At 69.9% G+C, this 56,649-nt stretch carries 50 protein-coding genes and 8 pseudogenes; 19 read left to right on the top strand and 39 right to left on the bottom strand.

The genetic code is table 11. The features are described from left to right. Positions 1–306 precede the first annotated feature (306 nt). Positions 307–450, bottom strand: a complete 144-nt coding sequence (locus ABZ876_RS36945) for a hypothetical protein (RefSeq protein ID WP_361790077.1) — start codon at positions 448–450, stop codon at positions 307–309. Positions 451–650: 200 nt separating this feature from the next. Further along, positions 651–1,505: an NAD(P)H-binding protein gene (locus ABZ876_RS36940; protein WP_361790074.1), complete on the bottom strand. Its 855-nt coding sequence runs from the start codon at positions 1,503–1,505 to the stop codon at positions 651–653. Between the two features lie 87 nt (positions 1,506–1,592). On the opposite strand from ABZ876_RS36940, the gene ABZ876_RS36935 reads away from it, so the two are divergent. Beyond that, the gene (locus ABZ876_RS36935) at positions 1,593–2,189 is read left to right on the top strand and encodes a TetR family transcriptional regulator (RefSeq protein ID WP_361790071.1); all 597 of its coding nucleotides are present in this window, start codon (positions 1,593–1,595) and stop codon (positions 2,187–2,189) included. Here the strand turns inward: ABZ876_RS36935 and ABZ876_RS36930 are convergent. From ABZ876_RS36930 to ABZ876_RS36905, 6 genes are all read right to left on the bottom strand, one after another. After that, positions 2,173–2,379: a hypothetical protein gene (locus ABZ876_RS36930; protein ID WP_361790068.1), complete on the bottom strand. Its 207-nt coding sequence runs from the start codon at positions 2,377–2,379 to the stop codon at positions 2,173–2,175. The two genes, ABZ876_RS36935 and ABZ876_RS36930, sit on opposite strands and share 17 nt — an antisense overlap. Then, positions 2,376–2,750 (bottom strand): RNase adapter RapZ, encoded by a 375-nt coding sequence (locus ABZ876_RS36925; RefSeq protein WP_361790065.1) that lies wholly within the window; start codon positions 2,748–2,750, stop codon positions 2,376–2,378. The genes ABZ876_RS36930 and ABZ876_RS36925 overlap by 4 nt, the downstream gene beginning before the upstream one ends. Positions 2,751–2,888: 138 nt before the next feature. Next, on the bottom strand, positions 2,889–3,065 hold the full coding sequence (locus tag ABZ876_RS36920) for a hypothetical protein (protein WP_361790062.1): 177 nt from the start codon (positions 3,063–3,065) through the stop codon (positions 2,889–2,891). Next, positions 3,065–3,322: a hypothetical protein gene (locus ABZ876_RS36915; RefSeq protein WP_361790059.1), complete on the bottom strand. Its 258-nt coding sequence runs from the start codon at positions 3,320–3,322 to the stop codon at positions 3,065–3,067. Before ABZ876_RS36915 ends, ABZ876_RS36920 begins: the two co-directional genes overlap by 1 nt. A 589-nt stretch (positions 3,323–3,911) precedes the next feature. Next, positions 3,912–4,982: a DUF732 domain-containing protein gene (locus ABZ876_RS36910; protein WP_361790056.1), complete on the bottom strand. Its 1,071-nt coding sequence runs from the start codon at positions 4,980–4,982 to the stop codon at positions 3,912–3,914. Between the two features lie 75 nt (positions 4,983–5,057). Further along, positions 5,058–5,801, bottom strand: a complete 744-nt coding sequence (locus ABZ876_RS36905) for a relaxase domain-containing protein (RefSeq protein ID WP_361790053.1) — start codon at positions 5,799–5,801, stop codon at positions 5,058–5,060. A 961-nt stretch (positions 5,802–6,762) separates the two neighbouring features. On the opposite strand from ABZ876_RS36905, the gene ABZ876_RS36900 reads away from it, so the two are divergent. The 3 genes from ABZ876_RS36900 to ABZ876_RS36890 all read left to right on the top strand — a co-directional run bounded on the left by ABZ876_RS36900 (position 6,763) and on the right by ABZ876_RS36890 (position 9,689). Continuing rightward, on the top strand, positions 6,763–7,953 hold the full coding sequence (locus ABZ876_RS36900; RefSeq protein WP_361790050.1) for a cysteine desulfurase family protein: 1,191 nt from the start codon (positions 6,763–6,765) through the stop codon (positions 7,951–7,953). A gap of 77 nt (positions 7,954–8,030) precedes the next feature. Then, positions 8,031–8,564, top strand: a complete 534-nt coding sequence (locus ABZ876_RS36895; RefSeq protein ID WP_361790047.1) for a hypothetical protein — start codon at positions 8,031–8,033, stop codon at positions 8,562–8,564. Between the two features lie 591 nt (positions 8,565–9,155). Then, positions 9,156–9,689, top strand: coding sequence for a DUF4232 domain-containing protein (locus ABZ876_RS36890; protein WP_361790044.1), 534 nt, complete (start codon positions 9,156–9,158; stop codon positions 9,687–9,689). A gap of 21 nt (positions 9,690–9,710) precedes the next feature. Here the strand turns inward: ABZ876_RS36890 and ABZ876_RS36885 are convergent. Next, positions 9,711–9,824, bottom strand: a pseudogene (locus ABZ876_RS36885) (IMP dehydrogenase); the annotation flags it as partial. 19 nt (positions 9,825–9,843) lie between these two features. Here ABZ876_RS36885 and ABZ876_RS36880 point away from each other — a divergent pair. Continuing rightward, positions 9,844–9,957 (top strand): annotated as a pseudogene (locus tag ABZ876_RS36880) (transposase family protein); the annotation flags it as partial. Positions 9,958–10,703: 746 nt separating this feature from the next. Continuing rightward, positions 10,704–11,210 carry a DinB family protein gene (locus tag ABZ876_RS36875; RefSeq protein ID WP_361790041.1) on the top strand — a complete coding sequence of 169 codons (507 nt, stop codon included), beginning with the start codon at positions 10,704–10,706 and terminating at the stop codon, positions 11,208–11,210. Positions 11,211–11,222: 12 nt separating this feature from the next. Here ABZ876_RS36875 and ABZ876_RS36870 read toward each other — a convergent pair. Further along, a pseudogene (locus ABZ876_RS36870) lies at positions 11,223–11,450 on the bottom strand (IS5/IS1182 family transposase); the annotation flags it as partial. Positions 11,451–11,537: 87 nt separating this feature from the next. Between ABZ876_RS36870 and ABZ876_RS36865 the strand changes: the two are divergent. Further along, complete coding sequence (locus ABZ876_RS36865) at positions 11,538–12,569, top strand: hypothetical protein (protein WP_361790038.1); 1,032 nt, start codon at positions 11,538–11,540, stop codon at positions 12,567–12,569. Positions 12,570–12,577: 8 nt separating this feature from the next. On the opposite strand, the gene ABZ876_RS36860 is transcribed toward ABZ876_RS36865, so the two are convergent. The 5 genes from ABZ876_RS36860 to ABZ876_RS36840 form a co-directional block, all read right to left on the bottom strand. Next, positions 12,578–13,966 carry a Fic family protein gene (locus ABZ876_RS36860; protein ID WP_361790035.1) on the bottom strand — a complete coding sequence of 463 codons (1,389 nt, stop codon included), beginning with the start codon at positions 13,964–13,966 and terminating at the stop codon, positions 12,578–12,580. A 115-nt stretch (positions 13,967–14,081) separates the two neighbouring features. After that, positions 14,082–14,696, bottom strand: a complete 615-nt coding sequence (locus tag ABZ876_RS36855; protein WP_361790032.1) for a hypothetical protein — start codon at positions 14,694–14,696, stop codon at positions 14,082–14,084. 140 nt (positions 14,697–14,836) lie between these two features. After that, complete coding sequence (locus ABZ876_RS36850; RefSeq protein WP_361790030.1) at positions 14,837–15,688, bottom strand: sugar nucleotide-binding protein; 852 nt, start codon at positions 15,686–15,688, stop codon at positions 14,837–14,839. Then, positions 15,685–16,368 carry a hypothetical protein gene (locus ABZ876_RS36845; RefSeq protein WP_361790027.1) on the bottom strand — a complete coding sequence of 228 codons (684 nt, stop codon included), beginning with the start codon at positions 16,366–16,368 and terminating at the stop codon, positions 15,685–15,687. The genes ABZ876_RS36850 and ABZ876_RS36845 overlap by 4 nt, the downstream gene beginning before the upstream one ends. A gap of 300 nt (positions 16,369–16,668) precedes the next feature. Further along, positions 16,669–17,598: an NADP-dependent oxidoreductase gene (locus tag ABZ876_RS36840; RefSeq protein ID WP_361790024.1), complete on the bottom strand. Its 930-nt coding sequence runs from the start codon at positions 17,596–17,598 to the stop codon at positions 16,669–16,671. Positions 17,599–17,712: 114 nt separating this feature from the next. Here ABZ876_RS36840 and ABZ876_RS36835 point away from each other — a divergent pair. Continuing rightward, a pseudogene (locus ABZ876_RS36835) lies at positions 17,713–18,147 on the top strand (transposase); the annotation flags it as partial. A gap of 50 nt (positions 18,148–18,197) precedes the next feature. On the opposite strand, the pseudogene ABZ876_RS36830 reads toward ABZ876_RS36835, so the two are convergent. After that, positions 18,198–18,671, bottom strand: a pseudogene (locus ABZ876_RS36830) (DedA family protein); the annotation flags it as partial. A 309-nt stretch (positions 18,672–18,980) separates the two neighbouring features. Then, a complete protein-coding gene (locus ABZ876_RS36825; RefSeq protein ID WP_361790021.1) occupies positions 18,981–20,498 on the bottom strand; it encodes an acetyl-CoA hydrolase/transferase family protein in 1,518 nt (505 codons plus the stop codon). A gap of 428 nt (positions 20,499–20,926) precedes the next feature. On the opposite strand from ABZ876_RS36825, the gene ABZ876_RS36820 reads away from it, so the two are divergent. Further along, positions 20,927–22,147: a GAF domain-containing protein gene (locus ABZ876_RS36820; RefSeq protein WP_361790018.1), complete on the top strand. Its 1,221-nt coding sequence runs from the start codon at positions 20,927–20,929 to the stop codon at positions 22,145–22,147. Next, positions 22,138–22,791 (top strand): response regulator transcription factor, encoded by a 654-nt coding sequence (locus ABZ876_RS36815; protein WP_361790016.1) that lies wholly within the window; start codon positions 22,138–22,140, stop codon positions 22,789–22,791. Before ABZ876_RS36820 ends, ABZ876_RS36815 begins: the two co-directional genes overlap by 10 nt. 792 nt (positions 22,792–23,583) lie before the next feature. On the opposite strand, the pseudogene ABZ876_RS36810 reads toward ABZ876_RS36815, so the two are convergent. The 12 genes and pseudogenes from ABZ876_RS36810 to ABZ876_RS36755 all read right to left on the bottom strand — a co-directional run. Continuing rightward, a pseudogene (locus tag ABZ876_RS36810) lies at positions 23,584–23,865 on the bottom strand (hypothetical protein); the annotation flags it as partial. A gap of 16 nt (positions 23,866–23,881) precedes the next feature. Beyond that, positions 23,882–24,943, bottom strand: coding sequence for an NrfD/PsrC family molybdoenzyme membrane anchor subunit (nrfD, locus tag ABZ876_RS36805; RefSeq protein WP_361790013.1), 1,062 nt, complete (start codon positions 24,941–24,943; stop codon positions 23,882–23,884). Continuing rightward, positions 24,940–25,959, bottom strand: coding sequence for a 4Fe-4S dicluster domain-containing protein (locus tag ABZ876_RS36800; RefSeq protein WP_361790010.1), 1,020 nt, complete (start codon positions 25,957–25,959; stop codon positions 24,940–24,942). Before ABZ876_RS36800 ends, nrfD begins: the two co-directional genes overlap by 4 nt. Next, complete coding sequence (gene fdh, locus ABZ876_RS36795) at positions 25,956–29,246, bottom strand: formate dehydrogenase (protein WP_361790007.1); 3,291 nt, start codon at positions 29,244–29,246, stop codon at positions 25,956–25,958. The genes ABZ876_RS36800 and fdh overlap by 4 nt, the downstream gene beginning before the upstream one ends. A gap of 238 nt (positions 29,247–29,484) precedes the next feature. After that, positions 29,485–29,664 (bottom strand): hypothetical protein, encoded by a 180-nt coding sequence (locus ABZ876_RS36790; protein ID WP_361790004.1) that lies wholly within the window; start codon positions 29,662–29,664, stop codon positions 29,485–29,487. Positions 29,665–29,954: 290 nt separating this feature from the next. Next, on the bottom strand, positions 29,955–30,449 hold the full coding sequence (locus ABZ876_RS36785; protein ID WP_361790001.1) for a hypothetical protein: 495 nt from the start codon (positions 30,447–30,449) through the stop codon (positions 29,955–29,957). A 71-nt stretch (positions 30,450–30,520) separates the two neighbouring features. Beyond that, entirely contained in the window at positions 30,521–30,988 is a 468-nt protein-coding gene (locus ABZ876_RS36780; RefSeq protein ID WP_361789998.1) for a helix-turn-helix domain-containing protein, read from the bottom strand. A gap of 146 nt (positions 30,989–31,134) precedes the next feature. After that, positions 31,135–33,447, bottom strand: coding sequence for an FdhF/YdeP family oxidoreductase (locus ABZ876_RS36775; RefSeq protein WP_361789995.1), 2,313 nt, complete (start codon positions 33,445–33,447; stop codon positions 31,135–31,137). 36 nt (positions 33,448–33,483) lie between these two features. After that, positions 33,484–34,104, bottom strand: a complete 621-nt coding sequence (locus ABZ876_RS36770; RefSeq protein ID WP_361790089.1) for an SRPBCC family protein — start codon at positions 34,102–34,104, stop codon at positions 33,484–33,486. Positions 34,105–35,002: 898 nt separating this feature from the next. Further along, positions 35,003–36,106: a hypothetical protein gene (locus tag ABZ876_RS36765; protein WP_361789992.1), complete on the bottom strand. Its 1,104-nt coding sequence runs from the start codon at positions 36,104–36,106 to the stop codon at positions 35,003–35,005. A gap of 490 nt (positions 36,107–36,596) precedes the next feature. Next, positions 36,597–37,013: a hypothetical protein gene (locus ABZ876_RS36760; RefSeq protein ID WP_361789989.1), complete on the bottom strand. Its 417-nt coding sequence runs from the start codon at positions 37,011–37,013 to the stop codon at positions 36,597–36,599. Between the two features lie 223 nt (positions 37,014–37,236). Continuing rightward, on the bottom strand, positions 37,237–37,941 hold the full coding sequence (locus ABZ876_RS36755; protein ID WP_361789986.1) for an HdeD family acid-resistance protein: 705 nt from the start codon (positions 37,939–37,941) through the stop codon (positions 37,237–37,239). Positions 37,942–38,164: 223 nt separating this feature from the next. Between ABZ876_RS36755 and ABZ876_RS36750 the strand changes: the two are divergent. Continuing rightward, positions 38,165–38,430: pseudogene (locus ABZ876_RS36750) on the top strand (transposase); the annotation flags it as partial. Positions 38,431–38,556: 126 nt separating this feature from the next. Here the strand turns inward: ABZ876_RS36750 and ABZ876_RS36745 are convergent. Further along, positions 38,557–38,991: a cation-transporting P-type ATPase gene (locus ABZ876_RS36745; RefSeq protein ID WP_361790086.1), complete on the bottom strand. Its 435-nt coding sequence runs from the start codon at positions 38,989–38,991 to the stop codon at positions 38,557–38,559. A gap of 940 nt (positions 38,992–39,931) precedes the next feature. Between ABZ876_RS36745 and ABZ876_RS36740 the strand changes: the two genes are divergently transcribed. Further along, positions 39,932–41,035, top strand: coding sequence for an AI-2E family transporter (locus ABZ876_RS36740; protein ID WP_361789983.1), 1,104 nt, complete (start codon positions 39,932–39,934; stop codon positions 41,033–41,035). A gap of 87 nt (positions 41,036–41,122) precedes the next feature. Here the strand turns inward: ABZ876_RS36740 and ABZ876_RS36735 are convergent, their stop codons facing one another. Together ABZ876_RS36735 and ABZ876_RS36730 are read right to left on the bottom strand one after the other, a co-directional pair. Then, a complete protein-coding gene (locus ABZ876_RS36735; protein ID WP_361789980.1) occupies positions 41,123–41,737 on the bottom strand; it encodes a hypothetical protein in 615 nt (204 codons plus the stop codon). Positions 41,738–41,994: 257 nt separating this feature from the next. Then, positions 41,995–42,888 (bottom strand): GNAT family N-acetyltransferase, encoded by an 894-nt coding sequence (locus tag ABZ876_RS36730; RefSeq protein ID WP_361789977.1) that lies wholly within the window; start codon positions 42,886–42,888, stop codon positions 41,995–41,997. A 181-nt stretch (positions 42,889–43,069) separates the two neighbouring features. Between ABZ876_RS36730 and ABZ876_RS36725 the strand changes: the two genes are divergently transcribed. After that, the gene (locus ABZ876_RS36725) at positions 43,070–43,705 is read left to right on the top strand and encodes a carbonic anhydrase (RefSeq protein WP_361789975.1); all 636 of its coding nucleotides are present in this window, start codon (positions 43,070–43,072) and stop codon (positions 43,703–43,705) included. A gap of 16 nt (positions 43,706–43,721) precedes the next feature. Here the strand turns inward: ABZ876_RS36725 and ABZ876_RS36720 are convergent, their stop codons facing one another. From ABZ876_RS36720 to ABZ876_RS36700, 5 genes are all read right to left on the bottom strand, one after another. After that, positions 43,722–44,105 carry an ATP-binding protein gene (locus tag ABZ876_RS36720; protein ID WP_361789973.1) on the bottom strand — a complete coding sequence of 128 codons (384 nt, stop codon included), beginning with the start codon at positions 44,103–44,105 and terminating at the stop codon, positions 43,722–43,724. Positions 44,106–44,263: 158 nt separating this feature from the next. Next, positions 44,264–44,986 (bottom strand): LUD domain-containing protein, encoded by a 723-nt coding sequence (locus ABZ876_RS36715; protein ID WP_361789971.1) that lies wholly within the window; start codon positions 44,984–44,986, stop codon positions 44,264–44,266. Further along, positions 44,983–46,440, bottom strand: coding sequence for a lactate utilization protein B (locus ABZ876_RS36710; RefSeq protein WP_361789969.1), 1,458 nt, complete (start codon positions 46,438–46,440; stop codon positions 44,983–44,985). The genes ABZ876_RS36715 and ABZ876_RS36710 overlap by 4 nt, the downstream gene beginning before the upstream one ends. Next, positions 46,437–47,210, bottom strand: coding sequence for a (Fe-S)-binding protein (locus ABZ876_RS36705; RefSeq protein ID WP_361790083.1), 774 nt, complete (start codon positions 47,208–47,210; stop codon positions 46,437–46,439). The genes ABZ876_RS36710 and ABZ876_RS36705 overlap by 4 nt, the downstream gene beginning before the upstream one ends. 20 nt (positions 47,211–47,230) lie before the next feature. Beyond that, entirely contained in the window at positions 47,231–48,946 is a 1,716-nt protein-coding gene (locus tag ABZ876_RS36700) for an L-lactate permease (protein ID WP_361789967.1), read from the bottom strand. A 179-nt stretch (positions 48,947–49,125) separates the two neighbouring features. Here ABZ876_RS36700 and ABZ876_RS36695 point away from each other — a divergent pair, with 179 nt between their 5' ends. Then, positions 49,126–49,917: a FadR/GntR family transcriptional regulator gene (locus ABZ876_RS36695; RefSeq protein WP_361789965.1), complete on the top strand. Its 792-nt coding sequence runs from the start codon at positions 49,126–49,128 to the stop codon at positions 49,915–49,917. Positions 49,918–50,294: 377 nt separating this feature from the next. Here the strand turns inward: ABZ876_RS36695 and ABZ876_RS36690 are convergent. Together ABZ876_RS36690 and ABZ876_RS36685 are read right to left on the bottom strand one after the other, a co-directional pair. Further along, positions 50,295–50,419: pseudogene (locus tag ABZ876_RS36690) on the bottom strand (IS5/IS1182 family transposase); the annotation flags it as partial. A gap of 60 nt (positions 50,420–50,479) precedes the next feature. Continuing rightward, positions 50,480–51,655: an MFS transporter gene (locus ABZ876_RS36685; RefSeq protein ID WP_361789963.1), complete on the bottom strand. Its 1,176-nt coding sequence runs from the start codon at positions 51,653–51,655 to the stop codon at positions 50,480–50,482. A gap of 54 nt (positions 51,656–51,709) precedes the next feature. Between ABZ876_RS36685 and ABZ876_RS36680 the strand changes: the two genes are divergently transcribed. The 5 genes from ABZ876_RS36680 to ABZ876_RS36660 all read left to right on the top strand — a co-directional run bounded on the left by ABZ876_RS36680 (position 51,710) and on the right by ABZ876_RS36660 (position 56,559). Then, the gene (locus tag ABZ876_RS36680) at positions 51,710–52,453 is read left to right on the top strand and encodes a helix-turn-helix transcriptional regulator (protein WP_361789961.1); all 744 of its coding nucleotides are present in this window, start codon (positions 51,710–51,712) and stop codon (positions 52,451–52,453) included. A 1,238-nt stretch (positions 52,454–53,691) separates the two neighbouring features. Next, complete coding sequence (locus tag ABZ876_RS36675; protein WP_361789959.1) at positions 53,692–54,036, top strand: MerR family transcriptional regulator; 345 nt, start codon at positions 53,692–53,694, stop codon at positions 54,034–54,036. Between the two features lie 560 nt (positions 54,037–54,596). Beyond that, complete coding sequence (locus ABZ876_RS36670) at positions 54,597–55,142, top strand: hypothetical protein (protein ID WP_361789957.1); 546 nt, start codon at positions 54,597–54,599, stop codon at positions 55,140–55,142. A gap of 431 nt (positions 55,143–55,573) precedes the next feature. Then, positions 55,574–55,831, top strand: a complete 258-nt coding sequence (locus tag ABZ876_RS36665) for a LysR substrate-binding domain-containing protein (RefSeq protein WP_361789955.1) — start codon at positions 55,574–55,576, stop codon at positions 55,829–55,831. Between the two features lie 65 nt (positions 55,832–55,896). Beyond that, the gene (locus ABZ876_RS36660; RefSeq protein WP_361789953.1) at positions 55,897–56,559 is read left to right on the top strand and encodes a maleylpyruvate isomerase family mycothiol-dependent enzyme; all 663 of its coding nucleotides are present in this window, start codon (positions 55,897–55,899) and stop codon (positions 56,557–56,559) included. Positions 56,560–56,649 lie beyond the last annotated feature (90 nt).

The raw sequence follows: 56,649 nt of genomic DNA, 5'->3' as shown, positions 1-56,649 counted from the left end.
GGGGTCCGCGGTGCCCGACGACATGAACTGTTCGATTTCTGAACAGCCTCGAGTGCCGCCCAAACTCGACTGCAAGTGCTGTCGGTTCTCGTGAACATCCATCCACGGCCCCGCCGACCGCCCACCGCCACCCAAACGGATGGACAAACGCTGCTGCTTGAAGTGAACGAAGCCACGTATCCCATGATGTCGAGCAGGCACTGTGCTTCGACGACCTTGCCGTGACCCTGAACAGCCAAAAGGCCCGTACGCTCCGCGGAAGTGCCCGCGGAGCGTACGGGCCTTTGTCGTGGTCGGTGTCGTCTGTCAGGCCGCCCAGGTCGCGGATCCCCCGTCGTGGTCAGGGTTGGGGATGCCGGTGGCAGCCGGTGGGGCGGTGGGGTGCCGCATGGCGGTGATCGTGATGGCGCCGGGCTCGTTGGGCGGACTGGTGAAGAGGCGGTGTTCCAACCCTGCACTATTCAGTCGGGTCAGCAGGCGCCACTCGGAGTCGCGCACTTGGACCGCAGGCTGTGCGCCCTGTCGATACGCACGATGCCCCGGGCCGGATGCCTCGGGCCGCCTGAGCCTCATGCGCCTGGCACATCCCGGGGACGGGGCGACGGCGGCCTGAGGGCTGCGGCCGGGGGCGCAGGTCGCGGCCGACGAGGTTACGAACCCTCCGTGAACGCGTTGGCGTGGTCGGCGGCCCACTGGCGAAACGTTCGCGGCGCCGTCCCGAGGATGTCGGCCACCGCAGTGGTGATGTACGCGGGCTGTCCGACCGCTGCGCTCCACGCGGCGAGCAGCATGTCGATGACCGAGCTGGGCGCCGTAGCCTCCGACAGGCTTCGGAACTCGTCTGGCGTCATCTCCTCGAATGCGATGCGGCGTTCCAGGGCGTCACCGATGACGTCCACCTGCGCGGCTTGGGTCAGGGATTCGGGGCCCGTAAGGACGTAGTCGCCTCCGGCGTATCCGTCCTGATAGAGCGTCCGCGCCGCGACGGCTGCGACGTCGCGGTCGTCGACCGGTGCCGTCTCGGCAGCGCCGTACGGCCACCGGACGACCTCGCCGGCCCGGATCGCGGGCGCCCACCAGGCCAGCGAGTTCGACGCGAGCATCCCCGGCCGGATGATCGTCGACTCGAGTCCGCTGGCCGCGATGAGCCGCTCGATGTCGGCGTGCAGCACCGCCATGGGATTGGGTTGCTGGAAGAAGGGGTGCGGCGTCTGGTGCGGGGAGGAGAGGAAGACGACCCGCCGCACGTGGTATGCCAGCCGCTCGACGACTGCCGCGGCGGTCCGAGGCGGTGCGGTCCAGACGAGGAAGACCGCACCGGCGCCATTCAATGCCGGGTCGAGTGACTCGGGCACGGTGAGGTCGCCGGTGAAGACCTCGACCTTCGCTGGCAGCGTTGCCACCGCCTCGGAGCGATGGGTGAGGGCGCGGACGGGCACGCCCGCGTCGAGGAGTTGGTCGATGACGACGCGGCCGACCCGGCCCGTCGCCCCAGTCACGAGCACGGGAGGAATGTCTGTCTGATTCACGCCATCCACAGAAGCGCTACTCGGTTAAAAAAGCAACCCGGTAACGAATGTTACGGTGGTGAGATGAGCGAGCCGACGGGACTACGGGCCCGCAAGAAGGAGCGGACGCGCGACGCCATCGGCGACGCGGCCGTCTCACTGTTCCTGGAGCGTGGCTTCGACCGCGTCTCGGTCAACGACATCGCTGCAGCAGCCGAGATCTCCAAGCCGACTCTCTTCCGATACTTCCCAACCAAGGAAGACCTGGTGCTGCACCGATTTGCGGACCACCAGGGCGAGGCGGCACGCGTCGTACTTGACCGCAGGTCCGGCATCAAGCCGGTGACGGCGCTGCACCGGCACTTCCGGGCCGGCCTCGATCGGTACGACCCCGTCACTGGCCTCAACGATCATCCCGAGGTGGTGGCGTTCCATCGGCTGGTGTTCACCACACCGAGCCTGGCGGGACGGCTCACGCAGTACCAGCTCGAGGATGAGGAGGCACTGGCGGACGCCCTCGGCAAAGGCATCCAGGCACGCCTGCAAGCCGCCCAGGTACTCGCGGTCCAACGGGTGCTCGCCCGGACCAACTGGCAGAAGATCGCCGACGGTCGAACCGCCCACGACGTCCACCCCGAGGCCGTAGCCGATGCCGACCAGGCATTCAAGCAATTGCATTGACAGGCGCCGCTCCCGGTCGAAGAAGGCTCCGCGGCCCGGTGCACGCGTTGCCGCCCTTGTAGAGGCCGGGCGTCCAGGCCGCCATGTCGCGCAGTGCGGCGAGCAGCGCGCGGAACTGGTCGACGGCGGCCTGGTCCTCGGGGGTGAGGGTGCCGGGCGCGTGGCCGCAGCGGCGGAAGAGACGCTTCATCGGGTGGTCTCCTGCTCGGAGCTGGTGGCGGGCGTTTTCAGCACGCGCGGCAGGTGGACATGAAGGTGTTCGACTTCGACCTGGCGGCCGCGGTCGCGGAGTGCGCGGGCAAGGAGTTCGGTGAGGCCGGCTGCTCGGTGCTTGCCGCCTGCGCATGCGATCGCGATGCGGCGGGGGCCAGCGGGGAGGTCGGCGTAGTCGGCGAGGCTGGCGATGAGTTCGCGGGCGCCGGGGGTGTTCAGGACGATGTCCTGGACTCGGGGGTTGAGGCCGTCCAGGTCGAGGATGTCGCGGGCGGCGGCCGGGGCGCGGAGCCGGTCGCGGACGTCCTCGATGCGGTCGGCGGCGGGCGGGACGGGGCAGCCGTCCACGCCTGTGGGCAGGTGCAGGTAGCCGAACGAGAACAGGCGGATCGGGTGAAAGGGGGTCTCCTGCTCGGGTGAGGGGTGGGAAGGCGCGGAGCGCCGCGCCCGGCCGGGAAGGTCGGGCGCGGCGCTGCGGGGTAGGACTTACTGAGTGGTGGTGTCGGTGACCACAAGGAACTGATCGGTGCGCAGGTTCATCACGACCTGAGTGTCCGTGCCTTGGGCGCGTTGGGCGGCGGCGTACTCTTCGGCCGGCCAGGAGCCGCGGCTTCCGGCGGGGAAGCGCTCCAGGACGGTGCGAGAGGACTGGGCGGCGGCCATCAGGTGTCACCGCCGTTCACACGCTCGTGGATGTCGATCAGGGTGGTGATGGCGTCGGGACTGTCCGCCCTGCCGACCCACTGCCCGCTCGCGGTGAAGACGGGGACCTTGTCGTGGTCGGCGTCGAAGATGACGACGTGGTCGCCGTACCTGTCGAGCACCATGTCGCGCAGGACCGGGATCAGCCCGGTGTCCAGGACCTCCAGGGCGTCGACGGTGAGCCGGGCGCTCTCGCCGGGTGACTGCGGCTGGACCAAGGTGCCGGTGACGCGCAGCAGGTCGCCGGGCTGTATGCCGTTCAGCAGCTCGTGGGTGATCCGGGGGTCTCCGCTGGTGCAGGAGACGACTGTGCGTCGACGGACTCAGGCTCCGCTGAGCGATACGCCAGCGATTCGGCGAGGCGTCGGCCTATGCCGGACGGTGTGACTGCCGCCGCGGCGGTCGTGGTACACCAGACCTTGGTGAGACCCACGGGATGGTCGCCTGACCCTCGCCAGGCGCGCGACCAAACCCATCGCAGACGAGGTCGGCGAGCACCAGCTGCGCGAGTGGCACCGGCCGCTCGATCTTCTGCCCGAAAGCATCGAGGCCGTGGTCGACGCCGACAACCTCCTGGCGGACACCGTCGACCGCATCATGCACGACACCAACCTCGCACGGCTCCCCGCACGGGACCACTGAGGACGAGGGCTTGGTCAGCGTGTACGAGGGTGTCTGTCCGCAGTGCGGCCGTACGCGGTCGTTCGAGTTCACGATGTCCGAGGACCTGCCGCCCGCGCCGCCCGCGTTCGATCTCGTTCATCGCGGAACCAGCGTCCACATGCCGCAGGAGGGGGACTGGCGCTGCTATTCCTCGGTGGTGGCACCGGGGCCGGGCTGGTAGCCGCATCCGAGGAACACAAACTCCTCAGGGGCGACGCGGACTTCGGTGCGGTTCCAGTAGTAGACACCGTTCTGCTCACCTTCGTAAGTGAAGGTCTCGCCCGCCTCGATGGTGAAATACTGGTCCTCTCCCGTCTCGCCGAAGAACTCCCACTCCGGTACCCACTCGGAGGCGAGCTGTGTCTCGGGCACCTTCCCGTCGGCGAACCAGCGCTGCTGGAGCTGGACGCGTACGTCGTAGGACGATGTGTTGCGGACCTTCACTGAGTAGGTGGCTGAGGTGGGGTCGTCATCGGTGTCTGGCTGCTCGATCGTGGCTGTCGCCTTCAGGGTGGAGACGGCCGGGCAGTCTTCGTTCTGTTTGGTCGCCACCGGCTCGCTGTACACGTCGTCGGTCACTGCGGAGATCTGATCCGGGCAGTAGAAGGTGACCGCCTCCACGATGAATGCGGCCTGGTCGATCGAGTCGGTGAGCGGCAGCCCTACTGCGTCTGGGACATCGTTCATGTCGGTCCCGCCGATGAGCGCGTTGCAGACAGCTTCCGCGTCCCTGATCACGGCCTTGCGGAAGTCCGAGATGTCATATCCGCCGTCGGAGGACGACATGGCTTCGTACTCGGTGGCGCCGGGCCACGCAGTGAATTGGCCTACGTCGCCGACGAAGGCCACGTCGCGTGCGGCTATGGAGCTGAACTCAGGGACGGATATGTAGGGCGGTCCGGAGGTAGGGTCCTTCGTGCTCTCTTCGGCTCGGGGCTCGGCGGACCTGCCGTCCTTCGCACTGTCTGACGGTGGTGCGGATGCGGTACCGGATTGTGCTGACACCTGTTCATTGTTGCCAGTCACCAGGACGGTGACGATGGTGGCAAGCGCGAGGGCCGCCGCCCCGAGGACCGCTGCGACGTGCCGCCGCTTGAGCGCTTCACGTTCGGCCTCGGTGTCCTTTTCCAACTGGGATTCCGTGTGTGCGGAGGGAGTTGGCTGGTCGGCCGGTCTCGATCCCCTGTCAGACATCTGCTGCGTCCCTCTGTTCAAGCTCGGCTACCAGGCGCAGCCACGACGACTGAAGACGATCACCCTACGGGCCTATACAGGTTCTACACATAACCATTACATAACGAGGAGGCGCTCCTTCGGCGCCTCGCTACACCTCGCTCGCGTCGTCTTCACCGCAGGCGGGAAGTACTTCCACCATGCGCGCAGCTGCGCCAGTGGCCGGGTCTGCTGCTTGGGCGGGCGGGTCATCTTCGCCGCGATCCGGTTCAGCTTGGCGCGGGCCTGCTCGGAGACCTCGGGCGCGAACTTCGGGTTGCCGTCGTCGTCGACGGCGGTGACGTACTCGTGCTCCAGGTCTGTCCGGCAGGCGGCTATCTGGTCGCTGCGCCGTGAGGTCCAGCGGATCAGCTCGTGCGGCACCCCGGCGATCTCCATCACCGGGCGGCGTCCGGCGGTGCCGGTGCGCGGCTCGGAGGCCAGCCCCAGCGCCTCGCACACCTCAGCCATCCCGATCTCGTTGCAGAGCGCGGACGCGGCGACGGTGTTCTCGAACAGGTCCTCCGAGTGGACCGAACCCCACTTCCCGCCTGGGCGCTGCGCCTTCACCGACAGCACCAGGTGGTCATGGAGCAATGGCATTCCGGACCGGGCCTCGTAGTGGCGGAAGCGGGCGCGACCAGGCCCCCGGGCGGTTTGACAGACCCGACCCAGGCCCGCGAGCGAGCGCGCGAACTCCAAGGCCGGCTCGACGCCCTGGCCACTGTCACGGCAACCCTGTACGCCGAGAACTGCTCTCTGCCCCGCAATGCCCCCAAGGCGGTCGGGACTAAAGGCACCGCTGGTGCTGTGCGTACGCACACCGATGGCTACGACATCACCGCACCCCTAGCGCACGTCTCGCGTACAAATAACGTGCATGAGTCCGCCTCGCAGCCACCGGACATGTATTCCCGTTCCGGCTGACCAGGCGCGCGCACCGGCAGCCGCGGCGGCAGGGCCGCCGGCCCTTCGTTGGAAGGCGTGGAAGCATCGCCGCCCGCTACAAAAGGATCGCCATCATCTACCTGGCCGGCCTCCGCACCGCAGGCATCTTCCAGGTTGTGACCTGTGTGTTGGACAGCGGCCGATGCTGTCCAGTGCGGCCACATCCTCGCCTAGGTGAGCGCTGCACCAGCCAGGCCGGCACGACCGACATGTGCGTCGCTCCAGGCGGTTCGCGACCTTTGAGAGCGTCGGCCGGGTTCGTTCGCCGTCCAGGTGCTCATCGGTTGCTCCTTGCCTGTGTCCGAAGGGACCAGGGCAGTACCAGGGTGATGTGCGGGCCGGTCGGGGTGTACCGCGCCCGCGTCCTCAAGGGCGCGGCCTCGGCCCCCGGCTCCGAGGAACGGCCCGGGCCTCGGGCACGGTGGCCCAGGAGGCGAGGAAGCGCAGGCCCGCCTCGGAGCCCGTTCCGGGTGCGGCGGTCATGACGCCCACGGACTGGTCCGGGGCGTGGGGGCAGGTGAGCAAGATCTGACGGCGCACAGGCTCGCCGCCCAGGCGCAGCAGCTGCGCCGTCGAGCCGACCGTGGACGGATGGGGCCCGCCTCGCCGGGGCGGGACATCCTCCTGTCCCGGCGCAGGGAAATCCACGAGCAGGCCTCCAAGATCCGTAATGGTGTGAGCGAGCCGCGGCCGCAGTGCGCCGCTCTCGGCTACGTTGTTCGATAGATCTGCGGAGGATGACGGTGGAGGGCACCAGCACACGTGTGGTCCGTCTCGACGAGAGCATGCTCGATCGGCGCCCGGCCGAGATGCCCGGCCACACGGCGGAGCGGACATGACCGGCCGAGGCGACGCCGCCGGCGAGCTGCCGCCGTTCCCCGGGCCGCCGGACGGCCCCGTCTACCTGGACTACAACGCCACCACGCCCGTCGACCCACGGGTCGTCGAGGCGACGATCCCGTACTTGACCGGCTTCTTCGGCAACCCCTCCAGCAGCCACCCCTGCGGCGCCGAGCCCCGGCGCGCGCTGGGTGAGGCCCGGGCCCAGGTCGCCGCCCTCATCGGGGCCCGCACCGGCGAGATGATTTTCACCGGCTCCGGTTCGGAGGCCGACCTGCTCGCACTGCGCGGCGCGGTGCTGGCCTCCGGGCGCTCACGGCCACATGTGATCACGCAGGCCACTGAGCACCCGGCCGTGCTGGAGAGCTGCCGGTCCCTGGAGCGCCTGCACGGAGCGCGCGTTACCGTGCTTCCGGTCGACGGCGACGGGCAGGTCGACCCGGCCGCGCTGGCCTCCGCGCTCACCGAGGCGACGGTGCTGGTGTCGGTCATGGCCGCCAACAACGAGACGGGCGCCCTCCAGCCGGTCACCGAACTCGCCACCCTCGCGCACGAACGCGGGGCTCTCTTCCACTGCGACGCGGCCCAGGCGGCGGGGAAGATCCCGCTCGATGTCGGCGAGCTGGGCGTGGACCTCCTCACCGTCGTGGGGCACAAGATGTACGCGCCGAAGGGCGTGGCCGCTCTCTACGTGCGTGACGGCGTGCGACTGGAACCAGTGGTCTACGGCGGCCCGCAGGAGCAGGGGCTGCGGGCCGGCACGGAGAACGTCGCCCTGGCGGTCGCCCTCGGCACCGCCGCCCGTATCGCGGCCCATGAGCTCGACGATGGCACACCGGACCGGATTACGACCCTGCGCGACGACCTCCATCAGCGGCTGAGGGCGGCGCTGCCCGGCCGCGTCCATCTCAACGGCCCTGAGAAGGCGCGCCTGCCGAACACCCTGAACGTCCGCATCGACGGCGCACTCGGACACGAACTCCTCGCCGCCGCGCACGGCATCGCGGCCTCGACGGGTTCGGCCTGCCACAGCGGCACCCACACCCCGTCGCCGGTGCTGACCGCCATGGGATTCGAACCGGCGCACGCGCTGGGGGCGTTGAGGCTGACGCTGGGTCGCTGGTCCACGCCCGCAGGCATCGAGACGGCGGCGAACGCGCTCATCGAGGCGGTTGCCCTGCATTGACCCGTCGGTCCGCCAATTCCATGCGAGAAACGTGAACTACAGTACGGACGCGTTCCCGAAAGTGCTGGGGCACAGGCATGTGTAGCGAAAGCCACTGGCGCCAGCGCAACGGCTTCGACAAGCTGCGACACATGGACTGGACGCCCCTGCTCTCCACGCTGACCGGTGCCGTCATCGGCATCGCAGCCACTTTGATCGCCGACCGCAACCGGTGGCGGCGGGAGGAAGCCAGGCACGCTCTGGAAGTACGGCGCGAGGTCTACACGGAGTATGTTTCCGCCCTCAAAGCCGCAGGTGAGGAGATACGGGCCGTCGCGCTGGGCGACCACATGTCCGAGTCGGCACGTGACGCGGCGGTGCGGGAAGCCGTGCGCGGCACCGGCATCTACACGGCGAGCGAACGCCTCTGGCTCGTGGGCCCCCCGCAGGTCGTGGAGGCGGGGAACGAGGCGTTCCATCGCCTGCGCGCGATCCGCGACGCCTATGCCCGTGGAGTGACGGTCGGCTCCGCCGACGACGCGCCTCTGATAGAGCAACGACGCAAGGCTATGGCGCAGATGCGTCGCCTCATGCGTGAGGACCTGGGCATCGGCCCCCTCGGAATCGAGTGATGTGTCACCAGACCCGAGCTCCTCCCACCACTGGGCGCGGGCGGGACGGACTCGACCGTCCGGGAGGCAGGCGCGGGTGACAGGGTGTCGCGGATCCGCTGCAGGCCCGTGTCCTGCTGCGGACCGCGGGGGACGTCGCTACGGTCGCTTGCGCGGGTGGATGGAAGTCATGACCGTGCCGTCCCCGCGGCAGGTCTCACGATCCGGCGCCTGCCGGGTGGCGTGGCCGCCGAGGTTGGTGATCCGGTGGGGCTGTGGCGGATCGCCGGCGCGGTAGTCGGTGCTGTGGGGTTCGTCTGCCGGCTGTGCACGGCTCTGGCTCGGCGTATGGTACAAGCTCACGGTGGAGCAGCTGGCCGCGCTACGGAAGCTCGGCATGGAATGGGCGTGACACCGAATGGAAACCGGCAGACGCGAACCCAGGCCAGATGTGCCAGCAGCTCGGGCAGAGGCGGCGCCATGCCCCCACCGTACGGGGCGGAAAAGGTCGCCCGGCGCAACGAACCTCCGCCAGACATCGAGCGTCTACAGGTGCGTGGGTGCGCACTGACCTCGCGCACCGAGTCGTATTCGAGGGGAACCGAACACGTCATGAAGACCAAATTGACCACCGTGGCCCTTGCGGCGATCGTCGCCTCCGGCACCGCCGTCCCGGCCTCGGCCGCCATCGCCAAGGCCGCGCCGACGCGTTGCCACACCACCGACCTGAAGGCCGGTTTCGCCACCGGGGACGACGCGAAGCCGGAGATGGGGCGGACCGGGAAGCAGACGCAGGCGTTCATCTGGTTCACCAACAAGAGCGACCGCACCTGCACCCTGTCCGGCTTCGCCGGTGTCGACATGGTCGGCGCGCAGAGGACCGACGGCACCTGGTCCCTGGTGCGCTCCTCCAAGAGGCCCACGAAGATCACCCTGAGGCGGGGGGACACGACGGACTTCAGCATCAACCTGCTCCCCGTTGCCAGGTCCACGCCGCAGAAGGAGAAGTTTGTCCCCGCGATGTTCCTGGTCACCCCGCCGAACGAGACAAAGCACTTCACCCTGAAGTGGCCGTTCGGCGGCCAGATCCTGAAGCAGGACGGCGCCACCCACCCGGGCACCTACCTCAACCCGGTCGGACAGTAATCCCCCGCGGCCGCGCGGTCGGGGCTCCAGGAGGGCCTTGACCGCGCGGCGCTCGTCCATCGCCCGGTAGCCCTCGGCGACCTGGTCCAGGGGCAGGGTGAGGTCGAAGACCCTGCCCGGCTGGATCCGGCCGGAGCCGGTCGCGTACCTGCTGGTGGTCTTCACCGACCGCGTCGTGCTCACCCTGGTCCACCTGCGCACGCACCTGCCGCATGCTGCACTGGCCGAGCTGTACGGCGTCGGCCGCTCCACCGTCAGTGATGCGATAAGCGCGGCCCTCGCGGTGGAACCGAACCAGTATTTCTCGTGCCCGTCCGGGATCTGACGGCAGATCAATCCGTAGTAGCTTCACCGCGACCGGCCGCCTCAGTTGCAGATCTTCCGCCCGCCACACCTGGCCCATGCCGCCGCGACCGAGTAACTCCTTAAGCCGTTAACGGCCTGCCAGGTCCGTGCCCTCGTCCATCCACTCCCCCTCGCGCGCACAGAAGATGTTCCCGTGATGCAGGGCCGACGAACGGCGCTGCGCGGTTCGTCAGCGGGGCGCCCTCAGCCGCGGCAGTGGACCGCCCCGCTCCTGCGCCCGCTGCGTGATGACGCCGAGCTGCTCATCGAGGTCACCCCCGGCTTCTGGCCAAGCAGGGCCAAGCCGTCGACGACGGGCTCGCACCCCCTGCGCGAGCGCGGCTTCCACGTCTACCGGCTGGCCACCGACTACGCCGCCCAACTACCCGGCCGCCCTCGCCAGGCCCGCGCCCGCGGTGCGGTGGCACGGGCCAGTCACGGAGATGAGAGACCTGATCCTCTCCCGCAGCGATGCCGGCGCCCTGCCGCCCCGGCCGCTGACCCGGCCGCTGGTCAGGCCGCTAGGGCCTGTCCGGCGGATCATGCCGGGGCGGCCCACTGGCGCTGAATCGCTGTAGCGTCCCGCCGGACAAGGAGCGGGGTGGAGCAGGTTGGGTCCGTCGATAAATACCTCGACATCGGTCGCGGTGATCGGGGACGCTTCGCGCGATGAGCAGAATCGACGACACCCCGCCCGCGTGGGACGAGCGCACCCAGCTCACCACGTTTCTCGACTACGCACGTGACACCGCCCGCGCCAAGTGCGATGGCGTCTCCGCGGAGAACGCACGCAAGGCGCTCCTGCCGGACTCCCCGCTGATGACCATGAGCGGAGTGATCAACCACCTCCGCTGGGTCGAGTACTACTGGTTCCAAGTGGTCTTCCTCGGCGAGGAAGACCAGGGCCCCTGGACCGAGGAGGACCCCGACCGCGAGATGCGTATCGCCGTCGACTTCCCGCTCACGCAGTTGCTCGATGAATACGCTGAACAGAGTGCCCGCTACCGCGAATTGGTCGCCGGGCACGGCCTGGACAAGCAGGCCCAGCGAGCCGTCCGCGACGGCCTCCACGTCGACCTGCGCTGGATCCTCCTTCACCTCACCGAGGAGACGGCCCGCCACAACGGCCACCTGGACATCCTGCGCGAGATGCTCGACGGCACGACCGGCGACTAGATCCGGCGGAGATCAGAGCCAGAGCCAGAGTCGGATCGAGGCGACGGCGACGGTGCCGTGGAAGATGTAGCCGCGCTTGTCGAATCTCGTGGCCACGGCCCGGGAGTTCTTCAGCGCGTTGATCGTTCGCTCGACTTCGTTCCTTCGCTTGTAGATCGTCTTGTCGAAGCCGACAGGTCGGCCGCCCTTGCTGCCGCGGGCTTGGCGGTTGGCCCGCTGGTTCTTCGGTTCGGGGATGGTGTCCCTCCGGTACCAGTCCTCCTCCTTCCCCGGCTGGGCAGGCCACGACCAGCACCAGCCATGCTGGAGGTTCCTAAGATCACGTACATGTCGAGGACCACACCGCCGCGCCCGCTCGATGTCGAGGCGCTCTTCCCGGAGCTGGCGAACTACCGGGGCACCACCACCCGGCTCCACCCGCGCCCGGGCCGACCGGAGGTGACGGTCAGTTCCGTGGGTGGTCCACTGCTGTGGCCGGCGACCGAACCCTGGCCGGTGTGCACCGAACCGCACAGCCATGCGCGTGGCCGACGCTCGGCGGACATCCACCGGCAGCGGCAGATCCTGGCTGCTGCATGGCTCCGTGAACCGAACCCGGGCCCCACGGACGAGGAGCGCCAGCTGCTGGAAGAACTAGGCAAAGAACACCGCGTTCGAGAGACTGCTGCGACCGATCCACTGCCACTGATCGGCCTTGCGCAGCTGTACCGAAGGGACATACCCGACTTGCCGGCTGGGCCGGACGACTGCGATCTGCTCCAGGTCTTCTGGTGCCCTTTTGACGCGCACGGCCCGAGCGGCCACGGCATGCTGCTCGACCTGCGCTGGCGCCGGTCGTGGGAGGTGACCGAAGTGCAGACTTCACCGCCACAGCCGCAGGTCGTCGGCTACGAAGGGTACGTGCCTGAGCCGTGCGTGCTGCACCCGGAGCAGGTGACCACCTACCCCTTCGCGGGCCTGCTCCCGGAGGATCTGTGCGCACGGATCGATGCCTGGGAAGAAGCCCTGGAGGAGGAGACCGAGCAGTCGGAGGGCGACGATGCCGCAGCGGTGGTGGGCTATCAGTACGACCTGTCCATCCCGCCAGGCTGGCGCGTGGGCGGTTTCGCCTCCTGGCACGTCACTGACCCGTCCCCCATGAACTGCGCGACCTGTGCGATCCCGATGCACCTGCTGCTGACCATCGACAGCACGGAATGGGACGGCGGCAGCGGCAGCTGGAAGCCACTGGAAGACCAGGACCTGCCCACATACCAGTCCGCCAGGCCCACCCAGGTCACCGTGGGCCGCTGGGGCGAACTCAACATCTTCGCCTGCCCCGAAGCGCCCCACCACCCACACCGCTGGAGCATCCAATAGTCACTCAGTCATGCGTCGCCCCCTCCCTGGGAGCCGAGGGACGCCGTGTTGCTCCGGGTGTCCCTGAGATGGATGTCGATGTAACGGGTGAGGGTCAGTGCGTCCTGGGGGTCGTCGGCCTGGAAGGTGACGCGGCGCAGCAGGCTGACGTCGTCGAGCGTGACGCCCTCGCGGGCGAGGACGAAGACGAGGGTGAGGAAGGCGGAGCGGGCGTTGCCGTCGTCGAAGGGGTGGAAGAAGCAGACATCGAGATAGGCACGTGCGGCCCGGGCGGTCAGGGGAAGGGGCCTTCCGGCGTCCTGTGCGCTCTGGGCCAGGCAGGCGTCGAGGCGGGCGCGGGTGTCCGCGCTGATGCCGTAGCGTTCCCGGCCGCCCTTGGCAAAGGCCGGCTGGTCGCGGAACGGCGGGGGCTGCGGCGTGCCCAGAACGTGGGGCTGCCAGCGCTGGAGCAGCTGGAAGTCGAGCAAGGCGCCGCGTGCCGCGTCGGCCCGAAGCAGCTCCAGGGCGGCGAGCAGTCCTTGTGCACGGGCGGGGTCTATGGCGCGGTCGAAGGTTCGGATGTCCTCTGCCGCGCCGTCGTGCGAGGGGGTCACCGGTTCGTCGCCGCCGCCGTCGGGCGCTTCGTGCCACGGCACGGTCTCGCGCACGGCGAGCCAGCGGCGCAGGTGGTCCGGCGCGGTTTTGGTGGATCGTGCAGCGTCGCCCGGCCGCAGAGAGAAGGCCAACTGCTCCGCGACGTCGCCGACCAGCTCCGGGTCGGGCCCGGTCCAGCTCCGGAACCGACCGCCGATGGCTTGCTTGACCAGCTTCTCCGCGCGGTCGGGCGGAATGGCCCAGCGGCTGAGGAACCAGGTGAGCACTTGATGACAGTGTCCGTACCAGCCGCTGCCGCAGTCGGTGCGCTCGATCACCTGCCCGATCAGGTTCCGGGCGGCGCGTTCCCACAGGCTTCGCTGATCCTCGATGTCGGCCAGATCCAGCGGATAGGCCTCGAACCACCTGGCGAGGCTCTCCAGCCACTCACGCCACTCGCACAGCGCCGCGACGACCCGGGCAAGGGTCTCCTCCGGGGTGGTGATCGAGTCCCTGGGGCAGCACCAGTTCCCCACGGGTCCTCCGTCGAAGTCCCCTTCGTCGTGCGCCCAGCGCCAGCCCACGGTCCAGCGGCCGTAGTGCTCGGCGAGGGCGTGCGACATCGCGTCGGCCCAGGGCTGACCAGTATCCCGGCTCCATGCGCTCATCGCCGGGTCAGCGAGGGGCAGGTCGGGGCGCCGTGGCACCCTCTGTGCGGGCCCCAGCGACCGCACGACCTGCGCCGCCGAAGCACTGTCGAAGGGATGACGCGCGGGGTCCACGTCGTCCCAGGTCAGATAACTGGGAGCCAGGTCGACGATCACCGCGCAAGCCTGCCACGTCCACCCGACTGCGCATCAAGCGGATTACCGCAGGTGGCTTCCGTCCACGAATCCGGTTCGCCGTCGACCGCCCAAGCCCTCCTGTCCCTCCGCCCTGTCAAGGGGAGCCGTTCGTCAGCAGCAGGTGGAAGGTGCGGCCTCGGTGGACAAACGTGGCGGTGTCGGAGCCGCTGCCATCGAAGTACGCCTGCGGCTGCGGCTCCTCGCCACTGTAGTAGCCGGTGGAGCGCAGGAAATCGGGGCTGACAGCGGCGAAGGACCATGCCGGGCCGTCTGGGCCAAGCAGTTCCCGGGCGAAACCGTGCACCAGTTGCTCGGCGTCCGCTGCCGGGTAGTGGTGGCCGTAGGGGCTGAACGCCTCGCAGAGCATCCAGCGCAGCCGTGCCAGGAAGTCTGCAGGGTCGAGGGGACTGACCGTGGCGCGGAAGCCCTCGCGCAGGAGCGGATGCTCCACGGGCTCACTGTCGTACTCGTTCGACAGGTTGTGCCAGTTACGGCGCGCGTCGGCGGCACGCATCAGCGGCTCGAACAGGTCACTGCGCAGAAATGCGTGCAGGACGTCCTGGCGGTTCCCGGCTATGACGGGTACGTCGCACTCGGCTGTGAGCAGCAGAGTGTTGCTGTTCATCGCGTGGTCGACGGCAGAGAGGAACGCATCGACGGCGGGGGGTTCGCGGTCGGGCGGCGGCGCGGTGAAGTTCGGGGAACCCATGGCGGCAGCCTTGCGGACGGCCGGCCCCTACTTCCAGGGCTTTTCCCCCGCATGCCCACCACAACCAGCATCTGCTGCGATGCCTGCTCCGCTGGGCGATGAAGGGCAGAGCGGCCGGGTTCTGCTGGGGGGCCGCTGGCTCATGGGACAACGGGCTGGGCGGTCACCGGTGCGATGCAAAACTGGCGAGCACCGCGCAGTGTGGTGTTCAGTTTCCGTTGGGTCGTCTGGCTGTCGAGGCGCACGTCGAGGGCGCCGGGCAGTGTGCTGTGGGCTCGCAGCCCCGTGGGCAGCCGGGAGGCGTCGAGACCGTCGCGCCTGGCGATGAGAATGCCGAGCTCGTGACGACTGAGGGCATCGGGCCCTGCAAGATGATGGATGCCGGACGCGTCGCACGAGGCCAGCTCCAAAAGGGCGGCGGCCAAGTCTTCGATGTGCACTGGGCAGCGGATGTCGTCGGTGAACAGGACGCCGTCACGGGTGCCGGCGGCGAGTTCGTGCACGGCGCGCTCATGTACGGAACGCCCGTGGCCGATGATCAGCGACGTGCGGGCGACAACTGCCTCCGGGTCCGCGGTGAGAACTCCGGTCTCCGCCGCCGCCTTCGCTGCCCCGTACGGGGTGACGGGGTCAGGGAGGCAGGTCTCGTCGTAGTGGACTTGGGCGCCGGAGAACACTGCATCGCTGGAGACGTGGACCAGGCGGCTTCCGTACTTCGCCGCGGCCATCGCGAGCCGGATGGGGCCCTCCGCCGTAACTGCCCAGTCGGCCTTGTGGCTGGATGCGTTGACGACGAGATGGGGACTCACTTCCGCCATGACGGCGTCCAGGCGTTCCGCGTCCCGCAGATCAAGGCGAGGCCACAGGGCCTGGGAGGCGTCGTCAGGCTTGGTCGCGTGGTACGTGGCGGCCGTGGGGTGCCCGGCCACTCTCGCCTGGCGGATCAGCTCGGCCCCCAGGAAGCCGCTGCCGCCGATGATCAAAGTGGTCACGCCGCGCCCCACACGGTGACCCGGGCGCCCTTGATGGGCCGGTCGCCGAGGGCGCGGGTGATGAGGTCCAGGGCAACGTCGGTGCGGCTCTCGTTGATCTTCTCCGCGGCGCGCAGGAGGGCTGCGGCCTGGCCGGCGCCGAGCTGCCGGGCGGAGGCGGTGAAGGCGCGGACGTCCTTGGGCAGGCAGCCGCCGCCGTAGCCGATGCCGGGTCTCATGCCGCCGCTGCCGATGCCGGGGTCGATGCCGAGGATCTCCACGATCTGGGAGACGTCGCCGCCGGCGGCCTCACACATGTCGGCGACGGCGTTGATGTAGCTGATCTTCAGGCCGAGGAAGGTGTTCGCCGCGCCCTTGGCGAGTTCCGCGGTCTGCGGGTCGGTGACGAAGATCGGGACACCGGCGACGGCGCCTGGCGCCGCGGCGACCTGACCGCGCGCACCGCCCCGAGGGTCCGCTCCAGAGCCGCGCCGATCTCGCCGACCGATTCCTGCGCCTGCCGGGTGGCACGCCCGATGGCCGGTGCCGCCACCCCCACGACCGTTCCCAGCACCGCCACGACGGTGAGCGTGACGCAGAGCAGGGCCGGGTCGACGAGGCCCATCAACTGTCGAACGTGTAATCGTTGGCCGGAGCCGCCCGGGGTGTTTGGACCGGCGGGATCCAGGTGTTACGCGCATAGAACCCAGGCGGGGAAGAGGTCGGGCACGCCCGGTCGGCATCTGCCGGCCGACGCCGGACTGACGGTCGTCCCCAGCGGCATCCGGACCCGCCGACCGATCTCCACCACGTGGCGCCCGGCTACGGCCCTCCGGCACGGGTCCACTGTCATGGGCACCCCAACTTGCGCCGACGGGTCCTTCGGGCCGGCCACCGACAGCGCGGTGCCTTCCCTCCGGTCGGCGCACGGGTTGCCCCTGGACGGCATCGTCGCGGCGCCCGCCGGTAGTCCGCACAGCGTGCCTTCGCCCTGGATGTCCCTAGCCGACCTCGAGGACCAGCTTGCCGCGAGTCTTACCGCTCTGACTCAGGCGGAACGCCTCAGCGGCCTCGGCCAGCGGCAGGGCACGGTCGATGTGGACCTTGAGCTTGCCCGCGTCGGCGAGTTCGGCGAGTTCGGCGAGGTCCGCGCTGTCGGGCCGCACCCAGACGTGGTGGCCGCCCCGCTGTGTCACGCCGGGGTCGACGATCGAGGCCATTCGGCTGGGGTCCTTCAGCAGGTCCTGGGAGGCGGCGACCGCGTCACCGCCGACGTAGTCCACCGCGGCGTCGACGCCCTCCGGCGCGAGCTGCCGCACCCGGTCGATCAGGCGGTGGCCGTCCCCGTAGGTGACCGGTTCGACGCCCAGGGAGCGCAGGTAGTCGTGATTGCGCTCGCTGGCGGTGCCGATCACGCGGGCTCCCATGGCCACGGCGATCTGCACGGCGAACGACCCCACACCGCCGGCTGCCGCGTGCACCAGGACCGTGTCGCCCTTGCTGACGCCCACCCGGTGCAGTGACTGCAAGGCGGTCAGCCCCGCCAGAGGGACGCCGGCCGCCTGCCTCGCGTCCAGCGAGGCGGGCTTGCGCGCGAGGGTGCGCACCGGCGCGGCGACGAGCTCCGCGTAGGTGCCGTGCTGCACCTCGTCCTTGCGGACGTAGCCGAAGACCTCGTCGCCGACCGAGAACTCGGGGGTGTCCAGGCCGACGGCCTCCACGACGCCTGCGACGTCCCAGCCGGGCACGAGCGGGAAGTGGACGTACATGATCGGGTCGAGGTACCCGGCGACGATCTTCCAGTCGACAGGGTTGACGCCGACGGCCTTCACCCGGACGAGTACCTGGTCCGGGCCGACCTTGGGGTCATCGGTCTCCGCGAATTCAAGCGTTTCCGGACCGCCGTAGCGGTTGGTGATGATGGCTCGCATGACCGAAGTCAACAGGCCGGGGGCCGCGGTTCTTCCACGGCTGGCCGCCCGGGCCGGTCCGTTCAACCCTGTTGGCGGCACCGCCGGCTGCGCTCCGGTCGGCCGACCGCGTAGTACATCAGCCAAGGCCGCGCAGACGCCGAGCGCAGCCACGTCTCCCCGCGCCGGCTTGCCCGGATGCTCCTCACCAGGCCCGGCAACCTCAAGGCCGAACAACACGAGCTCCTGGCCAAGCTCACCGGCGCCTGCCCGGAGATGACCCAACTGGCCAGCATTATCAGAGACTTCGCACAGCTCTTGATTCCTCGCGCAGAAAATGCCGACGGGCTCTCGCGCTGGATCGTCCAGGTCCGCGCAGTCGATCTGCCTCATCTGCACGCCTTCACTCGAGGGCTGGAGCGTGACAGCGACGCCGTGGTCGCCGCTCTCACGCTTCCGCACAGCAACGGCCCCACCGAAGGCGTCAACACCAAGACCAGGCGGATCGCGCGCCAGATGCACGGACGAGCAGGCTTCACCCTTCTCCCCCACCGCATCCTCCTCGGATAGCAGCACGCTGCGTCACCACCGAATGTGCGACAGGGCCGTTAAGTTGACACTCCCGCGATCTGCCGGACGGTGAAGGTCCGCGTCGGCATGTCCAGCGCACCGGCCAGCGGGTTGAGTACGGTGCGCACCGCCGGGATTAACCGCGCGAGGACGACGGTCTTGGCATGGCCGTAGCGGGCGAGCAGTTCCTCGGCGCGAGCAGCGCCATCCTGCAGGCGGCCGTTGCCGGAGCGGGCCAGCAGGGCCTTGCCGCCGCGGCGACCGAGGACGAATCCGGTCTGTGCGCCGATCAGCGCACCCGCCACGGCGGCGGTCAGGACCTGTGGCAGCGACAGGTGCACCGGTTTGTGGTTGCCCGGGACGCACAGCAGCCCGGCGGTGAACAGCAGGGGGTCGCCCGGCAGGAAGAACGCCGCCAGCAGGCCGGTCTCGGCGAACAGCACCACGGCGATTCCGAGTGCGCCGAAGGCGGCCAGGAGCGAGTCGGCGTCAAGGATGTTGTCGGCCAGTGCGGCCGAGGCCAGGGGCGTGGGAGAGGCGCCTTTCCGACGTGGGCGCGCGCCGTGCGGCTCGCATCGGGCGCCATCGTCTACTTCAATGTAGACGATCTATGGGTCCGGCAGTCCCCCTACCCTTTGGTGCCGGCCGCTGTCCGGAGACCGGTAGCAGCAATGTGAAGGTCGTCCGCGCGGCCCGGGTCAGGGTGAGGCGGCCTCCGGCGCCTCTGAGCTGCCTCGCCGGCGGCAGCCCGATACCGCTGCCGTCCCCGGTCGTCGTCCCCCGTTCGAAAACGATCTTCGGGTCGAGCGCCAGTGTTCCGCGCATGGGGAAGATCACGAAGCCATCGAGCCGCCCGACAGGTAGCGGACGTGCCAGGACAGGGCCTCGTCCAGCAGATGGGGCGTGTGCCGGCCGTGCGAGGACACCAGCGCCCGCTGGTAGTAGTCCTCCAAAGCGGGCCGGAAATCCGGGTGCGCACACTTGTCGATGATCTGCCGCGCCCGCTGCTTGGGCGACAGGCCCCGCAGGTCGGCCAGCCCCTGTTCGGTGACGATCACGTCCACGTCGTGCTCGGTGTGATCCACATGGGACACCATCGGCACGATCGCCGAAATCGCTCCGCCCTTGGCCTGTGAGGGGCTGAGGAAGAAGGAGATCAGGCCATTGCGGGCGAAGTCCCCCGAGCCTCCGATGCCGTTCTGCATCCGGCTGCCCATGATGTGCGTGGAGTTGATGTTGCCGTAGAGGTCGGCCTCGATCATGCCGTTCATCGCCAGGCAGCCCAGCCTGCGGACCACCTCGGGATGGTTACTGATCTCCTGCGGCCGCAGCACGATCCTGTCGCGGTACTCCCTGGCCCGGGCGTTGAACTTCTCGACCGTGTCCGAGCTCAACGAGAAGGCGGTGGCCGAGACGACCTCCAGCTTGCCGGAGTCGATCAGCTCGAGCATGCCGTCCTGGATCACCTCGGTGTAGGCGGTGAGCCCGTCGGCCGGCCACTGCCCCAGGCCGGCGAACACCGCGTTGGCGACATTGCCCACGCCCGACTGCAGCGGTAGCAGGTTCTCCGGCAGGCGTCCCTGCTTCACCTCGTTTTCCAGGAAGTCCAGCACATGCCCGGCGATCCTGCGGGAGGTCTCGTCCGGGGACTTGAACGGGGTGTTGCGATCGGGGGCGTTGGTCTCCACAACGGCGATGACCTTCTCGGCCGGGCACTTCAGGTAGGGAACGCCGATCCGGTCGCCGGGCCTGGTGATGGCGATGGGGGTTCGCTCGGGGGGAAGCGCCGTGCCGTAGTAGACATCGTGCATCCCCTCGAGCTCCTCCGCCTGCCAGGAGTTGACCTCGAGGATCACCTTGTCGGCCTGGTCTGTCCAGGTCTTGTTGTTGCCCACCGAGGACGACGGGATGAGGTGGCCTTCCTCGGTGATGGAGCTGACCTCGACCACGGCCACATCCAGCGGGCCAAGGAAGCCGCGCCAGGCCGCCTGGGCGACATGGGACAGATGGATGTCGATGTACTCCATCGTGCCGGCGTTGATCTTCTCCCGGGTCACCGGGTCGGACTGGTAGGGCAGCCTCAGATCGACCCCGTCGGTTTCGGCGAGCACGCCGTCGAGTTCGGGAGCGGTGGATGCGCCCGTCCAGACACTGACGCGCATCGGGTTGCCCGCCGCCCTGGCGGCGGCGATACGCCGGGCCAGAGCGCCCGGCACCGCCTTCGGATAACCGGCTCCGGTGAAGCCGCTCATGCCGATGGTGGCGTCTGCGGGGATCATCGCGGCCGCTTCCTCAGCGGAGACGATCCTGCGCGCCAGCTTGCTGTTCCTGATCCTGGACTGCTTCGTCACCGAACTCTTTCCTGCCATCCTCATCAGCCGTTCTCGCGCCCGAGCGTGCGTATGTGATGCCGTCACCTGGGCATCGTCGTCTTACGACGCTTCACCACGTGAGAGACGAGCAGGTACGGGTAGCGGCGGACCGCCGCGCTACGGCCTCCATGCGGATGGTGGAGACCACTCCGGGCCGGCTGTCGCCGGGTCCGGAGCAGCACGGCCGCTCGCGGCGGTGCCCTTCGGTGGATGTCATCATGGGGCGGCTTGCCACGGCCCGGCACCTCCAAATGGAGACCCCCTCCCAGGCACCGCCGCGCACGGGAACGGCCCATGCGGTCGATCAAGTTCTGGCGCCCGATGGCGACCCGAAATGCCCATTTTTGCCGGTATTCGTACCGAAGTGACGTTGGCGCGTCGGTACGCGCCGGTGGGACACTGCGTCCATGAGCGCGGCCAATGCACCCGAAGGAGCCGATCGGCCCAGCCGGCCCCAGCAGCACGCGGACGGACAGCTTCCCCGGCCCGTCGGCCTCTTCGGCCGGCTGCCCCGGGAGCACACCGATCTGGTCGGCCTGCTGGACCGCAAGGCGGCGCTGCGCGAGGCCGCCCGCCGGGCTCGACTCCTGGCCGGTGCCGACATCAGCCTGGTCGGCCAGGTCGAGGACGAGGGCAGCGCCGTGTTCCGGTCGTGGGCGGGCACCCGCCTTCGGGGCCTGCACGACCTGGTGATCCCCTGCGGACTGGGACTGGGCGGCAAGGTCCTGGCGACGGGCCGGCCCTGCCGCGTACGCAACTACGCACGGTCCCGGAGCATCACGCACCACTTCGACGAACCGATAGGGGCCGAGGGCGTCCAGTCGATGCTGGGTGTACCGGTCCACCACGCCGACCGTGTGATCGGCGTGATCTGTGTCGCGCGCCGGGAGCACGCCGACTTCGGCAACGGCACCATCACTGCCCTGTCCGAGATCGCCGACGCGACCTCTGTCGCTCTCACCGTGGCCGACCGGGCGGATCAGCAGCGCCAGGCGGAAGCGGCGGCAGAGCGACGGCGCATCGCGGTGGCGCTGCACGACTCTGTCGGCGCGATGCTGTTCACGATCGGCGCCCAGGTACGCGACCTGCGTGCCGGGTACGCCGCCGAACCGGCGCTCGCCGACCGGCTCGGCACCGTGGAGCGGCAGCTCGCCGAGGCGGCGGCGGCACTGCGCCAGTCCCTCGCCGCGCTGAACGAGCTGCCGCCGGACCGCTCCCTGTCGGCCGCGGTGGCCGGCGACTGCCGGGCCTTCGAGGACCGCACCGGGGTGGCGAGCCGGGCGCTGACGCTGACCGACCTCCCCGAACTGGATCCGGCCAGGCGTCACATGCTACTGGCCGCGGTGCGAGAGGCACTGCTCAACGTCGAGAAGCACGCCCGGGCGTCGTCCGTGGTGGTGAGCCTGGCCGCGACGGACGGCGGCGTGATGGCGGCGATCACTGACGACGGAGTGGGCCGGGCGGACCAGGGCGACGCGCCTGCGAACGGGGGCGAGGCCGCCCCGCCAGTGCGCGGCATCGGGCTCGCCGCGTTGCAGGACGGGCTGCAGCGGCTCGGCGGGACCCTGCAGGTGAACAGCAACGAGGACGCGGGGCTGACCGTACGAGCATGGGTCCCATGCCTGTGAGCGCCTCCGGAACGGCCCAGCAGCCGGTGCGAGTGCTGGTGGTCGACGATCACCCCGTCGTTCGTGACGGCGTCGGGTTGCTGGTGCGGCACGACCCCGGGATCGTGATCGTCGGCAGTGCGCGGACCGGCGCGGAGGCCGTCGCGCGGGTCGCGAGCCTGCGGCCCGATGTCGTCCTGCTCGACCTGCGGCTTCCGGACATGCTCGCACCCGAGGTGATCGAGCGGCTGCGCCGCGAGGTGTCGGAGGTGCAGGTGCTGATCTTCACCGCGTACGGCGACCACGCCGCCGTGCAGACCGCCCTCGCCCGGGGCGCCGGTGGCTGCCTGCTCAAGGACGCCGCGACACCCGACCTCGCGGCGGCGATCCGCCAGGTCGCCGCGGGCGGCCGGGTGATCGACCCGCGGTTGACCACGCCCGACAGCCCGGAACTGCGTCGGCGGCTACGGGAGGTGGGGATCACCCGCCGCGAATACGACGTGCTGCGTCAGGTCGCCATGGGCCGCACCAATCCCGAGATCGCGGAGGAGCTGAGCCTCGCGCGCAACACGGTGAAGACCTATCTGCAGGTCGCGATGCAGAAACTGGGCGCCCGCAACCGCGTCGAAGCCATCGCCAGGGCCGGCGAGGCCGGACTGCTCTGACGGGCCGCCCGTCTTCTCAGCCCACGCCGGGCGCACAGCGCTGTCAGGTCGTCCGCATTGCCCACTACTCGGCCGTAAACGCAAGGCCGCGTCGTCAGAGTCCGTCGCCGCGAAGGCGCCGGCGAGTTGGGTCGCGTCCTGATCCACGAGGTCCGGCAGGCGGCCACCGTTCAGATTGGCGCCAACGTTCGTGAGGACCTTGCGGCCGATCCATTGGATCTGGACGTGGATACCCGTCTTCCGCTCGAAGGCATCGGCCGCCTTCCGGATGACTTCGGCCTGCGGCTCGGGCTTGTTCCCCAGGGACCAGTGGGTCAGGGCCTTGTCACCGCCACCGCCACTGTTGACGATGAGCGGCACCACATACAGCTTCTCCCCAGGCCAGCGCGCACGCAGGGCCTTGAGCAGGCCAGGGAACTCGCGCCAGCGCTTGCGCGGGCGGATGCGGTCGTACAGCTTGCCGGTGGCCAGATCGAGGGCGGCGAGCATGTGCCGCACGCCGCCATAGCGGTTGTAGGTGGCCCGCAGCCTGCGCGGACGCCTCACCAGCCCCCAGGCCTTGCCCTTGCGGGGCATCAGGTTCGGCGGCCCGAACTCGTCGACGCATATCACCCGCCCGTCCGTCGGCGGGGTGTCGTAGAGCGCCAGGATGCGGTGCATCTTGGTGATGAACTCCGAGTCGGTGGACGCCTTCCACGTAGTGGTGGTCTTCCAGGAGACCTTGCCGGCGCGCAGGATCCGGCGCAGGGTCTCCCGACTGATGGCCGCGGTCACCTGCTGCTTGATGAGGTGCTCGGCGAGCTTGCTCAGGCTCCAGGTGGAGAACGCGGTGATCTTCCAGTCGGCGGGGGATGTCCGGGCGATCAGGCAGATATGCTCGCGCACCTGGTCACTGATCGTCTTGGGGCGTCCCCCGCTCCATTTGGGTCCAGCGCGTCGAACCCCCGCTCGTTGAAGGCGTGGATGACATCGCGGACGTAGTCCTCGCCGACCTGCATCAGCGTGGAGTGGATAATTTCCTGTTGGTCGATCTAGCCCGGACCACTCCGGAAGTCCCCTCGTGCTCCGAACCATCCCCTCGGGCATGACGTCATTCGGCCTGGTCACCATGCCGGTGCTGCCCGCCACGGGCGTTCAGACGTGCGCGTTGGGGAACCACGACGTAGGCCGGGTCCTTGGTCGAGGCGACGCCCGCGTCGAAGGTGCCGAACCGCTGAAGGGCGCTGCCGGCCAGCAGGGCGAGCCCGGCGGCGGCAGCGGCGGGGCGGCTGCGGCGGGCGACGGTGACGGCGGCCAGGGCACCGGCGAGGGTGAGGTATTCGGATGCCCGGCGCAGCCGATTGGCCCGGCCTCTGGTGTAGGCCTTGGTCTCCAGGCCCGGCCGGTGTTCGATCAGGCGGGCGGCGACGAGTTCGGCACTCGCCCCGAGGGCCGCGAGCTGTCGGGCAGGGCCCGCCTCGTGCACGGGGGCCAGCAGCATCCCGAGCCCCGCGCCGCTCGCCGCCGCGGACCCCGCGAACAGGAAGGGCAGCTCCCGACGTGCCTCGTGCCAGGCCGGCACAGCCGTCTGGGAGAGCAGCACCGCGGTGTAGGACGCCAGAGCGGGGGCGAACGCGGCCGAGGACAGACCTCCCAAGCGGCCGACCCGAGCCGGCAGGCGGCCGGGCAGCATGGCGCGCAGGGAGCTCGGCAGCAGCTCGGTCATGGCGGCCAGGCCGCTGCCGGGTCCGTAGGCGACAAGGATCCATGTGCCGACGGACATCGGTGAACTGGGCTTGGCCACCCGCAGCATGTGGTGGAAGCGTTCGGGACGACCGAGGTCTGCGATCAACAGGTAGCTGCTGGCCAGCAGGGCACCGAAGCCGCCCAGGCGCCCGGCGCGGCAGAGGGCCGGACGGCCGGTCAGGTCGGCGCCGGCGGAGAGCAGGGCGGCACCGGCCGACAGGCCGCCGGTGAACAGGTAGGCCGGCACCTTCCACTCCCACACCGGCGGTTTCAGTACCGGCCGCCCGTAATAGGAGCGGAACTCCGAGTCCCCTGCGACGCCCTGGTCGTCGTGTCGGTCGCGGCCCGCGCCGAACGTGGGCGCATGCGGGTCCGCGGCACCCGCATCGCTGCGCGGCTCGCGCAGGAGACCGTCGTCGTCGGTCATCGGCGACCCTCCCTGACGAAGACGGCGGCGGTGGCCGCGAGCAGAGCGGAGGCCGCCACCGCGGCGTGCTTCCACATGGACGGCAGGTCACGCGTGGGCACGACGGGGTCCGGCGGCAGCCCGTAGACCTCCGGTTCGTCGAGCAGCAGGAAGAAGGCGCCGTCGCCGCCCACTCCGTCCTCGGGGTCGCGCCCGTACAGCCGTGCCTCGCCCACGCCCGCCTCGTGCAACTGCTCCAGTCGCCGGTCGGCCCGCTCCCGCAGTTCGTCGAGCGGCCCGAACTGGATGGAGTCGGTCGGGCAGGCCTTGGCGCAGGCGGGTTCGAGGCCGCCGCGCAGGCGGTCGTGGCACAGGGTGCACTTCCAGGCCCGGCCGTCGTCGGGCCGCCGGTCGATGACCCCGTAGGGACAGCCGGACACGCAGTAGCCGCAGCCGTTGCAGATGTCGGGCTGCACCACCACGGTGCCGAACTCGGTGCGGAAGAGCGCTCCGGTGGGGCAGACGTCGAGGCATCCGGCGTGGGTGCAGTGCTTGCACACGTCGGAGGACATCAGCCAGCGGAAGTCGGTACGGGTGTCCGCGCCGGTCCCGGCGCCGGGCAGGTCGAAGGAGGGGAAGCCCAGGTCGACGGGCTCGGTGCCCAGTTCGCCACCGCCCCGGGGCGCGTCCCGCACGGCCTCCGCGACCACCTCGGCCGTGTGCTCGGTGGCCGAGGGCCCGGTGGGCAGGCCGGACAGGCCGGGGTCCTGTCGTCCCAGTGGGCGTTCCTGCTCGATGAAGGCGACGTGCCGCCAGGAACTCGCGCCGAGCATGCCGGTGTTGTCGAAGGACATGCCCAGCAGGTCGAGGCCGTCGTCCGGGACGTCGTTCCACTCCTTGCAGGCGACTTCGCACGCCTTGCAGCCGATGCACACGGAGGTGTCGGTGAAGAAGCCGACCCTGGGCGGGTGGTCGCGGTGACCGGCGTCCGCGGCGGGGTCCTCGAGGGGCCCGTACAGACTGTGCTCGTCCGTCATGGGGAATCCTCCGCCCGGTGGGGTTCGGTGTGGGTCGGCCTGCGGTCGCCGCCCGTCGTCACGATGCGGGTGCCGGTTTCCGGTGTGATCCCGGCCCGGCGGCGGTAGTCCTGGACGTATTCGAGGAGGGCGGGTCCCCTGGGCCGTCGTCCGGGGCGGATGTCGCAGGTCAGGACCTTGCTCTCCTGGATCAGCACGTTCGGGTCGGCCACCACTCCGATCAGGTCGTTGACGACGTCGCCGGTGGTGAGCCCGGCGCTGCCCCAGTGGTAGGGCATCCAGACCTGGTGGACGGTCCGGTCCTCGACGCGCAGCGGCGCCATCCGGTCGGTGACGAAGACGCGGGCCTCCACCGCCGTCCGGCTGGTGATCACGTGGGCCCAGTCCAGGTGGCGCAGGCCGCGTTCGGCCGCGAGCTCCGGCGATACCTCGACGAACAGCTCGGGCTGCAGCTCCGACAGGTACGGCAGTTGGCGGCTCATGCCCCCGGCGGTGTGGTGCTCGGTGAGCCGCGACGCCGTGAGCACGAAAGGGAACACCTCCCCGTGCGCCTCGGGGGGAGCCGGGTTGGAGGGGTTGTCGCGGCGTCCGTAGACCTTCCTCGTGGGGTTGGCCTGCTGGCCGTACAGGAGGTTGCGCACGGGCGACTCGTGCGGCTCGTAGTGGGTGGGCAGCGGGCCGTCCGCCAGGCCGGTGGGCGCGAACAGCCACGCCTTCCCGTCGGACATCATGATGAACGCGTCCTCGCCGCTCAGGGCCTGCGGCCCCGATGCGCCCTCGGGAGGCCGGTAGTGGGGCGGCTTGTCCTTCTCGAAGTCCGGGGTGTCGTGTCCGGTCCACTCCCCGCGGCCCTCGTCCCACCAGACGAGGGCCTTGCGCTCGCTCCAGGGCCTGCCCTGCGGATCGGCGGAGGCACGGTTGTAGAGCACCCGCCGGTTCAGCGGCCAGGTCCAGCCCCACTCGGCGTCGTAGGGCCCCTGCTCGAAGCGGGATTTGCGGCGCCGGGCCTGGTTGGTCTCGTCGGCGTACACGCCGCTGTAGATCCAGCAGCCGCAGGCCGTGCTGCCGTCAGCCTTGAGGTCGGGGTAGCCGCCGACGGTCCGGCCGGTCCGCAGGTCGATGCCGTTGATATGGCGCAGCACGTCCGCCGCGGACGGTTCGTCGCCCTCGGTGCGGTAGTCCCAGGCAAGGTCGAGCACGGGCCGGTCGCGGTCGTCGGTCGAGCCGGCCAGTTCGTCCTTGACGCGCCTGCCGAGGTGGTGGAAGAACCACAGCTCCGACCGCTGGTCGCCGCTTGGTTCGACGGCCTTGTCCCGCCACTGCAGCATCCGCTGGGTCTGGGTGAAGGTACCGGCCTTCTCCACGTGCGAGGCGGCGGGGAAGAAGAACACCTCCGTGCGGCAGCGCTCGGTGACGATCTCCCCGGTCTCGACCTCGGGGGCGTCCTTCCAGAACGTGGCGCTCTCGATCATGGTCAGGTCGCGGACGACGAGCCAGTCGAGGTTGGCCATGCCGAGGCGCTGGAGGCGGCCGTGCGCGGACCCGACCGCGGGATTCTGACCGAGCAGGAAGTAGCCGAAGACCTTCCCGTCGACCATGTCCATGGCGGTGCGATAGGTGCCGTGATCACCGTTGATGCGGGGCAGGTAGTCGAAGCAGTAGTCGTTCTCCGCTGTCGCCGCCTCACCCCAGTACTCCTTGAGCAGGGAGATCATGTAGGCGTCGGCGTTGCCCCAGAACCCCTTCTGGTCGGGGCGGCGAATGCCGTCCAGGTAGGCGGTCAGGTTCTCGTGGGTGGTGTCCGGCATCGGCAGGTAGCCAGGCAACAGGTTGAACAGGGTCGGGATGTCCGTGGAGCCCTGGATGCTGGCGTGCCCGCGCAGGGCGTAGATGCCTCCGCCGGGGCGGCCGATGTTGCCCAGCAACAGCTGGATGATCGAACCGGTCCGGATGTACTGGGCGCCGACGGAGTGCTGGGTCCAGCCGACGCTGTACACCAGCGCGGCGGTGCGTTCCCGGCCGGAGTTCTCCGTCCAGGCCCGGCACACGTCCAGGAACCGTTCCCGGGGCACCCCGCAGATGCGCTCGACCATCTTCGGGGTGTAGCGGGCGAAGTGCCGCTTGAGCACCTGGAAGACGCAGCGTGGGTGCTGCAGCGTGGGGTCGGCGGCGATGTCTCCGGCGCCTCCCTCGATGACCGGGCCGCCGGCACCGTGCTGGTAGGCCGCGGCCTGCTCCTTGTGACGCTTCCCCGGGCGCTCCTCGGCCTCGATGCCCTCGTACATCCAGCTGGAGGGGTCGTAGGAGGCGGTGTGCGGGTCGTAGCCGCTGAACAGTCCGTCCAGGTCCTCGGTGTCCTGGTAACGATCGCTCAACAGGAACGGGGCGTTGGTGTACGCCTGTACGTACTCCTTGAAATGGAGGTCGTTGGACAGGATGTGGTTGATGACGCCGCCGAGGAATGCGATGTCGGTGCCGACCCGCAGCGTGACGTGCTGGTCGGCCAGTGCGCTGGTCCGGGTGAAGCGCGGATCGATGTGGATGACCCTGGCGCCGCGTGCCTTGGCCTCCATCACCCACTGGAAGCCGACCGGATGGGCCTCGGCCATGTTCGAGCCCATGATGATGATGCAGTCGGCGTTGATCAGGTCCTGCTGGTAGTCGGTGGCGCCGCCGCGTCCGAACGAGGCTCCCAGACCGGGAACCGTGGCGGAGTGTCAAATACGCGCCTGGTTCTCGATCTGGAGCGCGCCCAGAGCGGTGAACAGCTTTTTGATCAAGTAGTTCTCTTCATTGTCCAGCGTCGCGCCGCCCAGACTGGCGATGCCCATGGTGCGGCGGAGTGTGTTCCCGGAGTCGTCGGTGTCCTGCCAACCCCGGCGGCGGGCGTCCAGCACCCGGTCGGCCACCATGTCCATGGCCGTGTCCAGATCGAGGTCCTGCCACTCGGTGGCGTACGGCGGACGGTAGCGGACCTTCTGCTCACGCTGCGGGCCGGTGACGAGCTGTTTGCTGGCGGATCCCTTCGGGCACAGCCGGCCGCGCGAGATCGGGCTGTCCGGGTTGCCCTCGATCTGGATGACCCGGTCGTCCTTGACGTAGACGCGCTGTGCGCAGCCCACGGCGCAATAGGGGCAGACGGAGTCCGCGACTCGGTCCGCGCGGTCGGTGCGGGGTCCGAGAGCTGCCGAGCGCGGGGACTCAGCCGCCTTGCCCCGGCCAAGCCGGTCGGGGCCGGTGAGCTGCCGGTATACGGGCCACTGACCGATCCACCGTTCCATGCCCATACGCCCGCTCCTTCATGGGTGGCATACGCCTTGATCGACGCTACTCGCGCGGGGACCGAGTGCAAGTCGACGTCGGGCGGCGAGGCACCGCTGCAACGACGGCGCCGATGGATCAGTGCGGAACGCTTGACTGGTCCGGTGCTCGCGACCCCCGGCCCGTGTGAGCTGCCTCACCGATCGCTGCCGGGGCTCGCCCCTTCCCGCACCGCTGTCGCTCAAGCCGATGCCGTTGCCGACCTCAGCGGCGACAGAGCACCACCGGCGACGACGTCGACACGATCTCCGGGGTGCGCCGGGCGGAGGTCCACAGCCCGACCCTGTCACACCAGGTACGGCGGGCTGTCGCCCCGTCGGCCCCCTCCCCGGTGACCGCCGGGCCGCCGGCCTCGAACTGGAGGCGGACCAGGTGCGTCGTCACGGCAGCCGTTCCAGGGCGCGGACCTGACGGCGCAGCTCCACCCCGGCCGCCAGCATTCGGCCCGGGCCGGACCAGTACGGGGTGAAACAGCAGCCGGCCGGACAGGGCCTGCAAGCGGCGGCGCAGTGCCGTGGTGTACACCGGGCACGGCACGGCGAGCGCCGCGTACGTCCGTGTCCGGCTTCACCGGCGACCGTCGCCAGGTCCTCACGGCCGCGACGGAGGCCACGACGGGGCCGCGACGAACGGCGGGTTGCCCACGACGGCATCGCGGGAGACGCGCGGTCCGCTCAGGAGCAGGGGACCGCGATCTGGTAGGTGCGCTCCCCCGAGTCGATGGAGGGGCTGTCCGTCCAGTACGCCCCGTTCTGGAAGAACCGCATGCTGACGGTGTACTCGCCGCATTGCGACAGAGTGCCGACGTTGATCATGTCGTCCTTCGAGCCGGTGCGGGACGTCTGGCTGACCAGGTACGTGTCGTACGACAGCACCTTGCCCTTGGAGTTGCTCACCGTTCCCGTGGCGCGCCAGTTGGCCGGGTAGTTGCTGCTGGCGTTGTACCAGGCGCCGCCCCAGTAGTAGGTGTTCGTGTCGGTCTCGCCCCTGACGTGGGCTTTCTGCGAGGCGTCGACGACGAGGCACACACGGGCATCGGCGTAGGTCCAGTTCTTCGCGCCGTAGTGGCCCTCCCACGGCGTGCAGTAGGTGCCCGCGACCGGCGGTTCCGCGGCAGCCGTCGCCGACGCCGGGGCTCCTTGGAGCAGGAAGGTCGTGATCGCGGCCATGGCCACACCTGTCGCGCGCCGGGTGAGCGCCCGCGTCCGGAGATTCAAAAACAAGGGAGGTCCTCTCGAGTTCAGCGGTGTTCTTGCGCATACCGCCCAACGATCTTCGAAGGCCCGGGGCCACGCCTCTTTCGGGTGGTGGCCGGGAACTTGGTCGACGGCGCGAGGCGGCCTCGATGTCCTAGCTGTACTGCCCAGGGACGTTGGTCAACCTGGTGCGTGGCGTTCCTCGGGATCTCCTCCAAGGTGGCGACCACCACCGCCTCCACCCGGTCAACGCTGATGGCGGGTGGCCGGCCCGGCCGGGGCTCGTCGGCCAGGCCGTCCAGCCGCTCGGCGAGGAACCGCCGTCGCCACTTGCGGACCGTGTCCGCGGAAATCCGCAGGTTGCGGGCCACCTCGACGATCGGCGGGACATCAGGACCGGCACACGCCAGCACAATCCGCGCGCGTAACGCGAGCGCCTGGGCGGGGCTGGCCCGCCTCGCCCAGCGTTCCGGCACAGCACGCTCGTCATCGCCCAGCAGCAGCGGTTCCAACTTCGGACCACGACGCGGCACCGGCACCCCGGCAGAAGAACTCATACGAGATCTAACGACGGACTACCGGCGCAGGACATTAGACGGACGGCGGGGCCTCGCTGCTGTCAGCGGGTCCCGCCGGGGTGCGGCGTCGTCGGTTTCGGTCAGACGGGTGCCGGCCGGGATCGGTCGCCCGTGGGTTCGAGGCGGACGACGATGCCCTTCGACGTGGGCTGGTTGCTTACGTCGGCGACGCTGTCGAGCGGCACCAGGACGTTCGTCTCCGGGTAGTAGGCGGCGGCCGAACCCTTGGCCGCCGGGTAGGACACGACCTCGAAGTTCTCGGCCCGGCGCTCGGTGCCGTCCTCCCAGACGCTCACCAGGTCCACGCGATCGCCCTGGGCGAGGCCGAGTTCGGACAGGTCGGCCGGGTTGACGAGGATCACGTGGCGGCTGCCGTGGATGCCGCGGTAGCGGTCGTTGTCGGTGTACGGGACGGTGTTCCACTGGTCGTGCGAGCGCAAGGTCTGCAGCAGCAGGTGACCCTCGGGGGCCCGGGGGACCACCCGCTCGTTGCAGGTGAACCGGGCCTTGCCGGTCTCGGTCCTGAACACGCCCTCGTTGACCGGGTTGGGTAGCTGGAAGCCTCCCGGACGGGTCACCCGGGCGTTGAAGTCGTGGAAGCCCGGCACGATCCGGGAGATGCTGTCGCGGATGGTGTTGTAGTCGCCCTCGAACTTGGCCCAGGGGATGTCCCCCTCGCCGCCGAGGCTCAGCCGGGCGAGCCGGCACAGGATGGCGACCTCGCTCAGCAGCACGCGCGAGGCCGGTTCGAGTCGTCCCTGGGAGGTGTGCACCTCGCTCATGGAGTTCTCGACGGTGACGAACTGCTCGCCGTCGGCCTGGACATCACGCTCGGTGCGCCCCAGCGTCGGCAGGATCAGGGCGGTGTCGCCGCAGACGGTGTGCGAGCGATTGAGCTTGGTGGAGATGTGAGCGGTCAGCCGGCACGAACGCATCGCCTTCTCGGTGACCTCGCTGTCGGGCGCTGCGCGCACGAAGTTCCCGGCCAGGGCGAGGAAGACCTTGACGCGGCCCTCCAGCATCGCCTTGATCGAGTTCACCGAGTCCAAGCCGTGCGGGCGCGGCGGATCGAAGCCGAACTCCTCCTGAAGGGCGTCCAGGAAGGTGTCCGGCATCTGCTCCCAGATGCCCATGGTGCGGTCGCCCTGGACGTTGCTGTGGCCGCGCACCGGGCAGGCGCCCGTGCCGGCGCGCCCCAGATTGCCGCGCAGCATCAGGAAGTTGACGATCTCCCGGATAGTGGGAACACCGTGCTTGTGCTGGGTGATGCCCATCGCCCAGCACACGATGACGCGTTCGCTCCGCAGGACCTCGTCGCGGACCTTCTCGATCTCCTCGCGGGTCAGTCCCGTCGACGTGCGCACGTCGTCCCAGTCGACGGTGCGGGCGTGCCGGGCGAACTCCTCGAAACCGGAGGTGTGGGCGTTGATGAAGTCGTGGTCCAGGACGGTGCCGGGACTCGCGTCCTCCGCCTCCAGCAACAGCCGGTTCAGTGCCTGGAACAGGGCGAGGTCCCCGCCCGGCTTGATGTGCAGGAAGCGGTCGGCGATCTGGGTGCCCCGCCCCACGACCCCACGCGGCTTCTGCGGGTTCTTGAAGCGTCGCAGCCCCGCCTCCGGCAACGGGTTCACCGCCACGATGCGGCCGCCGTTGCGCTTGGCCTCCTCCAGGGCCGAAAGCTGCCGCGGGTGGTTGCTGCCCGGGTTCTGCCCCACCAGGAAGATCAGGTCCGCGTGGTGGAGGTCGTCGAGACTCACGGTGCCCTTGCCGACGCCCAGCGTCTCGTTCAGGGCGAAGCCGCTGGACTCGTGGCACATGTTGCTGCAGTCGGGCAGGTTATTGGTGCCGTAGGCGCGGGCGAAGAGCTGGAAGACGAAGGCGGCCTCGTTGCTGGCCCGGCCGGAGGTGTAGAAGACCGCCTCGTCGGGCGAGTCCAGCCCCTTCAGTTCCTGCGCCAGGACGCCCAGGGCGTCGTTCCAGCCGATGGGCTCGTAGCGGTCCGACCCGGGCCGTTTGATCATCGGCTCGGTGAGCCGGCCCTGCTGGTTGAGCCACATGTCGGAGCGGGCGGCCAGATCGGACACGCTGTGCTCGCGGAAGAAGTCGGCGGTGATCCGGCGCGTCGTGGCGTCGTCGTTGATGTGCTTGGCGCCGTTCTCGCAGTACTCATTGCGATGGCGCCGGCCCGGAGCGGGGTCCGCCCACGCGCAGCCGGGGCAGTCGACCCCGCCCACCTGGTTCATGGTGAGCAGGTCGACCCCGGTCTTGCGCGGGGAGGTCTGCTCCAGGGAGTACTCCAGCGCGTGCACGACGGCGGGAACCCCGGCCGCCCACTTCTTCGGCGGTGTCACGGAGAGGGAGGTCTCCGGCTCCTCACCGGGCGGGTTCTGCATCGCTTGGCCTTTCTCTTGCCGTGTGCGGTACGCGGGTCAGCCGACGGGCCACTGGGCGACACGGCTCCTGGGCGGTTCCGGGGTGTCGTGCTGAACCCGGCCGTTGCGGATGGTGCCGCGCCAGGCACCGCCCTCCTGACCGAGCCCTTCGATGAAGTGCTTGAAGCTCACCAGTTCCCCGCGCACCAGTCGCACGGTCAGCCCCACGACCCTGGACGAGCGGGTGAGGACCTTCGCGGCCCCCTGCGGTTGGAGGAGCATCCGGACCGTGATCGCGGTGCCACCGGACTCCGTCGGCCTGAACTCGACCTCGCCCTGGTGGGTGGGGTGCTGCTCCAGGCCACGCCAGGCCAGGTAGGCGTCAGGGTCCTGTTCCACGATCTCGACCGCGAAACGGTGACGCAGGGGGCCGTAGCCGATGGTCCACGCGGTGACGGTAGGCCTGATCTGCTCGACGTCGCGCACCACGGTCGAGAAGCGCGGGAACGTCTTGAACTGCGTCCACTGGTTGTAGGCCGTGCGGACCGGCACCGCGACCTCGACCGTCTCCTCGACGTGCCGCTCGCGCAGCGGACGGCGGCGTGTGACGCCGTCGCCGTCGGAGCGCATGCCCCGGGTGTTCGGCACGGCCTGCACACCGTCGTCTTCGTGCGCCATCATGGTCCTTCTTCCGGTGAGGGAGCCGGGCGTCCAGAGACCCGGCCCTCCCCTTATGGGGCAGGGCATCTCTTCCGGTTCCCCGATCCCGGGTTTTGAGTCACCCGACCGCGTAGGCGTCCCGGGCGGCCCCGAGCGCGAGAAGGTGCCGGGCCCGGCTCGCAGGAGGGGCGCCGAGCCCGCGGCTGCCTGGTGCCCAGGCGTTTCGGCACGGGCACCAGGGCGTGGCTGCTCTCCGGGCTGGCGTCGCTGCGGGCTGTTGGGCGATGCCGCGGCCCGGGGGGCAGTTGGAGGTGACCGAGCCGGTGACCGTTCAGGAACAGCCGCACGGCGTGGGGCAAGGTGCGTGCTGGTTCATGCGGCGGTGTGGTGACGCGGGGTGGCGGCCTGCCGGGGCGGCTGGTCGGGGCCCGGCACAGTCGTAGAGAACCTGCTGGTCGTGTGCCGGGGGCCGGGCCCTGAGCCTGCTCTGGTCGGGGCAGTCGCCTGGGGCGCTGCCCTCACTCTCGTGGGCACGTGACGAGGCCCAGCAGGCGGTGTTCTCAGGCTGGTTGGGCCTCTGACGGCGTGGAGTGCCGTGCCCGAAGCGCCGGACAGGCTGCCGGGGCCTGGTGGGTGTTGCGCAGGATGGCCCGGATGGTCTGCGTGTCTTGCTGCGCGTCCTCAAGGCTCTGGAAGGAAGAGGGCAGCGAAGTCCCGGAGAAGATAAGGGCAAGAGCGGGTCTCGTGGCGAACGCCCTGGCGCCCAGAGCCTGCTCGGTGCCGATGACCGATGGGATGCCCGGGTGCGGTAGCCGGCGGCGGGGGCTGCTCGGACGGCTGCGCTCGCCCCTGCCGCCGGTGTACACCTGAGCACGGCTGCGGCGGGCGATCGCGCCGCAGCCGGTCGGGAGCCCGGTCAGTTCATGCAGCCCGGAGGAATGACGGGGCTGCCCTGGCAGTTGGTCGGCGTGTTGTTCGTGATCAGCAGACGCCTGGCCTGCCACTGGGTGTTGGTCCACACACCGCCCGGAGCGAGGGTGGCGGAGTTTCCGGCGATCCGCACGTTCGATGCGGTGACCTGTCCACCCAGGTTGTAGACGCCCCCGCCCTTGCCCGCGCCCCCGGTGACCGTGTTGTTGCTGATCGACGTGTCCTTCAGGAGCAGCGGACCGTCGTTGTAGATGCCTCCGCCCCCGGGCGATGCCGAGATGATGCCAGCGGTGTTGCGGTCGACGGTCGAGCCGAGGACCTGCAGGTCGGCGTCGTTGTCGATGCCACCACCGCCGTCACCCGACGTCGCGATGTTGTCATCGACCTGGCTGTCCCGGACGACGGCCGTGCCCTCGCCGAACTCCAGGCCTCCACCGTCGAAGCTCGCCACGTTGAACCGGATCACGGACTTGCTGATCGTGGTCTTGGCCGTGCTGCCGAACTGGACCAGCCCGGCACCGAACGTGGCGGTGTTGGCCACGAGTTCGGAGTCGTTGATGGTGGCCGTACCGAGCACCCCCACCCCGCCGCCGTTGCGATCGGAGGAGTTCTCGCTCACCCGGCTGTGGTCCAGTCGCAGACGGCCACCGGACTGGACCCGGATCCCCGCGCCGAGCTCCGGCTGCCCGGTGATCCTCCCGCCCTTGACGGTCAGGTTCTGCACCTTCAGGTCCCCGCCCGCGGCCACGTCGAGGATCCGGAACGGACCGGACGCCGACGGGTCGCGTTGGATGGTGGCGTCATTGCCCAGGATGGTGATCCGACTGGTGATGGCCGGCAGACCGTCCTGGCCGGCGTAGGCGGTGGTCAGATGGTAGGTGCAGCGCGAGGCCAGGCTCAGCCTGCTGTCGTTGCGGCTGTTCGCGGTCTGGATCGCGGAGATCAGGGCGGCCGTGCTGCACGGCACGCGCACGCCGCCACCGTGGTGGACGGATGCCGACGCCACGGAAGCGTACGGGCCGGCGAGGACGACGGCGGCTCCGCCGAGGCAACAGGCGGCCTGCCGGATGAGGGCGGCTCGGCTGGGCATTGCGGTTTTCCTTCCGGCGCGGGGAGCGTCGAGGCGCGGGATGCGCGGTCGCCCAGCATCCGTGGGAGATGACGCCCCAGCCCTCGGCCACGCCCGGCCCCGGACATCTGTCCCCCTCCAGCGGGACGGATGTCCGCCGCGGGGTGCTCCACCCGGACGACGCGACGTCTTCGGCCCGCTCTGCCGGCCTCGGCCCGGACGCGCGTGATGTGGGCATGCCGGAGCGGGTACGAGTCCGGTGCCGACGAGGCAGCCGTCGAGGACGTCGGGACGGTACCGGATCTACGACGGCCGACGGGCCACCGGACGGGTGCAGGCCGACGGCCCACCGAACCATCGGGCCGCCACCAGGACGTCGACTGTACTCCAGCAGGATTTCGCTGTCTGACCTGCGGGTTTCATCGGGCGGCTGGAGTGTAGTGGGCCGCGGAGTGGTCAGGGGCTACCCGACGACGCCACGCTCTTGATCGACAGCGCCCGGAACAGAAGATCAGATCACTGCGCCGCGTGGCCCCAGCGAAGTCGCTTCCCGGACGGCGCGGGCTGTCAGCGCGTGGATCCGGACCGAGGCCGCTTCGCATGTCAGCAGGGCGTAGCGATGCAGAACACGCAAGGCGTCATGCGCCGTGCTCGGGTCACACCCGCCGAGATGGTCCAGGACCGCCTCGGTGGCCCACAGGGCCCCGGGGTGGCCGGCCGGATCCAGGAATGCGGCGATGTGCAGGGCCGGCCGGGCGAGACCAACGGGTTCGGCCGTGTCGGCTGCTTCCAGGGAGAGCAGGAGTGCGGTGGCGATCTGCCGTCCGTACTTTTCGGTGTCGGCAGAGGGCGGCAGGACAGCCGCAATTGACCGGCTGGTCCTGAATCGGTCGAGGTAGGCCGTGCAGTCCATACGCTTGTTGATCATGTAAGCGGTCGCCCCTTCCTCGTCAATCGCGGGATCACTCGTTCAGCCCAACGAGGCAGCGACGGCAGGGAAGCGGATCATCTGACTACCCAAAAGCTACCCGCCGGTTACTTTTCCCCCGGGGACAGAGGTAGGAGTCGGGGCCTTGGAGAGGGAGCGCGGACATGCATCAGCGAACGGTCGGAGAGCTGCTCTGTCCGGCCGGTCAGTCAGGCTCTAAGGATCAGTGCTGGGGGTGTGGACGGGCCCGGAACAGGGGTCGCCGCTCGGCGGTGCTACCCGGAGCGAGATGGCCGATCTCAACGCGCGTCCTGATGGCGCGGACCACCTCGGTCAGCCCCAGGACTATGGCCATGACTCCCACCACCAGGGTGAGTGTCGCGATCGTGACGAACGGCATGATGATCATCACAATGCCGGCCAGCGCGCCGAGGATGCCGAAGACCAGGTGCCAGTCGCGCGCCGGCATGTCCGGGGCGGACGCCGCTGCGGCCGTCTCCGTGGTGCCGCGCAGCAGCCAGCTGAAGCCGATCCACAGGGCGAGCAGCAGGATCGACTCCAGGGGGCCCCTGAAGCAGATCAGTCCCAGCAGGATGGAGGCCGCACCAGTGATGAAGTGCAGTACCCGAAGATGCCCAGGGACGTGGGCGCCGAAGGCGGCGGCCAGCTGGAAGACGCCGGTGACCAGCAGGTAGACGCCGAAGAGGACGCCGGCGACCCGCAGCGTCGCGCCCGGCCAGACCAGGGCGATGACGCCCAGGGTGATGCCGGCAAGGCCCATGGTGAGTAGGATCTGCCAGCCCGTGTTCGCCAGGGCAGCCACCACGCCTCCTACCAGGGGTGCCTCCGGCGTGTGCGGTTTGTCTTGCGTGTGCGGCTCGGTGCCGGGCGGGGGAACGGCGCCCGGGGAATCTGAGGGAGAGGTCATGACGCCTGCCTCCTTCTAGGAGCAGTGTGGCCACGTCAGTACACGTTCATCGTCACCCGATCGGCCCCATGCCGCTCGGTGGGGCTCGGAGCATGCGCGTGGTCCGCTGCATGCGGGCGGGACGGCCCGCGTCCATGCGCCAGTCGTTGGTGTGATCTTGCGGCATGCTGTTTGCGTGTCGAGCAAGTTGGTCGAGCGGATAGTGCCGGACGGGTTGTAGGAGCTGTTTCAGCGGGTGGCGCCGCCGGCTCCGGTGCGACCGCAGGGTGGCGGTCGCAGACGGCACGGCGACCGGGAGGTCCTGGCGGCAATGGTGTTCTCGCCACGTCAGGCTGTACGTGGAACCAGCTTCCGCCCGGCTTTGGCCCATCGGGCGTGACCGCGTTCCGCCGGTTCACCGAGTGGTCGCAGGCTCGTGTGTGGGCCAAGCCGCATCGCCTGATGCTCGACGAACTGGGCAGCCAGCGTGAGCTGGACTGGTCGCGGTGTAACGAGTACCGCGTCGTGCTTCTCGCCGTCTCGGCGGCGAAAAGCACGAATAGCGCATGAACGGCTCAAGCGGCACGGACAGGCTCAGCGAGCATGCGTCTGTGGGGTCTGCCGTGCGAGGGCGGATCACCGACTGCGTCGGCCACGTAGAAACGCGACGCAGACGGGGGGCGAGGAACGGGCGCGTGGGGAGACACGGTCGTGCCCGTCGGGTGTGGACCCTTCACCGGCGGACGGCGGAGGGCTTGCCGGTGCGGCAGACGGGTGACGGTGCTGAACCGTGCTGCGCGGCGGCGCAAATGCCGGTGGCCTGGAGCAGGTTCGGGGCGAGCCCGTGGACCCGTGGTCCGGTAGAAGATCCGCTTGCCGAGCTCGACGAGGAGCAGGTAGACGACGACCATGGCGGCCACGGCGCGCGGCCAGCAGCAGGCCGAGCAGCGGGGACCGCAGCTGATGCCACAGCACCGGCCACACCCGAGCTCGGTGGGAGTGGACGGCGTTCGGTCCCCAGCGCTTCAGCCGTCGTGCTGCCTCCTCCGACGACAGGCCGCCTTCCGGCACCTGGAGATCACGGAGCACCTGCGCGGTGTCCGAACGCGGATTCACGATCAGACAGGGCCGTCGTGCGCCGGTCGCAGGGCGTGACGCGTTCTCGGTCACGGCACGTACCGACAAGCCGCATGCATCAGCCCGGCGCACGTCACTGGCGAGAGCAGGGCAGTCGCGATCACACCCGCAGCTGGTGGCGCCCTCCCCCACCGGGCCGACGCTCCGGCGATCGCGCGTGTGGCCACCGCCTCCATGACACTCCTTCGAGAGTTGCGGCCTACGGCACCAGCTTGCAGCTCAGCCTGAGCATCCGCACCTGTGACGTACGTGGTCGTCCCGCCATCGCCGTCAAGGGCCACGGCGCCCGGACCGGTCCCCGCAACGAGTCCACCGCCGCCGGGCCCACGGCTTTTCCCATCCTGCGTGCCCCGGGGTCGGACGGCGCAAGGATCTGGATGTGGATGAGCCACGGAAGCGCGCTCACGCAGAAGGTTCGCTACCGCTCCACTGCACGGCATCAGCCACGAGGCCAGTGCCGAGGAATGAGCGGCAAGCCCTCGAAGTCTCTGCGGCCTGCTGAGTCGAGACGTTCAGGTGCCGGCCAATCATGTGAATGATCTCTTTACCCGTGGTGCCCACTTCAGCCGCGGTGTACAGATGAGAGCTCGGAGTCTTCTCCGGCGCCAGCCGATCGAGGCGGCCGATGCGCAGGGCGTAACCGGCCTCCCAGCGATATGTGCCAGCCGCCGTAGCAGGACAGAGGCCGCCTCGCGGCGGTCCATGGGGGACGGCCGAGGCATCCGCTGGTTGTGTCCACCTACTCCGATGTGGGTTGGCGGCGACTTGACGCAGCCCGTCTCAGAGGCTGGCACGTGTGACGGCAGGGAGATCACGTCTCCCCGGGGCGAGGGGTTCCTCGTTTGCCGAGACAGCGGCTGGGCACCCGGTGCCCATGGCGACGCGTCCGGTTCCGGTGCGAACCATCCTCGCCACCATCGGTCTGGTGCTCGCCACCTACGTCGTACTCGAGCTGGTGGTCCAGGCTCGCCGGGTCTTGATCTGGGCGGTCATCGCGTTGTTCCTGGCCGTCTCTCTTCATCCCGCGGTCGAGGCGCTGCAGCGACGGGTGCCGCGGTGCCGACGGTCGGTGGCCACTTTGCTGGTCTTTCTGGCTGCGGCCGCGGCCGTTGGCGCGGTGGTCGCCCTGTTCGTCATACCCCTGGTTCAGGAGGGAAGCCGGTTCGCCGGTCGTCTGCCCGTGATGATCAGGGACGCCCGGGCCGGCCGCGGGCCAGTCGGTAACCTGCTGGAGCGGATCCACGCTCTGCGGTATGTCCAGCGGCATCAGGCGCAGATTCACGCATTCGGCACCGGGCTGACCAAGCCTGCCTTGAAGTTCGTCCGCAGTGCCGCGACCACCGTGACAGGCGCTCTGACCATTTTTGTCCTGGCCTATCTGATGGTGTTGGAGGGGCCCAAGGCCATAGACCGGTCCTTGGCGCTCGTGGACGAGGCACCCGCGGCCCGCATACGCCGCGTCGGAGCCGCGTGCGCCCGTACTGTCAACGGCTACCTGACCGGAAACTTGCTGATCAGCGTCATCTGCGGGCTCCTGACCTACGTGGTGCTGCTGGTTTCCGGAGTGCCGTTCGCCGGCCTGCTGGCCCTCTTCGTCGCCGTGACCGACCTCATTCCCTTGGTGGGGGCCACCATAGGGGCTGTCGTCGCCTCCTCAGTAGCGTTCGTTCATTCCCTGCCGGCCGGCATCGGAGCCATCGTCTTCTTCATCGTCTATCAGCAGGCCGAAAACCACCTCCTGCAACCGGTCATCCTGTCTCGAACGGTCAAACTCAACCCCCTCACCGTGCTGCTGGCCATCCTGATCGCCGCCGAAGTCGCCGGGATACTCGGTGCCCTGCTGGCGATTCCCGTCACCGGCATCATCCAAGTCGTCCTCGGTGACATCTGGGCTCACCGCGGCGGTCGGCGGCTGGGGCTGCCGATGCGGCCAGACAACAGCCCCGCGAACCCCGACCGGTCCGACACCGCCGAATGACCGCCGTATGGAATCCGGCCCCCATAAGGCAGCGAGGGAGTTGTCCAAGGAGGACTCCTCCCTTCGACCTCCAAGCGGTGCCGCGGGCTACATCATGCCGGCGTAAATGCGGCGGGACGCTTCCTCGCCAAGGTCGATGGCCCGGTTCGTGGCCCGGCGCACGATGCGCTGGTGTTCCTGCGGTTTCTCGTCGTCGGCGCCGACGGGTGGCGGGCAGGCGGAGCCGGCGATGCCGTGGCGGTGTGTTCGCTTCGTCGCCGCCCGGAACTCCGGATTGTCGGCGAGTCCGGCCGCGATCCGCTCAGCCTCGGCGTCGGCCCGCTGACGGGCGTCCTGGGCGCGCTGTGGTGCGGGGAGGCGGTTCTGCTCGGTGAACCCCGTCCAGGCGTCCTGCAAATCGGCATGCCAGGCGGCTTCCTCACTCCAGCAGCGGGGCAGTCCCTCGGCCACAAAGCACATCACCACGACCGTGGTCTGCCTGGCGTGGGCGCGCGCGGCACGGCGCAGCCGCTTCAGCTCCTTTTGAGCCTCCAGGCTCAGCTCGTCCTCGACACCGGATTCGGCGTCGGACCCATCGTCGCCCCAGACGGCGAACTCCTCCGCGGCGAACACGACGCTGTCGAAGTACAGCACCCGCGCTCCGCACGTTTGGGCGATGTCGATGAACCCTTGGGCGTCGATCTCATCCCCCGTCAGCAGCACATGCCACCCCTCTCCCCCGGTACGGCAGCCAGGGGTTTCAACCCTTTCCCCTCAGCCCATGCGGGGATCTGATCGACCAGCTTCCGCAGATCAGCACCGACGGCGCGCTGAGCCGGAACCGCCGCGCGGTACTCCCTCCAACCACTCGCCACCCTCTGTAGCGAACTGACAGCAGAGAGTAGATTTCAGGTCTGACAACGGGCGGCCGCGGGGCCACCGGCTGGGGACCGTCGCCCCGCCCCGACCGCGCAGACCGCTTAATCCGGCACCGGGGACGGCGCGGGCAGCCTGGCGAACGTGAGCAGCCGGTCGACCTCGGTGAAGTCGGAGGCCGCGTACGTGCGCAGGGCCACGGCGGGGTCCCGTTCCGGGTCGGCGCCGGGCTCGTCGAGGTAGACGATCGCCTCGCGGGCACCCAGGCCGACCAAGACGTCCAGCGCGCTGCCGAGCAGGCCCACACCCATGCCCTGGCCACGGGCGTGAGGAGCTACGGTGATGCTGCGGATCAAGCCGACCCCGTCGACAGGGCCTTCGAGGGTGGCCTGGGCCAGGACGTGTCCGGAGCGGCGGACCTCCAGATGCTTGCCCCAAGGCGAGTCGGTGTCCTTCATCTGGAAGTCGGCGACATGGGGCAGGCCTGCGATGGGCAGCTCGGCCCGCAGGTACCGGCGCCCGCCTCGGATGGTGAAGCCCGCGGCCTGAAGAGCTTCCCGGGTGACCCGGCGACGGTACCCCGGCAGACCGACCAGGCCCCGGGTCACAGCGCACGCCAGTGTGAAGGCGTGCACGGGCCGACTGGCGCAGCACTCAAGCGCCTGGGCGATCAAAGCCTGGGCCGTGGAGAAGTCCTCACGGCAGTGCAGCCACAGCAGCAGCACCGTGCCGTCGCCCGGCTGCCCGGCGCAGGAGATGACGCCCGCGATATGGCCGCCGGGTGTGCACAGCACCGTGGTGATGACCGTCCCCTCCAGCGCGGCCCACACATCGAGGTCAGCAGCTGAGCGGCCGGCCACGGCATCGGCGAGCATCCACGCGGAACACGCCGGCTGGCCCGGCAGCCGGTCCGCCGCGAGCAACTCCAGCACCCCCGCCTCGTCCGCCGACTCGAACGGGCGCAGCCGCGCGGACCCCGCCCCCAGGAGGATCGTCATGCCGGCACCTCCCAGGCATGTGCAGCACTCCCCTACCCCTAGCGTCTCCCCTCCAGGCCGGCGCTGCCAGCCGTGCGGTGACCAACCGGACGACCCGCAGCCTGCCGTACCTCGGTCAAGCACCGGTGCACTACGAGCCCCGGCCGTGCGACGGCTGGTGCCGGACTCTAGGCTGCGGGGCATGAGCGAGATCAAGACCCCGACGCCCAGCGAGGCCTTCGAGCTGCTGATGGCCGGCAACCAGCGCTTCGTCGCCGGCACCCCCGAGCACCCCAACCAGGACGCCGCCCGCCGCGCCGAAACCGCTCCGTCCCAGCAGCCCTTCGCCGTGCTGTTCGGGTGTTCCGACTCCCGGCTGGCCGCCGAGATCATCTTCGACCGCGGCCTGGGCGACCTGTTCGTGGTCCGCACCGCCGGCCACGTCACGGGCCCGGAGGTGCTGGGCAGCATCGAGTTCGGCGTTCAGGTGCTGGGCTGCCCGCTGGTGATCGTGCTCGGTCACGACTCCTGCGGCGCGGTCGGCGCCGCGAGCGCCGCGCTGAAGGACGGGCAGACGTCGGGTGGCTTCGTCCGCGATGTCGTCGAGCGGGTCACCCCCAGCGTGCTGGCGGCGCGGGCCGCCGGACACGTGGAGCCGCAGGAGGTCCTCGCCGAGCACATCCGGCACACCGTCGACCTGCTGCTGGACCGCTCCCGGGTGCTCGCCGAGAAGGTCGCCGCCGGCCAGGCCGCCGTGGTGGGCCTGCGCTACCGCCTGGCCGACGGCAGCGCCCAGCTCGTCGCCTCCCGCGGCCTCGAGGTAACGGCCGCCTCCTGATCACCTGGTCCCGGGGTCATCGCTCCCTCCCCGGCCGGGGCAGGCATGCCCAGGCGCAGGAGCCCACTGGGGTGCGCTGCATGCCGCAGTCGGTGGCGTGCGCATGCACCAGGTGCAGACCTCGGCCGCTCTCGGCGAGTTGCCCGGCCGGGTCGTAGTGGTATGCGGTGGTCCGCTCCCGCCAGATCCCGTCGTCCTGGACACGGATCACGATCTTCTCCGCGGTACAGTCCAGGCGTAGGGTCACCCCGGTCGCGCCGCTGTGCAGCACAGCGTTGGTGACCAGTTCGGAGACCACGATGCGGGCGGCGTCGGCCACCTCGTCCCCCACGTGCCACCAGCTGAGCTGGGCGGTGGTGAACGACCGGGCCAGCGCGGCCGCGCGGCACTCGGCCCGCATCGCGCACACTGCCACGCAGCGCGGGGGCGGATCGCCGCGGAACCTGCGTCGCCGTCTGGGCGATGGCCGGTCCGGCCGGGAGGCCGGCTCGGCTCGTGAGATCGGCTCGGGCCGGGCGACAACCGGTCCGAGGTGACGCACAGGATGACGGATGGACATCACGACTCCGCGGGGTCGTCGATCGGCCGGTGGTCTGCGGGCGGCGGTTCGGTGGCGACGACCAGGACCTCGAGGGTGCGCGGGCCGTGTACGCCCTCCACCCGCTTCATCTCGATGTCGCTGGTGGCCGACGGGCCGGAGACGAAGGTCAGCGGCCGGACCGGATCGAGGAGGGCCATGGCCTCGGGCACCGAGCGCACGATCCGGTCGGCCGGGATCACGCACAGGTGGTAGTCGGGCACCAGGGTCAGCGCCCGGCGCCCCTGGCCCGGGCCGCCGTCGAGGACAAACGTGCCGGTGGCCGCGACGCCGGTGGCCGCGGTGGTGAGCACACCGTCGACGGCGTCCAGCGCGTCCAGGCCGACGGGCGGGTCGTCGCCGAGCACCCGAACCCCGGCCAGGCCGGCGCGCCAGGGCTCGGGGAACCCGTGCGGAACCACCACCGTGCCGGCGCCCCGCCCGGTGAGCGCCTCGGCGATCGCGGAGGGCGCGGCGGTTGCGTCAACCAGGCGTGCCGACGCGCCGTAGTCGGCGAGGCGTTCCAGGAAGAGCGCGACCGTCTGTGGGGAGCCGGCCTCCCCCTGGCGTTGCGCGCCGCCCGCGTTGCGGTAGCCCCGCGGCACCTGCGCGTACCTCTGCTCGACCGCGGACGAGTCGCCTACCGCGCGCCGGATGCGGGCCAGTACCTCCTCGCGCGCGGCCGAAGGAAATGAAGCCGTCATGGGTGCGTCCTCCTCCACCAGGTACGAAAGCTCTCCGGGGCGGGAGCCGGCAGGTCGCGCGCGTCGGTCCACCCCGCGAGGGGCCCGGGCAGTCGGCGGATCCGCCCGTTGTGGCGCACCAGCCGGGCCGCGGCGGCCGCCATGCGCTGCGCCCCGGCCAGCCGTCGGGGGGAGGACAGCGCCCAGCGTGCCGCCGCCATCGCCAGCCGTTCCGGTCCCGGGAGCGGGCGCCGACGCTTGCCGTCCACCACGCGGGCGCGCAGGTGGACCAGGACCTCGGGAATGTTGATCTTGACGGGGCAGACCTCGTAGCAGGCACCGCACAGCGTCGAGGCGTAGGGCAGCGAGCGGTCCACCGGGGAGGCGGTGCCGCGCAGCTGGGGGCCGAGGATCGCGCCGATCGGGCCGGGGTAGACAGACCCGTAGGCGTGACCGCCCACCCGCTCATAGACCGGACAGACGTTGAGGCAGGCCGAGCAGCGGATGCAGTTGAGCGCCTGCCGGCCGATCGGGTCGGCCAGGGTTGCGGTGCGCCCGCCGTCGAGGAGGACCACGTGGAACTCCCGGGGCCCGTCTTGGTCGGCCGTCCCGGTCCAGGTCGAGGTGTAGGGGTTCATCCGCTCGCCCGTGGAGGAGCGGGGCAGCAGTTGGAGGAAGACCTCCAGGTCCTGCCAGCGCGGAACGACCTTCTCGATGCCGGCCAGGCAGATCAGGGTCTGCGGGAGGCTCAGGCACATGCGCCCGTTGCCCTCCGACTCGGCCACGACGACCGTCCCGGTCTCGGCGACCAGGAAGTTGGCGCCGCAGATGCCCACCTCGGCACGCAGGAATTTCTCCCGCAGATGCCGCCGGGCCGCCTCCGCGAGCTCCTGCGGGTCGTCGCCGAGTGTGCCGGTCTCGCCAAGGTCGTCGCCGGCTGCGTGCGTGCCCATCTCGCGGCGGAAGATCTCCCGGATCTCCGCGCGGTTGCGGTGGATGGCGGGCACCAGGATGTGCGAGGGCCGGTCCTGGCCGAGCTGCACGATCAGTTCGGCCAGGTCCGTCTCGTACGCCCGGATGCCGGCCTGCTCCAGCGCGGTGTTGAGGCCGGTCTCCTGGGTGGCCATCGACTTGACCTTGACCACCTCGTTCCGGCCGGTCCGCTTTACCAGGTCCGCCACGATGCGGTTGGCCTCCGCCGGGTCGCGGGCCCAGTGCACCGTGCCGCCCGCGGCGGTGACCTGCTCTTCGAACTGCAGGAGGTAGCGGTCCAGGTGGAGCAGGGTGTGCTCCTTGAGTGCACGTCCGGCCTCGCGCAGCTCCTCCCAGTCAGGCAGCTCGCCGACCGCCTCGTCGCGCTTGTCGCGGATGGTGCGGGTCGCCTCGGCGAGGTTGTGGCGCAGTTGTGCGTCGCCGAGGGCGTCCCGCGCCGCCCGGGGGAACGCCGGCATGCCGAGGAACGTCGTGCCGTTCACCGGTGGGCCACCCCTTCTGCGGTACGGGGCGCGGACGCCGGCTCGTCCTCGGTGGACGCCAGGATCTCGGCGAGGTGGAGGGTGCGCACACCGGTGCGCAGCCGGGTCAGGGCGCCGCCGATGTGCATCAGGCAGGAGTTGTCCGTGGCGCACAGCACCTCGGCTCCGGTGCCAAGGACGTGCCGGACCTTGTCCGCGCACATGGCCACCGAGGTGTCCGCGTTCTTCAGCGCGAAGGTGCCGCCGAAGCCGCAGCACTCCGTGGCCGACGGCAGCTCCACCAGGTCGATGCCGCGTACGGCCCGCAGCAGCGCCAGAGGTTGGCGGACCGCCTTGAGCATCCGCAGCGTGTGGCAAGTGGGGTGGTAAGTGACCCGGTGAGGGAAGTAAGCCCCGACGTCCACCACGCCGAGAACGTCGACCAGGAACTCAGAAAGCTCGTACACCGGTGGGGTGTGGCGCACCGCAGCCGCCAGCCGGGTGTCGCCGGCCACCTCGGCCACCCGCCCGTGGTACTCGCGGACCATGGCGGCGCACGAGCCGGAGGGGGTCACGACGGCGTCGTAGCCGTCGAAGACCTCCGTGAAGCGGCGGACCAGCGGCACGCACTCGCGCTGGTAGCCGGTGTTGAAGTGCATCTGGCCGCAGCAGGTCTGCCCCAGCGGGAAGTCCACGGTGCAACCCAGCCGTTCCAGCAGCCTGACCATCGCCCGGCCGGTGCCGGGGAAGAGGGTGTCGTTGAAGCAGGTGACGAACAACGCGGTGCGCATGGTCTCTCCGGTACGGAAGTTCACGGGAGCATCCCCGCCAGGACGCCGGACTGCAGGTAGACCAGCGTGCACAGCGCCAGCAGCAGGCCCAGGCTCCATCTGACCGCTCCGCGCAGCAGGTCCGGCTCGCGGCCGGCCAGGCCCACGGCGGTGGCCGCGATGGTGAGGTTCTGCGGGCTGATCATCTTGCCGAGGACGCCCCCGGAGGTGTTGGCGGCGACCAATAGCGTGGGCGACAGGCCGGCCTTGGCTGCGGCAGTCTGCTGCAGGGTGGCGAAGAGCGCGTTGGCGGAGGTGTCCGACCCAGTGACGGCGGTGCCCAGCCAGCCCAGTACCGGGGAGAAGAACGCGAAGGCGGCGCCGGTGCCGGCGATCCAGGATCCGATGGTGATGGTCTGGCCGGAGAGGTTCATCACGTAGGCCAGGGCGAGCACCGCGGCGATGGTGAGTACGGCCCAGCGCAGTTTGACGAGCGTGGCGCCGAACTCGCGGGCGGCCGTGGCCGGGCTGATGCGGTAGGCGGCGGTGACGAGCAGGCCGGACAGGAGCAGCAGGGTGCCCGGGGAGGACAGCCAGGAAAGGTGGTAGACGGTGGTCGAGCTGACCTTGCCGGCCACCGTGAGGACCTGCCCGTCGAGACCGGGCCAAGGGATGTCGGCGGTCGTTGCGGCCAGCGCCTGCTGCACCGGCTTGACCAGGTTGGCGACCGAGAAGACGGCGATCACCACCAGGTACGGCAGGAACGCCATGAACAGGCGGGGGCCGGCGATCGCCTCCCGCGGCGCCTGCGTGGTGCCGGACGCCGCCGGCCGGGTCCGGGTGCCCACCGCGGCGGCGGGGCCGGGGGCTGGGGCGGAGCCTGCCGGACCGTCGGGAGCCTGCGGATGGGCGGCGCTCAGTTCGGCGCGGGCCTGCTCGCCGCCGCGCGGCTGCCACAGACGCAGGAAGACGACGACGGCGGCCAGGGCGGCGAGTGAGGCGATGATGTCGGTGAGTTCGACCGAGAGGAAGTTGGAGCTGGTGAACTGGGCCAGCGCGAAGACCGCCCCGCACACCAGGGCCACCGGCCAGGTCTGGCGGACGCCGCGCCGGCCGTCGACCAGCGCGACCAGCAGGAGCGGCACGAAAAGCGCGAGCAGCGGTGTCTGCCGTCCCACGTACGCGCCGATCTCGGTGTAGGGGATCTTCGTCAGACCGCCGGCGGTGATGATCGGTATGCCGATGGCGCCGAAGGCGACGGGGGCGGTGTTGGCCACCAGGACGGTGACCGCGGCGCGGAACGGCGCCAAGCCGACGGCCATGAGCATCACGCCGGTGATCGCCACCGGGGCGCCGAACCCGGCGAGCGCCTCCAGCAGGCCGCCGAAGCAGAAGGCGATGATCATCGCCTGGACCCGAGGATCATCGCTGATCAGGTGAAATGCCTGGCGCAGATCCTCGAAGCGCCCGGTGACGACGGTCAGCTGGTACAGCCAGATGGCGGTGACCAGGATCCACACAATCGGGAAGAGGCCGAAGGCGGCACCCTCACCGGCGGACAGTAGCGCGAGTCGGGCGGGCATGTGGTAGCCCGCGACCGCGACGACGACCGCCACGGCGAGGGAGGCGAGCCCGGCCCAGTGGGCGCGCAGCCGCGCGCCGCCGAGCAGCACGAACAAGGTGAGCAAGGGAAGAGCGGCCACGAGAGCGGACAACGCGAGGCTGCCTGCGACCGGGGAGAGGTGAGGCTGGTACATAGCGGACCCTCATTAGCTTGGTCAGACCATAGCTTGGACGGGCTCCAAAGTTAGGTCCGCCAACGGTTCCGGTCTAGAGCGTGACGCGAATTTCTTGCTTGGTCTGACCAAACAATGGGCATACATCGGGCTATTATCGAGCTGGCGGACGAACCCCCACCTTGACGAGAAGGGCTTTCATGGCTGAGCCGACGATCTGGGAACCTGTGCCGCGCTCGCGCACCTACGAGCTGGTCCTCGCGCGGATCGAGGAGCAGATCCTGGCCGGCAAGCTGCGCGTCGGGGACCGGTTGCCGCCCGAACGCGAACTCGTCGAGCTGCTCGGGGTCAGCCGCGCCGCGATCCGCGAGGCGTTGCGAGTACTGGAGGCCCAAGGGGTGCTGCGGGCCCGGGTGGGCACCGGTCCCGACTCCGGCAGCGTCATCGCCGCCATGCCCAGCGCGGGCCTGACCCAGCTGCTGCGGCTGCACATCGCGCTGGCGAACTTCCCCGTCAAGGACGTCGTGGAGGCCCGCGCCGCGCTGGAGCGGTCGAGCGCCCGCCTCGCCGCCGACCAGGCCACCGAGGCGGACCTGGCCCGAATGGCCGAATGCCTGGCGCACATGGACGCCCCCGACGTCTCCCGCGAGGAGTTCAACGACCACGACACCCGCTTCCATGTCGCCATTGCCGAGGCCGGGGGCAACCGCCTGGTCACCGACCTGACCGTCGCGGTGCGCAACGCGGTGCGGCACACCCTCTTGACGGCCTTCCACCGGATGGAGGACTGGGAGGACGAACGAGACCGCCTGCGCGCGGAACACCACGCCATCCACGACGCCATCGCGGTCGGGGACGCCGAACGCGCTGGCGACCTGGTCGAGTTCCACATCCGTCGCTTCCACCACGACGTGGTGCGAACGGTCCTTCAGTCCTCCGAAGGCGCCTTGGCCCAGTCGGCGGTCTGGGACAGCCCCCCACGGCAGCGATGAGCCGCAACGCGTGGGTCAGCAGCACCATCGACGGTCAGCGTCCCGGTGGAGACTTTTGACTGCTCCCCCTGAGTTCGGTGGTCTCGCTGAGGGTTCGCCGCTTCTTCTGCGAACGGGCTTCCTGCCCACGGCGCACGTTCACCGAGCAGGTCCCGGACCTGAGCGAACGCTACCGGCGCCGCAGCGTCGGGCTGCGGCGATGGATGCAGGCCAGCGCAACGCTCCTGGGCGGCCGCCCCGGTGAACGCCTGTGCCGCACCCTGGATCACGCTGCCCCCGCGGCACTCTGCGGCCGCAAGAGGAAGACCGACTTCTCCTGGTGCGGCCGGCCTGCCCGGACATCGCTCGTGTCCCCGTACTGCAGACCAGTACGGGGACACTCCGTTGATCACCTGTCGGTGATCGCGCCACGGGCGCCCCGCCCGTCAACGCCCGGCAGCAAGGGTGCTATCCGCTCCCACGCCGCACTCGTCAACTCGCCCCGGCGCACGGCAAGATCCATGATCAGGCACGTCCTCGTCGGCCCGGTTGGCCATGTGTGTGGCTGCTGGTCCGTACGGGTCTATGCGTCTTGTCGTGCTGGTGCGACAGGCTGGGGCTTGAGGACGACAGGTTCGGGCAGGGCACGGAAAAGCAGCCAGCTCAGGGCAGGCATGGCGATCAGGGGTGTCAGAGCCATCTGCAGGGAGGTGGAGTCGGCCAGGCGTCCCAGCAGGGGGCTGACCAGGCCGCCGATGCTGACGGTGAGGCCGAGGGTGACGCCGCTGGCGGTGCCGATGCGGGAGGGTAGATAGTCCTGGCCGAGGGTGACCTGCAGGGAGAAGGGAACATACAGGCCGGCAGAGGTGAGGGCCACGAAGAGGAACATGGCCGGACCGGGCGTGTAGATCACCCCGGCGACAGCGACGATCGAGACCAGGTAGGACCAGCGGGAGACGCAGACTCGGTCGAAGCGATTGGCCAGAGAGCCGCCCAGCACTGAGCCGACGGCACCGCCCAGGAACAGCAGGAACAGGGCGATGGTCCCTGCGGTGGTGTTGCCGTGCATGCGCTGCTGGGCGTAGAGGGAGATGAAGGTGCTCAGGCCGGTGAAGACGATGGAACGGAAGACCACCGCCAGGGACAGCTTCACGAACGACGCCACGTCGTCGGCGCCTACGCCTGTGGACATCGGGGAGGTACCGGCCTGACGTCGGCCGAGCATCTGGAGCACCGGCACGCACAGGGCGACACCGACGAGCGCGGGCAGGACCAGGACCGGTGTCCGGCGCAGTGAACCGTGTCCGACCACGAGAGACACCATGATCGGGGCGAGCGCGAAGCCGATGTTGCCGCCCAGAGAGAACCAACTCATCGCACTGTGGCTGCCCTGGCTGGCCAGCCGGGCCACGCGGGCGGACTCGGGGTGATAGGCGGCGACACCGATCCCGGAGATGGCGACGAAGACCAGAGTGAGCCCGTAGGAGCCGCTCAGGCCGCTCAGCGCGATGCCCGCGCCGCCCAGCAGGGTGCTGACCGGCAGCAGACACGGCATCGCCCAGCGGTCGGTGAGCGCGCCGAACACCGGCTGGGCCACCGACGACAGCAGGGACGCGGCCAGCACGATGCCGGACGCCACGGCATAGCTGTAGTCGCGCTCGGCCACGAAGAACGGGACCAGCGCCGCGACGGCGCCCTGGTAGATGTCGACGCAGGCATGGCCCACGGCCAGCAGAGAGATCGATGTATTCCTTCGCACCCGTCCATGCTGGGAGAAGCAGCCGGTGTCCCGCTTTCGATAGATTGCCAGGTGATGCAGAAAATCCGCCATACGCCTGTCGCGCCGACCCGGACCCAGCGTCTGCCGTCCGGCGGCGAGATCGACGCCCACCGCCATGACGACCACCAGATCGCCTACGCCAGCCAGGGCACCATCGCCGTCACCACCGACGCCGGCTCCTGGATCGCCCCCGCCACCCGCGCAATCTGGATCCCCGCCGGCACCGTCCACCACCACCAGGCCCACGGCGACCTCGACCTCCACCTCGTCGGCCTGCCCACCACCGAAAATCCCCTCGGCCTCGACAAGCCGGCCGTCCTCGCCGTCAACCCCCTCCTGCGCGAACTCATCATCGCCTACACACGCACCCCCGAGGACAACAGCCCGCCCCACCTGCGCCTACGCGCCGTCTTGCTCGATCAGCTCAAGACCTCACCCGAGCAACCGCTGCACCTGCCAACCCCCACCGACCCGCTGCTTCGGGAACTGCACGACATCCTGCGCGCCAACCCGGCGGACAACCGCTCCCTCGACACACTCGGCCGCCAGATCGGCGCCAGCGCCCGCACCCTCTCCCGCCACCTCCGCGACGACCTCGGCCTCACCTACCTGCAGTGGCGCACCCAGATCAGGCTCCACCAAGCACTGATCCTCCTGGCCGACCACACCCCCGTCACCACCGTCGCCCACCGATGCGGCTGGTCATCCGCCAGCACCTTCATCAACGTCTTCCGCCGCACCTTCGGCCACACCCCCGGCTCCCAGCCCGGCCTCTGACGGAGGACCCTGCCGACTCGGGGTCCGCCAAGATCCTTTTTCAGACACGGCCTAGACCGACCTAGACCGCAAAAGCAGCCCGCCGGCCGTCCACGCTGAAGACGCCATGCCGCAGGGCAGCACGGCAGCGGCGACGGTCCACCCGGGCGGTGCCCGGCAACTGCGCCATCCGGCTGGTTTTCACGTCGATGAACAGCGGGCCCGCCCGGCCCCGGCGCCGGCACGACCAGCCCGGCGACCACAGCGGCGCCGCACCACCGGGCCGCGGACCGCGGACAGGCACGCCCCGGGCGCGGGCCGCCCCGCCGAGAGCAGCCGTCCCCGCTGCGGAGGCTGGTGGTCTTCCCCGCAGCGGGGGCTGGTGGCGAGGTACGACGTTTTGCTGCGCCGGTTCCGTCCGGCCGTACCCAGCGGCGGGCAGGGCGGGCGCCGCAGGAACCGCGGGCCGGTGCCGTGCACCCCATGCGCCACCGGCCGCAGCCCAGCCCCGACAGCAGCGCCCGCCGTGCCCGGGGACATGGATCCGGCCACGGCGGCTGCGGGCCGGCCACCGCGGGAGCGCATGCGCTGCCCGCGGCGCGTTGCGCAGCGGGCGGCAAACCTCACAAGACCGCGAGCGCGACTGATCGTCCTGGTCCTGCCCATGAGCAGGGCGACCCCTATTCCACCGGCCCTGCCGCATCCACCCTCCCTCGGGAGCCGTCCAGTCAGCCAGCTGCTGCGCTGCCATGACCGGATGGGCAGGCACTCACCCCGAGACATCACTCTTCCGGGTGTATGTGCGACATACATCCACACATTGGTTCTGGAGAAAACCTGTTCCGGTCGCAGTAGACATTGCCTTGTCGCAGGGTTATGCTTCCACTGCTACCCAGGAAGTCGATAAGGGCATGGCAGAGATGAACTGCCGCCCATGCACGTCAAGCAGGGCGCAGCCCCACGGGGGGCTGTAAGCAGTACCCGCGGTATCCAGCAGTACAACCGAGTAACCAAAGTAAGGAGCAGAACGCCATCAGGATCGCCCGGGCGAGGAAGGCATCCGCCCGGGTACCGCAGGCCCCGGATTGGAAGGTGGTCCCCGGTCACGCATCCGCGATCCCCGCAGCTCTGCCCTCCCAGGCGGAACCTGCGGCCACAGAAGGCCGGCGCAGTTCGCCGGTAGATGGTGTTGAAAGCTCGGGGCCCGGATGCCGCACGGCACCCGGGCCCCCCGACGCATCCCCTGAAAGAAGAGGTCTATGCCCCCTGCCAGTCCCCGGCCCGTCGGCAACCTCGACGATGACGACTACCCCGCTTACACCATGGGCCGGGCCGCCGATATGCTCGGCACCACCCCCGCCTTCCTCCGTGCCCTCGGCGAACACCGCCTGATCACCCCCCTGCGCTCCGAAGGCGGCCACCGCCGCTACTCCCGCTACCAGCTGCGCATCGCCGCCCGCGCCCGCGAACTCGTCGACCAGGGCACCCCCATCGAGGCCGCCTGCCGCATCGTCGTCCTCGAAGACCAACTCGAAGAAGCCCAGCGCATCAACGAGCAAATGCGCACCCAAGGCCCCGAGCCACAGTCGAAGACCTCAGCCTGACTGATGACGCGCCTTGGTTGGTGACTCCTCCCCCGGCTGAAGCCGGGGGCTTTTCGTTACGCCGGGAGCGAGCCGTGGCGGAGCATCCGGCAGGCGATGCAGCGCAAGAAGCACCGACTTGCCGCCGCCGGTGGAGGCGCTGACCAGGATGTGCGGGGATTCGGCGTCCAGATCGACGCAGAGACCCGGGCGCCGGCGCCGATCGCGATGACCGGTGCGCACTGCGGAGCCTTGGCCACCGGCTCGCGCACCTCGGGGCCCTCGAAGAGGGCCTTCGCCGGGGCCTTTCGGGTCATGTTCACCCGGCACGTACGGCTTGCGTCCGGCCCGGTGCCAGGAGAACGGCACGCCCTGCAGGGCGAGTGTTCGAACATCAGGGATGGGGCGGACGCTTCCACCTGCTTGCCGAACGTCGTCTGCGCCATCGGCCGTGCCCTTTGGGTGTGCTTGCTGGCACCTCACACCCGAAAGCGGACACCGACGCCAGGACGGCGTGCCTGGGGATGGATTTCCGTGTGTCTGGGCGGGCGGATACGCCCTTGCCGGGTGAAGCTGGAGGCGTGAGCATCGGCAGCGAGCACCCGGTAAGTGCTGAGCAGATCCATGCGGCGCTGGCCGCTCTTGCGGCTGAGCCGGCGGCAGGTGCGAAGAAGCGGCCCGAGGGCCCGCAGGAAGCAGACCGCCTGCACCTGCTGGGCAGTCTGCTGGCGAAAACGGAGCTTGAGATCACCGCCGCAACCCGTCTGACCGAGGAAGGGGAGATGGAGGACGTCCTTGAGACGTTGCTCGGTTGGGGGGAACAGCTAGGAGCGGATCCTGCTCTCGCGGTCAACGTCCTGACGAACCGGCTGCAGCGCACCGCACTGCAGGTCTCCGAAACCGAGGCGGAAGAAGTGCCACCGGGCCGGGAGGCCGCCTTCGCCGCCGTCATGACAGCGGTGTACGCGCTCAGCGCCCAGCTGCACGCCGAGCGCGGCGACACAGAAGGAACCCGACACGCTCTGAGCGGGGCGGAAGAGGCCCTCATCGACATCCTGCACGGCATGCATGACCTGCGCGTCGCCATCGGCGACGCGCCCGGTCCCGAGAACGAAGCCGACAGCTGACCCGCTCGGCACCTGACACCCTCAACAGCCTTCACCGACGGGAGCCGGTACGGGGCCGCAGTGCGTCCCCCGACATCCTGTGCGCCCGCAGACTCCCCCGCGCGGCCGCCATGGCCAGGACCGTGTCGAGCTTCACGAAAGGACCGACCGGAATCCAGGGGAGCGCAGCTCGTCCCCGGGCCGTGTCCACACCGCCCATGCCGGGTCCCCCATGGTCAGGGGCGGCGCGAGCGCGGCCGGATGCGGTCGCGGGTGATCACCGGCCGCGGTCTCGGCGGGCCCCTGCCGCCGAACCTGCCCGCCGGACGACGAGGGGGTGCCGTCTTGTGCCGGACATGCCCGGGTGGGCGCCGAGACAGCGCTCGGCGCCCACCGGGCGCAAGGAAAGGAGCGGGGCAGGGGCCGGCCCGTGGTCGGGGGTTGCCCGGGCGGTGAGGCGTCGCCGCCCCGCCCCGGATCAGTTGGAGGCGTGGCTCGGGCTGGTCTCCGGCGCCACCGGCCACGCCTTCGACCTCGCCGCTTTACTCGCGGACTTCCACGACGCCCATCCCTCGGCGGAGGTGGCCCTCACAGAGGACGCCACGGAGCGGATGCAGGCCGCGCTCCTGGCCGGCGAACTCGACATCGCCGTGCCCCGGCTCCTCGACCACCGAGACGAAGTAACGAAGCTGAGGAAGTTCCATAACTAGCAATTCTAGTTACCAGCGAAACCATCTATTGGAGATATGTAGCAGTCGGCGGCACGCTTGATCGCATGGAAAACGCGACACCCCGCAAGGGGAAAAACACCGAGGTCAGGGCCGCGATCGCAGCGGAACGCCGGGAACTGGCGGACCTGCTCGACGGCCTGCGAGCCGACCATTGGGACGGGCAGAGCCTCTGTGCGGGATGGCGGGTTCGCGAGGTCGCAGCGCACATGTCGATGGGGTTCCGGCTCTCCCTGCCCACGACGCTCGGCGAGCTGGCCAAGGCGCGCGGCAACCTTCACCGCATGACCGACAGGGTCGCGCGCCGGGATGCAGCCGCCCACTCCACCACCGCACTCGCCGCCTTCCTGCGGGACAACGCCCACCATCCATGGACACCCCCGGTCGGCGGGCTCACTGCGGCACTCGGCCACGACGTCGTGCACGGGCTGGACATCACCGTCGCCCTCGGCCTCGACCGGCGCGTCCCCGAGAACCGGCTGCGCATCCTGCTCGATGGCATCCGGCCCAGCACCCTGAAGTTCTTCGGCGCCGACCTCGACGGAGTGCAGCTGTGCGCCGAGGACCTCGACTGGTCCTACGGCTCAGGCGCGCCCGTGTTCGGCGCCGCCCAGGACCTCCTGCTGCTGGCCTACGGCCGCAGACTCCCAGACGGCAAGCTCCGAGGAGCAACGAGCAACCGCTTCACCCGACCCGCCAAGAAAGCTTGACTTCCTCCCCCGCCTGAAGGCGGGGGATTCCAGCGGTCACCCGCTGGGCTTCCTGCTTCACCGACGACCGCCCCGTCCGGGAGGACTCCC

The sequence above is a fragment of the Streptomyces sp. NPDC046931 genome (assembly GCF_040644655.1).
Taxonomy (GTDB): domain Bacteria; phylum Actinomycetota; class Actinomycetes; order Streptomycetales; family Streptomycetaceae; genus Streptomyces.
Note: the sequence above shows the minus strand (reverse complement) of the source record. Positions and strands in the feature narration are given on the sequence as shown.

Coding starts and splice junctions, on each gene's coding strand:
- nrfD (WP_361790013.1), bottom strand. CDS start 24,943: ATGACCGACGACGACGGTCTCCTGCGCGAGCCGCGCAGCGATGCGGGT.
- ABZ876_RS36660 (WP_361789953.1), top strand. CDS start 55,897: ATGGAAAACGCGACACCCCGCAAGGGGAAAAACACCGAGGTCAGGGCC.
- ABZ876_RS36755 (WP_361789986.1), bottom strand. CDS start 37,941: ATGACCTCTCCCTCAGATTCCCCGGGCGCCGTTCCCCCGCCCGGCACC.
- ABZ876_RS36820 (WP_361790018.1), top strand. CDS start 20,927: ATGAGCGCGGCCAATGCACCCGAAGGAGCCGATCGGCCCAGCCGGCCC.
- ABZ876_RS36855 (WP_361790032.1), bottom strand. CDS start 14,696: ATGGGTTCCCCGAACTTCACCGCGCCGCCGCCCGACCGCGAACCCCCC.
- ABZ876_RS36765 (WP_361789992.1), bottom strand. CDS start 36,106: ATGCCCAGCCGAGCCGCCCTCATCCGGCAGGCCGCCTGTTGCCTCGGC.
- ABZ876_RS36895 (WP_361790047.1), top strand. CDS start 8,031: ATGTGTAGCGAAAGCCACTGGCGCCAGCGCAACGGCTTCGACAAGCTG.
- ABZ876_RS36875 (WP_361790041.1), top strand. CDS start 10,704: ATGAGCAGAATCGACGACACCCCGCCCGCGTGGGACGAGCGCACCCAG.
- ABZ876_RS36935 (WP_361790071.1), top strand. CDS start 1,593: ATGAGCGAGCCGACGGGACTACGGGCCCGCAAGAAGGAGCGGACGCGC.
- ABZ876_RS36800 (WP_361790010.1), bottom strand. CDS start 25,959: ATGACGGACGAGCACAGTCTGTACGGGCCCCTCGAGGACCCCGCCGCG.
- ABZ876_RS36730 (WP_361789977.1), bottom strand. CDS start 42,888: ATGACGATCCTCCTGGGGGCGGGGTCCGCGCGGCTGCGCCCGTTCGAG.
- ABZ876_RS36700 (WP_361789967.1), bottom strand. CDS start 48,946: ATGTACCAGCCTCACCTCTCCCCGGTCGCAGGCAGCCTCGCGTTGTCC.
- ABZ876_RS36725 (WP_361789975.1), top strand. CDS start 43,070: ATGAGCGAGATCAAGACCCCGACGCCCAGCGAGGCCTTCGAGCTGCTG.
- ABZ876_RS36900 (WP_361790050.1), top strand. CDS start 6,763: ATGACCGGCCGAGGCGACGCCGCCGGCGAGCTGCCGCCGTTCCCCGGG.
- ABZ876_RS36680 (WP_361789961.1), top strand. CDS start 51,710: ATGCAGAAAATCCGCCATACGCCTGTCGCGCCGACCCGGACCCAGCGT.
- ABZ876_RS36720 (WP_361789973.1), bottom strand. CDS start 44,105: ATGCGGGCCGAGTGCCGCGCGGCCGCGCTGGCCCGGTCGTTCACCACC.
- ABZ876_RS36695 (WP_361789965.1), top strand. CDS start 49,126: ATGGCTGAGCCGACGATCTGGGAACCTGTGCCGCGCTCGCGCACCTAC.
- ABZ876_RS36760 (WP_361789989.1), bottom strand. CDS start 37,013: ATGATCAACAAGCGTATGGACTGCACGGCCTACCTCGACCGATTCAGG.
- ABZ876_RS36845 (WP_361790027.1), bottom strand. CDS start 16,368: ATGCGCGTAACACCTGGATCCCGCCGGTCCAAACACCCCGGGCGGCTC.
- ABZ876_RS36785 (WP_361790001.1), bottom strand. CDS start 30,449: ATGGCCGCGATCACGACCTTCCTGCTCCAAGGAGCCCCGGCGTCGGCG.
- ABZ876_RS36705 (WP_361790083.1), bottom strand. CDS start 47,210: ATGCGCACCGCGTTGTTCGTCACCTGCTTCAACGACACCCTCTTCCCC.
- ABZ876_RS36930 (WP_361790068.1), bottom strand. CDS start 2,379: ATGAAGCGTCTCTTCCGCCGCTGCGGCCACGCGCCCGGCACCCTCACC.
- ABZ876_RS36740 (WP_361789983.1), top strand. CDS start 39,932: ATGGCGACGCGTCCGGTTCCGGTGCGAACCATCCTCGCCACCATCGGT.
- ABZ876_RS36770 (WP_361790089.1), bottom strand. CDS start 34,104: ATGGCGCACGAAGACGACGGTGTGCAGGCCGTGCCGAACACCCGGGGC.
- ABZ876_RS36890 (WP_361790044.1), top strand. CDS start 9,156: ATGAAGACCAAATTGACCACCGTGGCCCTTGCGGCGATCGTCGCCTCC.
- ABZ876_RS36865 (WP_361790038.1), top strand. CDS start 11,538: ATGTCGAGGACCACACCGCCGCGCCCGCTCGATGTCGAGGCGCTCTTC.
- ABZ876_RS36815 (WP_361790016.1), top strand. CDS start 22,138: ATGCCTGTGAGCGCCTCCGGAACGGCCCAGCAGCCGGTGCGAGTGCTG.
- ABZ876_RS36775 (WP_361789995.1), bottom strand. CDS start 33,447: ATGCAGAACCCGCCCGGTGAGGAGCCGGAGACCTCCCTCTCCGTGACA.
- ABZ876_RS36675 (WP_361789959.1), top strand. CDS start 53,692: ATGCCCCCTGCCAGTCCCCGGCCCGTCGGCAACCTCGACGATGACGAC.
- ABZ876_RS36715 (WP_361789971.1), bottom strand. CDS start 44,986: ATGACGGCTTCATTTCCTTCGGCCGCGCGCGAGGAGGTACTGGCCCGC.
- ABZ876_RS36920 (WP_361790062.1), bottom strand. CDS start 3,065: ATGGCCGCCGCCCAGTCCTCTCGCACCGTCCTGGAGCGCTTCCCCGCC.
- ABZ876_RS36840 (WP_361790024.1), bottom strand. CDS start 17,598: ATGCGAGCCATCATCACCAACCGCTACGGCGGTCCGGAAACGCTTGAA.